Origin of the sequence: Glycomyces arizonensis DSM 44726, assembly GCF_000482705.1 — a bacterium.
Taxonomy (GTDB): Bacteria; Actinomycetota; Actinomycetes; order Mycobacteriales; family Micromonosporaceae; genus Glycomyces; species Glycomyces arizonensis.
In genome coordinates, this window is sequence record NZ_AXWO01000033.1 from 1 (window position 1) to 51,754 (window position 51,754).

Genomic DNA, 51,754 nt, shown 5'->3' on the forward strand with positions numbered 1-51,754 from the left:
TGGACGACGACCGGCGGCGCCTGACGATCGCCAGGGAGATCATCGGTTGGGACGCCAAGCTCATGATCGACGCCAACCAGGTCTGGGACGTCCCCGAGGCCATCGAGTGGGTGCGGGCGCTCGCCGAGTTCAAGCCGCACTGGATCGAGGAGCCCACCAGCCCCGACGACGTGCTCGGCCACGCGGCCGTGCGCCGCGCGGTCGCCCCCATCGGCGTCGCCACCGGCGAGCACGGCATGAACCGCGTCCTGTTCAAGCAGATGCTCCAGGCCGAGGCGATCGACTTCCTCCAGCTCGACGCCGCGAGACTGGCGAGCGTCAACGAGATCATCGCCGTCTACCTGCTCGCGGCGAAATTCGGCGTCCCGGTCTGCCCCCACGCCGGCGGCGTGGGCCTGTGCGAACTCGTCCAGCACCTGTCGATCTTCGACTACGTGGCCGTCTCGGCCAGCCTGGAGGACCGCGTCACCGAGTACGTCGACCACCTCCACGAGCACTTCACCGACCCGTGCACCGTCGAGGGCGGCAACTACGTCCTGCCCGAGGCGCCCGGATATTCGGCCCGGATGCACCAGGCGTCGGTCGACCGGTTCGCCTTCCCCGACGGGGCCTACTGGGCGGCCCGGACGGGTGCCGGGACCCACGACTGAGTCCGGCGCCCGGCCGGGTTCTCAGGCGGACTCCCTCCACAGGATGTCGGAGCGCACCTTGCGGTGGACCGGGTCGATCCTCCCGAAATCGGCCTCCGCGAGGATCTGGGCGATCTCGAGGGCATTCGCGGCCAGGGCGTGGCGGTCGAGGGCGATCGAGGTCAGAGGGGGGCTGACGGCCTCGCCGAAGGCCAGGCCGTCGATGCCGACGATGCGGACCGCTCCGGGGACGTCGACCCCGTGCGCGTGGGCGTGCTGCACCGCGCCCAGCGCCATCAGGTCGTTGAAGACCAGGACGGCGTCGACCTCGGGGTGCCGCTCGAGCAGTTCGCCGAACGCCCGCCCGCCGTCGGCGATGCTCTCCTCGCCGACGGCGGCTCCGACGAACTGATCGCCGGCGGCCCGCTCGAACCACTGCCGTTTCGGCGTCGGCACGTAGTTGCCGTGGGTGCGGCGCAGGTGCCCGGAGTCGACCATGCCGAAGCGCCGGGCCCCGCGTTCGCGGAGCGCGTCGACTATCGCGACGATGCCCGACTCGATGTCGAGTTCGACGGCGTGGACGTCGGGGTGCCCGGTCTCGAGGTACACGATCGGCGGGCCGCCGACGGTCTCGCGGACGGCGGACCCGGTGTAGTGCATGACCACGACGTCGACTTGCGAGGACAGCATGCTCGGCACGGCGTCGTCGGTGGCGGACGCCAGTATCACCTGCCAGCCGCGTTCGGCGGCGGCCGAGAGCATACTCGCCGCGATGTCGGTGTAGTACGGGTTGTCGAAGGAGGCCACCACCAGCCCCAGCGCGTGCTGCTTCTGCCTGGTGACCAGGTTCCGGGCGAAGCGGCTCGGGCGGTAGCCGAGGCGTTCGACGGCCTCCAGGACCCGGCGGCGGGTCGACTCGCTGATGTCCCCCATGCCGTTCACCGCGCGCGTCACCGTCTGGCGCGACACCCCGGCCTCGGCCGCGACGTCGAGGATCGTCACTCGCTTGCCCACTCGACCGCTCCTGTTCCGTGTCCGCTCATGCTATCGGCGCCCGCGGCGCCCGCGTCCGGGCGCGGGCGCCGCACCCCTGCCGCAGGACCACGGCGCGGGTCCCGCGGCGCGGGACCGCCCGCGGTCGCCTCAGAAGACACGGATCTCCTCGACGTCGATCGGTCCCTCGGGGAAGGCGAGGCGGACGGCCGTCGACGTCCGGGTTCCGAACTCGACGCGCACGGAGCGTTCCCCGCCGGGTTCGCCGCGGTGCAGCGGTTCGAAGTCGTGCCCGTCCGGAGCCGACTCGAGGAGCCAGGGCCGATCGGCCGCTTCGGCGAAGACCACTTCGACGCGGCTGATCCAGTAGGGATATTCGAGGCCCGCGGTGATCCACTGGCCCGGCGCGTTCTCGCCCGCGCGCCAGAACGCGCGACCCGGTTCGGTCGCGTTGCCGCCCGCGTGGCCGGGCGCGGCGCTGCTGGCCTTCACCGGGCGGTACGCGGCCAGCGACATGAAGCCGCTGCCCGGCGGCGGCTCGGTCAGGTACGGGGCGGGCGGAGGGAGCCGCCGGGCCGTCCCCCGGTCGGGTCTCGCCGGGCCGGTCGCGGTCAGGAGGACCTCGGCCGGCGGGAGGCCGTCGGCGACGGCGCGGACGCGCTGCGGCCCAGGGGTGTAGGACCGCACTTCGATCGCTCCGGCCCCGTCCCACAGGCTGTGGGTCTCAGGAGACAGGGTGATGCTCGTTCCAGAGGGGAACAGCGCCTCGCCCTCGACCACCGTCAAACGGACGGGCCGGTCGTCGGCGACGCGGACGCCTTGCGCATCGACCATTTCGACTTCGATCCGCGCGTCGCCGGTGCCGTCGGTGGGGATCACCACCGTGTCGGTGCGCAGCCGCAGTTCGGCCGCCGTTCCGGGGCCGGGGAAGGCGGGCGGGGCGATGCCGAGCAGCCGCTCGCGGTACCAGTGGTAGGCGCGCTTGGGCCTGCGGAAGTAGTCGGCCAGGCCGTTGAGTCCGGCGCCCGGCGCCACCGTCTTGTAGTGGAAGGCGCACCAGAATATCTTGCCCGAGCGCCACGGGTGGTCGTTGCCGACGCCGTGCTCCCACTCCACTTCGTACTCGCCGGGGCCGTGGCCCGTCACCCCGTGGTACTCGGTGACGACGCTCGGGAAGCCCGGGTCCGGGAAGAGCTCGGCGCCGTCGCCGTTGTAGCCGGCGAGGTCGCCGAGCACGTCGAAGCCCTTGCGCTGCGCCCCGCCGACGGCCGCCGGCCGCGTCGGGTCGAGCTCCTTCGCCAGCGCCACCAGCTCCCTGGTGAGCGCTTTGGCCTTGTCGACGACGCGGTCGTCGCTGAAGAACGCCTCATTGCCGATGCTCCAGGTGATGATGCTCGGGTGGTTGCGGTGGGTCCGGATCATTTCGCGCAGGGCGCGGCGCAGGCTCTCCTCGAACTCCGGCTCGTCGGCTTCGTCGACCGGATAGGCGCTGGCGAACCAGTAGCCCTCGACGTTCTCGCCGCCGGTGCCCCAGAAGTGGAGTTCGGACCAGAACAGCAGCCCTTGGCGGTCGCACTCCTCGGCGAAGAACGGGTGGTGCGGGTAGTGGGAGCCACGGACGATGTTCATGCCCAGCTCCTTCACCATCGCGATGTCGCGGCGGATCGAGGCGCGGGTCCCGGCGTCGCCCCAGCCGCCGCGGTTCTGGTGCACGTTGGCGCCGTGGAGGTCGAGGTGCTCGCCGTTGAGGAAGAACCCTTGCGCGGCGGTGAACTCGAACCGGCGCACGCCGAACCGGGTGGACTGGGCGTCGCGTTCGACGCCGTCGACCGCGACCGAGGCGGTGAGCTCGTACAGGTGCGGGCGGTCGGGGTGCCACAGCAGCGGGTCCGTCAGGGCCCCTTCGAGTTCGACTACCGCGGTCGTTCCGGCGGGGAGGGTGCGGCGGACGGGTTCGAGCTTCGCCTCCGCAGCGTCGGGACCGGCGACCGCGGCGGTGAGGACGGCCTCGACCGGGTGCGACTCGTCGTTGACGACCTCGATCGACACGGCGACGGTCGCCCGCTCGCGGTCGACCTCCGGGGTGGTCACCCCGATGCCGTACCAGTCGATGCGGACGCGGTCGGCGACGATCAGGCCGACGTCGCGGTAGATCCCGCCCGAGAAGCTGTAGTCACCCGCGCGCGGCGCCAGACGCGCGTTCCACAGGTTGTCGACCCGGACGAACACGTCGTTCGGTCCGGCCGCCACGGCGTCGGAGACGTCGACGGTGAAGGGCGTGTAGCCGCCTGCGTGGCGCCCGACCGATCGGCCGTTCACGAACACCTCGCAGACCTGGAAGACCCCCAGGAACTCCAGCGCGATCCACCGGCCGAGCCACGAGGGGTCCACCTCGAGGGTCCGCCGGTAGCAGCCGTGCCCGACGTAGATGCGGTGCTCGCGGAAGTCGGGCAGCCCGAAGGAGTGCGGCAGTCCGACGTCGTACCAGTCGGGGTCCGGCGGCCCGGTCTCGGCCCCGGGATGCTCGCCGTAGTCGAATGTCCAGTCGTCGTTGAGGAATCGCTGTTCGCGGACCATGCGGTGGTGGCCTTTCGGTCGTGATTGCGGAGGCGGGCCGCCTCCTCGCTCGATGGGAGGCGGCCCTCGGGGAACGGTCGGCGGCTACTGCGACGCGTCCCAGGCCTCCTGGTAGATCTCGACGTACCGGTCGGCGCCGAGGTCGGTGAGGTTCTGCTGGAACTCGGCCCAGTCCTCGTCGCCGCCGATATCGCGGATGCCGGTGACGAACTCCGCGCTCGCCTGGACGATGAAGTTCTCCACATTGGTCTGGATCGTGGCGAGCTCCGTCGCGGTCTCGCCGGTCACATCGACCTCCCAGTAGGGGAACAGCTCGTCGGACTCGTGGCCCTCGTAGAACGTCGTCGCCTCGAACAGGCGGCGTTCGTAGCCCTCGGCGCTGTAGATGTCGGTCGCGGTGACCTGGCTGTTGCGGAACTCGGCGTCGCTGAAGAACTGCGCGATCGGGCCCCAGGAGTTCTGCAGCGTCTCCTCGGTGGGCTGCGTGATGACCTTGAAGTTCGGTTCGAGGGTCTCGTCGAGGGCCACGTCGCCCTCCTCGGGCCGCATCCAGTTGACGCCCTCGATGCCGTACTCCCCCTGGAGGTGGCCGTCGTAGGAGACCATGAAGTCCAGGATCTGCATGAGCTTGCGCTGCTTGGCCTCGCTGGAGCGGTTCGTGATGACGAAGGTCGCGCCGGGGGCGGCACCCGCACCGCCGCCGCTCCAGAACGTGTCGTCGCCCTTCGGCCCGGTCAGCGGCGGGACCGCGTCGTACTGCGTGTAGCGTCCGTCCTCCTGGTCGGCGGTGACGAACCAGGGGTGCATGACGGCGACCGAACCGAGGATGACGTCCTCGGTGGCGCCCTCGGCGGTGAGGGCTTCGCCGTTCTGGGTGAAGGCGCCCTCGTCGATGAGGCCGTCCGCGTAGAGGGAGGCCACATAGGAGATCCCCTCGCGCCATTCGTTCCGGGTCGGCTGCAGGGTGACCTGCCCGTTCTGCAATCCGAGGCTGGCCGGGTTGACGCCCTCGGCGTTCGCGTACATCTCGGCGGTGTAGACGTACGGGTTCAGCAGGTACGACAGCAGCGTGGCGCCGCCCGCTCCGGAGAGGGGGATCTCGTCGGCCTCGCCGTTGCCGTTGGGGTCCTGGGTCTTGAACGCCTCGAGGACGTCGCGCAGTTCCTCGGTCGTGGTGGGCTGCTCCAGGCCCAGTGCGTCCAGCCAGGCGGAGTTCATCCACAGCTTCGACGGGTACGAGCAGTGGTAGCAGTCGTTCCAAGCGGGAATGCCCCAGATGTTCCCGTCCGGGGAGGTCGCCAGCTCCTCGAAGCCGGGCTCCTTCTCGAACGCGGCGACGAGGTTCGGAGTGTCCTCGCCGATCAGGTCGTCGAGTGGGACGATCACGCCCTGGCCGCCGAGTTCCACCAGCTCCTCGCTGCTGAACTGGTCGACCCACGGGATGAGCATGTAGGCGTCCGGGTAGTCGCCGCTGGCGAGGGAGATCTGCCGCTTCTCCGCGGCCGCGTTCCCGTCCCAGGTGGTGGTCTCGAACTGGAGATCGACGTCGAACTTCTCTTCGAGCAACGTCGTGAACGCGTTGTCCTCCAGGTCCTGTCCCTGGCCTGCGTCCTGCGGGGCGAAGATCGTGATCACGTCGTCCGGAGTGGTCTCCGGTTCCGAGGAGCACGCGGCGAAGGCGCCGGCCGCGACGGTCAGTGCCGCGCCCATTGCCGCCGCTCTTGCGAATCTACTGGTCATCGTTGACTGCCTTTCGGTGAGGAGTTGACGCTTCTGAGGGGAGGCGGCGCGGGTCGGCCGGCCGCGGCGATGCTTGCGAGCCGTGAATCAGCCTTTGACGGAGCCGAGCATCACGCCCTTGTTGAAGTGCCGCGCCACGAACGGGTAGACGAGCATGAGCGGCACGGTGGAGACGACGATGAGGGAGAACTTCATGAGGTCGGCCATCTGCTCGGCCGCCAACTGGTCGGCGAGGTTCGTCCCCCCGCTGTTGTTGACGATCAGGAGGTCGCGCAGCACCAGTTGCAATGGATAGAGCTCTTCGTTGCGCAGGTAGATCAGGGCGTTGAAGTAGGAGTTCCACTGCCCGATGCCGTACATGAGCGCGATGACCGCCAGCAGCGGTTTCGACAGCGGCAGCACCACCGACCACAGGAAGCGGGCGTCCGAGGTGCCGTCGAGCTGGGCCGCTTCGTACAGCTCGCTCGGGATCGTGGAGCGGAAGAAGGTCATCGCGATGAGCACCTGCCAGGCCCCGATCGCGGTCGGCAGGATCAGCGCCCACCGGGTGTCGAGCAGGCCGAGGGCGCGCACGACCATGTAGGTCGGGATCAGGCCGCCGCTGAAGAGCATCGTGAACAGGACGCCGCCGATGAAGACCTTCCGGCCCATGAGCTCGGGTCGCGAGAGCGGGTAGGCGATCAGCACGGTGAGGACGATGCTGACGATCGTGCCGACCACGGTGTAGAACAGCGAGTTGCCGAACCCGGTGAGGACGGCCTCGTTGGACAGCACCGCCTCGTACCCGATGAGCGTGAAATCGACCGGCCACAGGAGCACCCGCCCGCCGGACACGGCCGCGGGGCTGGAGAAGGAGCTCGCCAGGATATTGATCAGCGGGATCAGCACGACGAGCAGGAACGTCGCCAGCAGGAGGTAGACGGCGACCATGAAGACCCGGTCCCCCCGGGTGTCCTGGACCCGCGCGGCCCGGCGGCGACTCGGCCTCCGGCGCTCGGTTCGGGGTTCGGCCCGGTTCGCGGTCTGGAGTGTCATTGCATGGGCTCCCTTCACCACAGCCCGTTGCCGGTCACGCGCTTGGAGACGGTGTTGACGATCAACAGCAGGATGAGATTGATGACCGAGTTGAACAGCCCGACCGCCGCCGCCAGGCTGAAGTCGGCGCCGAGTAGGCCGATCTTGTACGTGTAGGTCGCGATGATCTCCGACTGGGAGAGGTTGAGCGGGTTCTGGAGCAGGAACGCCTTCTCGAAGCCGATCGCCATGACGTTGCCGACGCTCAGGATCATGACCACCACGACGGTGGGCGCGATGCCGGGCAGGTCGACGTGCCAGATCTTGCGCAGGCGGCTGGCCCCGTCGAGTCGGGCGGCCTCGTACAGGCTCGGATCGATCCCGGCGAGCGCGGCCATGTAGATGATCGCCGAGTACCCGGCGGTCTGCCAGACGTCGCTCCAGACGTAGACGCTCCGGAAGGCGTCGGGGTCGGCGAGGACGTTGCCGTCCATGCCGAAGAAGCCGAGCGCCTCGGTGAGGAAGCCGATCCGGGGCGAGAAGACCAGGATGAGCATCGAGACGACGATCACGGTCGAGATGAAGTACGGCGCGTAGGTGACCATCTGGACGGTGCGCTTGAAGAAGCGCGCCCGGACCTCGTTGAGCGCCAGCGCCAGGATGATCGGGACGGGGAAGCCGGCCAGGAGGCCGTACAGGCTCAGCATCAGCGTGTTGCGGATGAGGTCCCAGGCGACCGGGTTGGCGAAGAACCGTTCGAAGTTGTCGAGCCCGGCCCAGGGGCTGCCCCAGATTCCGGCGACCACGTTGTAGTCCTTGAACGCGATCACGTTGTTCGCCATCGGTATGTACTGGAAGACGACGAGGAAGGCGACGGGGAGGACGAGCATCAGATAGAGCTGCCAGTGCCGGCGCAGGTTCCTGCCGCGGGCCTGCCGGCGGCGCTCGCGGGGTGTCGCGCGCCGCGCGTCCACTGCCGCCGTCACGGCTGCGATCCCTTGCGTGCCGTGCGGCGGCGCTCCACGTTCATGGCGTTCACGCTCACTCCTTCGCGAACTCGGTTCCGTGAATGTTCACGGTATTTTGAGGTGACGAAGTTCGTCAATACCTGGAGTGAGGAAAGATCATATCTATGATCGAAATGGTGAAGCCTCAGGCGAGATTCATCGTGTTTATGTCGTGATTTTCCGTTATATTCCCTGACCACTTAGGAATAGGTTAAATCTTTCGGTCATGGCACCGATGAGACCTCCCGGCGCTCCTCGGTGAACGCTCGGGACGGCCGGCGCCCACGGCTTTCACGAGAAGTGGTCGTGTCGGTGTTTTTGCCGGTTGGGCCGTATCATGAGGCCGAGCTTGCTTGTTGAGACCTTCGTACACGCTGTGTCTTGATGGGGAAGCTGTTGCCGGGCAAGGATCTCGCTGAAGTGGTTGGCCTCGCGCGTTTCGAGGAGCGTGTGGCCGAGCTGACCGATCCGCGTGGGGCGCAGGGCCGCTGGTATCCGTTGTCGGCGTTCGTCGCGGTGGCCCTGGCCGGGCTGCTGTGCGGGAGGAACACTCCGGTTCGGTGGGCCGCGGACGCCCCGGACGCGGTAGTGCGGACGCTGTGCGGGATCGGCCTGGAGGTCGGCGACGCGGCGTGGTGGTCGCTGCCGTCGTATGAGTCTCGCGAGTCCGGTCACGGGCGATCGGAGACGCGCACGGTGAAGATCCTGGCCGCCGGGGGCGGGGTGCGGCTGCCGTTCCCGGGCCTGGCCCAGATCGCCCGGATCCGTCGCTGGACCCGTGACGAGGCCACCGGCGAGGTGACCCATCACGTCATGTTCTAACTGACCAGCAGGAACACGGTGAAGCTGCGGCCGGCCCGGTTCGCCGAGGCCATCTGTGCCCATCGGGGTGTCGAGTCGTGGCATTGGACGAAGGATGTCGTCTTCGGTGAGGACCGGTCGACCGCGACCGCCGGGAACTTGACCGCGAACCTCGCCAGCCTCCGCGCCGCCGCGATCGCGATTCTCAAGCGCCTGGGCGGCAAGGGCATCACCGCATCGAGAGACCGGATCGGCAACCACCCCTATACGGCCCCACTCACCGTCCTCGGCATCACCGACATCAAACACGAGTTCCAAATGTGCTTATCTCGTGAAAGCCGTGCGGTGACCCAGGCGAATACGCCTGCCTGGTCGAGGCCGTTCTCGCCGGGGCCTGCAAGAAGCGGCTGGCTGCCGAGTACGGGATCGGCCTCCGGAGCGTGTGCCGGCTTGTGCCCGCTCGGCGGCGGGGCACGCTTTCGGGTGGCTGTTCTTCGGCGGTCATCGCCTCGGACACGGCGCCCTGAGGTTCGGCCTGCTTGCTGCCGGTTCTGAAGACTGCGGTGACCGGTCGCCATGTTTGAGCGCGGTTCGCGTCGCGCGGTTGCCTACTACGGTGTTTCCGCTCTTACCAGCGGCCCTCTCGGTTCTCCGCCGGTCAACCTATATCAGTGATTCGTAAAAATAGAACAGTGGTGTATCGTAGGTATACATGGAGTCGGGTAGGAGCCGTCTGATCGAGGCGACGCGTTCGATGTTGACGGAACAGCCGGGGCGTGTGCCGAGCACTCGTGAGTTGTATGAGGCGGCAGGTGTCGCCGCTCCAACGCTGTATCACCACTTCGGGGACAAGGACGGTCTCTTGCAGGCCGTGGCCGAGGAGGCGTTCGCCGAATATCTGGAGCGCAAGCGCACGGTTCCCCGTACCGGTGATCTGCTCGCCGACTTCGCAGCGGGTTGGGACATGCACGTGGGTTTCGGGGTGGAGAACCCTGCCCTGTATGCACTCATGTACGGCCGTGCGGGCCACCGGCGGTCCCGCGTCGCACGGACGGCCGAAGCTGAACTGCGCCGCGGTCTCGAACGCCTCGCCGACGCGGGACTGCTCCGCATGGACGTGGACGAGGCGGTCGCCCTCACTACCGCGATGGCGATCGGCTGCGTCACCCGGCTGCTCTATGACGGCGGATCAGCGACCGGACCACTCGCCGAAACGATGTGTACGGCGCTGATGTCCGAGCTGACAGGGCACGCGCAAGAGCTCGGTCCCGCCGACCACGCCGCAGCGCTGCTGCTCGCTCGGCTCGGATCGACTCCTGGGCTGTTCACCACGGCAGAGGAGGCGCTGTTGCGGCAATGGCTGCGCACCCTCATCGAACATGTCACGCCCGCACAAGACGCACGGGAACAAGGAGCGGAGAGATGACCACGTCCACCAACGAGGCGTTCGCGCCCACCCTTCTGCTGGGAGGGACGGACCGGGTATCCCGCCTCGGATACGGCGCCATGCGGCTGGCCGGTCGGGGCGTCATCGGACTGCCCGACGATGTACGCGGCGCGATCGACGTGCTCCGCGGCGCGGTGGAACAGGGGGTGCAGTTCTTCGACACTGCCAATGCCTACGGGCCGCGCACGGTCAACCAAGTCATCGGGCGGGCACTCAGCCCGTTCGAGGACGGCGTCATGATCGGGAACAAGGTCGGCGCCTGGCGCGGTCCCGCCGGCGAATGGTTGATCGACAGCCGCCCGGCGACCGTGCGCACCCAGGTCGAGGACGCCTTGCTCGATCTGCGAGCCGAGGTCAGCCCGCTCACCTATCTGCGTCTGTGGGGCGACAGTCAGGCACCGGGGAGCTCCCCTGCGGAAGAGGTGCCGCTCGAAGACGCGCTCGGGGCCCTGATCGAGTTGCGCGACGAGGGAAAGGTCCGCCACATCGGTCTCTCCGGCGCGTCGCCCGAGATGCTGGAGCGGGCACAGCGTCTCACGCCGATCGCGGCGATACAGAACCGGTTCAACCTGATCGATCGCAGTGGCGTCGAGGTGCTCGAGGCGTGTGAACGCGATGGCATCGCCTTCGTCCCCTACTTCCCCCTCGCGACCGGCACGCTCGGCGACCTCGCGGCGCTCACTCAGCCTGCTCGGCGTCTCGGCGTCTCGACATCGGTGGTGGCTCTGGGCTGGCTGCTCCGACGTTCGCCCGTGATCATCCCGATCCCGGGCACCAAGTCCCTGGAGCACCTGGCGGACAATATCCGCGCGCTCGACGTCGCGGCCGAGCTGACCGATGGGGAGGTCAACACCTTGACGGCCGTCGAGGATGAGGAGTCCGCGTCACTGGACACGATGTCGGCGCAGATGATCGACGCACTGACCCGCCGCCAAGCATCAGCGTGACCGCGCCACGGCTGGGCAGTCGGTTGCGCCTCGTAGCCGCACTCGCCTTGCGCTTGGCGCCGTCGCAGTGGAGGGTAGCGGCGCCTCGAACGGGCACAAGTTTCGGCCCAAATCCTCGGTTCCGCAGCCACACGCTGAAACTCGCTGCGACGCTGGCGTCGACCCATTTGATGACGGCGGCCTTGGCGGTGTTGTAAGCGAGACCGCCAAGGTGGCGGCGCTGCATGGGTGGATCACGATGAGAGCTGCGTCCGGCCGTGCAAGGGGAATGCCCTCACGATACCCAGCGTCGGAGACGAGCGCGTACCTCGAAACACCGAATCGGAGACCACCTTGCGATCACGAGGGACGGGGAGTCAGGGGAGTTCTGGCCATAACCCGTCATAACCAAAACTGGATCGTTTAACATGAGGTGTAACTGCCTGTATGTCTGATTCTGTGGGCGCTACTGGGTTCGAACCAGTGACATCTGCCTTGTAAGGGCAGCGCTCTACCGCTGAGCTAAGCACCCCGGGCGCGCCGGGAGGGCGGGCCGAGCGTGAGAAAGGGTACCTGAATGCGGGCCCCCGCGCGAGTCCAGGGTCTTCTCCGTGGAATTGGAGAGGCGCCGGTGTTGTTGCAGATGCCGTGACTCAGATGATGCGTGTCGATGTGTGGTCGGATATCTCCTGCCCTTGGTGCTACGTCGGGAAGGCCCGTTTCGGGAAGGCCGTCGAGGAGTTCGGTGGGGAGGTCGAGGTCCGGCACCGGTCGTTCGAGCTCGATCCGCACCGCGGCACCGAGGAGACCGAGCAGGTGGTCGCGATGCTCTCGAAGAAGTACGGCATGAGCGCACAGCAGGCCCAGGAGGGCGAGGAACGGCTCAAAGGCCTGGCCGCCGCCGAGGGCCTTGAGTATCGGGCCGAGGGCCGCGACCACGGCGGCAGTTTCGACATCCACCGGCTGCTGCACCTGGCCGCCGAGCGCGGGCTCGCCGACGAGGCGTGGCAGGCCTTCTACACCGCGAACTTCGCCGAGGAGGCGTCGCTGTTCAGCCGCGACCGCATCACCGAGGTCGCCGTCAAGGCCGGGCTCGAGGAGAGCGAGGTCGAGGCGGTGCTCGACGATCCCGCCGCCTACCGCGACGCCGTCCGCGCCGACGAGGCCGAGGCCGCGAGCCTCGGCGCGACCGGCGTGCCGTTCTTCGTCATCGACGGCAAGTACGGCGTCTCCGGCGCCCAGCCGACCGAGGTGTTCGCCCAGGTGCTCGAGAAGGCGTGGGACGAAAGGAAGCCGGTGGTGCTCGGCGGCGACGCCGAGGCGTGCGGGCCCGAGGGGTGCGCCGTTTAGCAATCCCTCACGAGCGGCCTCCTCCCGGAATAGTCTGAGGCGAACATCGCCAATCGAAGAGGAGGTCGCCACCATGCCGATGGACCGCGAGACACGGCTCCGCCTGGTCAACCTGCGCGACGATACCGGCGTGCTCTCGCTCTACATCAACGCCGACCCCCAGCAGGAGGGGTCGAAGCCGCCATGGCGCAACCGGTTCGAGCAGAGCGTCAAGCGGCTGCTCGAATCGGTCGACGCCCCCACCCGCGGCGTCCTCGACCGTCGACTCCACGACATGGAACTCGAGATCGAGGAGTTCATGCGCCCCGGCTCGTCCGGCATCGGACGGGCCCTGTTCGTGCCGCTCAGCGACGGCGAGACGTTCAGCGTCGCGATGCAGACGCCGCTGACCGACCGGGTCGCGCTCGCGCGCCGCTCCCACATCACGCCCATGTTCGCCGCCTGGGCCGAAGGCTCCCCCATGGGGATCGCCGTCGTCGACGGGCGCGGGATGCGCATCCTCGACAGCCGCTTCGGCCGCTGCGAGGAGATCTCCGGCCTCGCCTTCGAACTCGACACCGACGAGTGGCGAGAGATGGCCGGACCGGTCAGGTCGCGCGGCGCCTGGGGCAACGGTCAGCAGACCATGGCCACGCAGCGGGACCTGTTCGACTTCCGCATCGCCGAGCACCTGGCCAGGTTCCTGGCCGCCGCGCACACCTCGCTGGAGTCGCATGTGAACGCGTTCGGCTGGGAGATCCTCGTCGTCACCGGCGAGCCCGAACTCGTCGACGCCGCCTCGAAGTCGCTCAGCAATTCGTTGAAGGCCGAGGTGGTGGCCGCCCAGCAGGTGGTCGGCCAGCTCTCGGCGGCGCAGATCCAGCAGACGCTGGCCGACGAGATGGCCCGGGCCAGGCACCGCCGCGACGAGCGGCTCGCCGCCGACTTCGCCGAGGCCCCGCCGAAGGCCGCGATGGGCTCGACGCAGGTCCTCGACGCGCTCCAGACCGGGCGCGTCGACCGGCTGCTGTTCGAGCGCGACTCGGTCTGGAGCGGGCAGCGCATCCCGCCGGGGGCGGTCCTGGCCGACGGGATCGTCCAGGACGACCCCGACGCCGCCACGGCCGTGGCGCAGGCGCAGCTGGGGGAGCAGATGATCGACATGGCCTTCTCCACGGACGCCTCGGTGTCGATCCTGAGCGACGAGGCGCGCCTGCCCGAGCAGGCCGGCGGCGTGGGGGCGTTCCTGCGATGGTGAGTTAGGTCACGCTAACCTTAATTCGGCAGTACGTTCAGGGCCGCGGGCACTCACCTCCCGCGGCCCCGTTTTTGTGTGCACTGCCTTGTGTGTTCCGGATCATCTCGTTCCCGCAAGCGGTGTGCCTTCTGCCGGTTCCGGTTTGGTGCTACCGTTAATTCATCACACGATGAATTACGTAGTTCGGCCACCACCTCCAAGGGAGACAACCATGTCGAACCAGCAAGCAGCAGTCATCGTCGTCGGCGCCGGGCCCACCGGCCTCCTGCTGGCCGGCGATCTCGCCGAGGCCGGCGTCGAGGTCGTCCTCCTCGAGAAGCGCGCCGCCGAACTGTCCAATCTCTCGCGCGCCTTCGCGGTGCACGCGCGCACCCTCGAGACCTTCGACGCCCGCGGCCTGGCCGACCAGGTCCTCGCCCAGGGCGGCGCCCGCATGGGCTCCGTCAGCCTCTTCGGCCGCGCTACCCTCCACCTGTCCGAATTGGAATCCCGCTTCCCGTACCTGCTGGTGGCGCCCCAGTACCACGTGGAAGCCGTCCTCCGTGAGCGCGCCATCGAGGCGGGCGCCGAGATCCGCTACGACACCGAGGTGACCGGCGTCGTCCAAGACGGTGCGAGCGTCACCGTCACCACCTCCCAAGGCGAGGTCACCGGCGCCTACCTCGTCGGCACCGACGGCGTCCACAGCGCCGTCCGCCAGGCGATCGGGATGCCCTACCCCGGCGAGGCCGTCCTGCGCTCGCTCATCCTCGCCGACGTCAAGCTCGACGAGCCCCCCGAGCACAACCCCGCCATCCAGGGCGCCCACGGCGCGTTCGGCTTCGTGGCCGACTTCGACGACGGCTACTGGCGCGTCGTCGCCTGGAACCACGACAACCAGCAGCCCGACGACGCCCCCGTCGACCTCGACGAGCTCTCCGAGGTGACGCGCCGCTGCTTCGGCACCGACTTCGGCATGCACTCGCCGCGGTGGATCTCCCGGTTCCACTCCGACGAGCGCCAGGTGCCCAACTACCGCGACGGGCGCGTCTTCCTCGCCGGGGACGCCGCGCACTGCCACTCGCCCGCGGGCGGCCAGGGCATGAACACCGGCCTCCAGGACGCCGCCAACCTCTCATGGAAGCTCGCCGCCGTCCTGCGCGGCGCGCCTGACAAGCTCCTCGACACCTACCAGGACGAACGCCACCCCGTCGGCGAGGCGGTCCTGAAGTTCAGCGGCGCCCTGGTCCGCTTCGCCTCCACCAGGTCGCGCGTCGTCGAGGTCCTCGGCGAGGCCGGAGCCGCCCTCGGCATGCGCGTCAAGCCCATCGCCCACCGCGCCATCGGCATGATCAGCGGCATCGGCATCCACTACGGACACGACAAGACCGTCGGCCGCCGCGCCGCCGACATCGGCCTCAAGGACGGCTCGCGGCTGTACGAGGCCCTGCGCGGCGGCCGCTTCGTCATCCTCGACAGCAGTGTGGAAGACGACCGCGCCGTCGCCGCGGCCTCGGCCGAACCCGACGGCCTCGCCCGCGTCGTCAGGCCCGACGGCTACATCGGCTGGGCCGGCGAGGACGCCCCCGAGGCCGTCGCCGCCTACCTCGACGCCCACGCCGGGCGCTGACGCGCCGCCCGGGGCCGGCGCCGCCGCGTTCGACCGACAGCACCGCCCCGAGCGGCTATCGTCGCAACCATGGGCGCAACGCGAGAGGAAACGGACCGCGACGTACCGCTCATCGGCGGGGCCGAAGCCCCGCACCTCCACGTCATGACCTACAACCTCCGCACCGCGACCGGCCGCTCCCCGCACCCGTGGCCGAAGCGCCGCACCGCGGTCGCCGCCCTGATCGAACACGAGCGCCCCACCGTCCTGTGCACCCAGGAAGGCCGCTTCCGCCAACTGCGCGACCTGCGCGCCGACCTCGGCGGCTACGACTGGCTCCACCTCGGCCGGGACGGCGGCAGCCGCGGCGAGTCCACCGCGATCCTGTGGGACGAGCGGCGCCTGGAGCCGCTCGAGTACGACCACCTGTGGCTCTCGCGCCACCCTCACCTGATCGGCTCCCGCGGCTGGGGCAGCCGCACCGTCCGGATGCTCACCTGGATCCACTTCGAGGACCTGGCGACGGGCCGGGACTTCTACGTCGTCGACGACCACCTCGACCACCGCTCCGAGCGGGCCAGGCGCAAGGGCGCCGAGATCAACGCCGACGCCGTCGCCCGCTTCCGGTCGCCGGTGGTCGTCGCCGGGGACTTCAACTGCGACGCCGGCTCCAAGGCCCACCGCATCCTCACCCGCGCCGGTCTCACCGACGCCTGGGAGGCCGCCGAGCAGCGGCTCACACCCGCCTCGTGGGGCACGTTCAACGGCTGGCGGCGCGCCCCGGTCGAAGGCGGGCCGCGCATCGACTGGATCCTCGTGCGGGACATGGAAGTCCACCGGGCAGCCGTCAACACCCGCACCGAGGACGGCCTGCCGCCCTCCGACCACTGGCCGGTCCAGGCACTGGTCAGCCTCAAGTAGCGAGCAGCTCCCGGATCTCGCGGACGGCGGTGCGCCCGGCGCGGTTCGCGCCGATGGTGCTCGCCGACGGCCCGTAGCCGACCAGGTGGATCCGCGGATCGGCCGCCACGCGCGTCCCGTCCATCGCGATGCCGCCCCTCGGCCCGCGCAGCTTCAGCGGCGCGAGGTGGTCGAGCGAGGCGCGGAAGCCGGTCGCCCAGATGATCGTGTCGGCCTCGACGAAGCGGCCGTCCTCCCAGCGCGCACCATCGGGCTCGATCCGGTCGAACATCGGCAGCCGGTCGAGGACGCCCGCCTCGCGCGCGGCCCGGACCTCCGGTGACAGCGGGAGCCCGGTGACGCTGATGACGCTGCGGGGCCGCAGGCCCCGCCGCACCCGCTCCTCGACCTTCGCCACGACCTCGCGGCCGTACTCGGAGTCGAACTCGCCCTCGCGCCACTCGGGCGGGCGGCGGGTCACCCAGTGCGTCTCGGCCGCGAGCGGGGCGATCTCCATCAGGTGCTGGATGCCGGAGATGCCGCCGCCGACCACGATCACGCGCTTCCCCTCGAACTCCTCCGGCCCGCGGTACTGGGCGGTGTGGAGCTGGCGGCCCCCGAACGCCTCCTGGCCGGGGTATCGGGGCCAGAAGGGCCGCTCCCACGTGCCGGTGGCGTTGATGAGCGCGCGGGCGGTCCAGGTGCCGCGGTCGGTCTCGACCGCCAGCCGCTTGTCGGGAAGCGAGCGGACGGCCTCCACCGACACCGGGCGCTGGACGCGCAGGTCGAAGGCCCGCTCGTATTCGGCGAAGTAGCCGGGGATGACGTCGGCGACCGGAGTGTCCTCGTCCGGTTCGGGCACGGCCATGTCCGGCAGCTGGTAGACGCGGTTGACGGTCTTGAACGTCAGGGTCGGCCAGCGGTGCTGCCACGCCCCGCCGGGGCCGGGGTTGTGGTCGAAGACGACGAAGCCGCTCTCGGGCTCGAAGTACCGGCGCAGCGAGTGGGCGGCCGCCAGACCGGCCTGACCGGCCCCGATGACGGCCACTTCGACTTCGCGCTCCATGTCCGTTGCAACCGCGCCGCGGTGGTCCCGATTCCGTGAGGCCGCTCACCGGCTTCAGGACGGCGCCGGGAACTGCCGCTTCGCGGTGAACGCCTCGGGCGTCGGCCCCTTCTCGCGCAGGAGCGCCAGGCGTTTCTCGGCTTCGGGGACGGTCGGCACGTGCCCGACCGGCACCCACCACATGGCCGTGTAGGCCTCCGCCAAGTGCTCGAACCATTCGCGCCGCCGTTGCAGCACCGGCCGGTGCGCCTCGCCGTAGACGTACGCGTTGAGCGCCTCGGGCGAGGTCCACACCGACATGTTGAGGATGAGCCACTCGTCGCCCCGGAAGCGGAAGTCGGTGGCCGCGGAGCCGCCGTCGTCGATCAGCCTCCACACGAAGCCGTCGGCGGCGTCCGCGGCGGCGTTGACCTCGTCGAGCTTGTCGACGAAGCCGCGCATGACAGGGGTGTCGAGGGGCGCGAGCATCCTGGCGATGTTGAGCTGCGCGAGGTGGTGGGCGGGGGATGCTGCCATCCGTCGAGCCTGCCAGCCGCCCGCGCGCCGGTCAAGGCGCGGACGGCGAAAGGGACGGGCCTCGGCCCGCCCCTCATCGTCGTTCCGCTACTTCGCGAGCAGGCCCCGCAGCACGTACTGCAGGATGCCGCCGTTGCGGTAGTAGCTCGCCTCGCCGGGCGTGTCCAGGCGGACGAGGGCCTCGAAGGTCGTCTCGTTCCCGTCAGGGGCGGTGGCCGTGACCGTCACCGTGTCCGGGATGCCCTCGTCGATCGCGGTCATGCCGCTGATCGAGACGGTCTCCTCGCCGGTCAGGCCCAGGCTCTGGTGCGTCTCGCCGTCGGGGAACTGGAGCGGCAGCACGCCCATCCCGATCAGGTTCGAGCGGTGGATGCGCTCGTACGACTCGGCGATGACGGCCTGGACGCCCAGCAGGACCGTGCCCTTCGCCGCCCAGTCGCGGCTCGAGCCCGTCCCGTACTCCTTGCCCGCGAACACCACCAGCGGCGTGCCCGCCTCGGCGTAGTGCTGCGCGGCGTCGTAGATCGTCGCCACCGGCCCGTCGCTCTGCGTGAAGTCGCGCGTCCAGCCGCCCTCGGTGCCCGGCGCCAGCTGGTTCCGCAGCCGGATGTTCGCGAAGGTGCCGCGCACCATCACCTCGTGGTTGCCGCGCCGCGAGCCGTAGGAGTTGAAGTCGGCCGGGCCCACGCCCTGCGACTTCAGGTACTCGCCGGCCGGCGAGTCGGCCTTGATCGACCCCGCCGGGGAGATGTGGTCGGTCGTCACCGAGTCGCCCAGCTTCGCCAGCACCCGCGCGCCGGTGATGTCCTGGACCGGCGCCGGGGTGGCGGGCATCCCGTCGAAGTAGGGGGCCTTGCGCACGTACGTCGAGGCGTCGTCCCACTCGAAGGTGTCGCCGGTCGGGATCGGCAGCGACTGCCAGGTCTCGTCCCCGTCGAACACGGAGGCGTACTCGCGCAGGAACATGTCGCGGCCGATGTTGCCGTCGACGACCTCGCGGATCTCCTCGCTGCTGGGCCAGATGTCGCTGAGGTGGACGTCCTGGCCGTCCTTGCCCTTGCCGATCGGGTCGGTCGTCAGGTTGACGTCCATCGACCCGGCCAGCGCGTACGCCACGACCAGCGGCGGGCTCGCCAGGTAGTTCATCTTGACGTCGGGGTTGATGCGGCCCTCGAAGTTGCGGTTGCCGCTGAGCACCGAGGTGACGGCGAGGTCGCCGGACTGGACGGCCCTGGAGATGTCCTCCGGGAGCGGTCCGGAGTTGCCGATGCAGGTGGTGCAGCCGTAGCCGACGAGGTTGAACCCGAGCTTGTCGAGGTAGGACGACAGGCCCGCCCGCTGCAGGTACCCGGTGACGACCTGCGAGCCGGGCGCGAGCGAGGTCTTCACCCACGGCTTGGTCTCCAGCCCTGCCTCGACGGCGTTCTTGGCCAGCAGGCCCGCGCCGACCATGACGTACGGGTTGGAGGTGTTGGTGCAGGAGGTGATCGCGGCGATGACCACGTCGCCGTGGTCGACCTCGAACACGCCCGCCTCGGTCTTGACCGTCTGCGGGTTGTGCGGCCGGTCGCCGTTGGGAGCCACGGCGGGGGAGTCGGAGGCCGGGAAGGACTCCTTGCTGCCCTCGTCGAGGGTGACGTAGTTCGCCACGTCGCGGCGCCACTGGTGGTCGGCCTTGTCGAGCTGGATGCGGTCCTGCGGGCGCTTCGGCCCGGCGATGGAGGGCACCACGGTCGACAGGTCGAGTTCGAGGTACTCGGAGTAGGCGGCCTCGCTCTTCGGGTCGTGCCACATCCCCTGTGCCTTGGCGTAGGCCTCGACCAGGGCGATCTGCTCGTCGCTGCGGCCGGTCAGGCGCAGGTAGTCGACGGTGCGCTCGTCGATCGGGAAGATCGCGCAGGTGGAGCCGAACTCGGGGCTCATGTTGCCGAGCGTGGCGCGGTCGGCGACCGGGACGCTGGCGACGCCCTCGCCGTAGAACTCGACGAACTTGCCGACGACGCCGTGGTCGCGGAGCATCTCGGTGATGGTGAGGACCAGGTCGGTGGCGGTGGCGCCGGCCGGGAGGTCGCCGGTGAGCTTGAAGCCGAGGACGCGCGGGATGAGCATCGAGATCGGCTGGCCGAGCATGGCCGCCTCGGCCTCGATGCCGCCGACGCCCCAGCCGAGGACGCCGATGCCGTTCTCCATGGTGGTGTGGGAGTCGGTGCCGACGCAGGTGTCGGGGTAGGCGGCGCCGTCGCGCGTCATGACGACGCGGGCGAGGTGCTCGATGTTGACCTGGTGGACGATGCCGGTCCCGGGCGGGACGACCTTGAACTCGTCGAAGGCGGTCTGGCCCCAGCGCAGGAACTGGTAGCGCTCGCGGTTGCGCTCGTACTCGCGTTCGACGTTGCGCTTGAAGGAGTCGGGTCGGCCGAAGAAGTCGACGATGACCGAGTGGTCGATGACCATCTCGGCGGGCGCGAGCGGGTTGATCTGGCCCGGGTCGCCGCCGAGGTCGCGGACGGCCTCGCGCATGGTGGCGAGGTCGACCACGCACGGCACGCCGGTGAAGTCCTGCATGATGACGCGCGCGGGCGTGAACTGGATCTCCGTGCTGGGCTTGGCGGCGGGGTCCCACGAGCCGATCGCGCGGATGTGGTCGGCGGTGATGTCCGCGCCGTCCTCGTTGCGCAGCAGGTTCTCGAGCAGGACCTTGAGGCTGTAGGGCAGCCGGTCGTGGCCTTCGACCTTGTCGATGCGGTAGATGTCGTATTCGTTTTCGCCGACCCGCAGGGCCTCGCGGGCGCCGAAGGAGTCTGTTCTCACCATTAGAGCTCCTGATTCTCATCTGAGTTGTCGGACTCAGTCTGCCGCAGCGTCGGACGCCGACGATGGAGGTCGGGCGAGAGGGGAGCGGCGGCACAGCCGGGCCGACAAGTAAACAGTACGTCCGTCTTATTTAACGAGGACAACCTTACCACGCTGATTTTAGGCGCGCGCGAACGCCCGAACACGGGAAAAGGGGGCACTGGTGCCGAGGGGTCCGATGGCGACGGGGAAGGAGGGGGGCCACTCGCACCGGGCGGGTTAAAGGCCGGCGGCGACGGGCGGTTGGTGTGCGGTGTTGATCGCCGCCGCCGGCCCGGTGCGGTGGATATAAGCCTTAAATCGGACTATACGCGGTGGATTTTCGGCCCTTGCAACCGCCCTGACCTAGGCCTCCGTACCTGCGAATACTCCATACAGTTAGGACGCCGTGGCGATACCGGGCACGCGTTCGGCCCGCCGCGCGGGGCGCGGATCGCCTCCCGCCGAACGGCCGAGCGCCCTACGGCAGCCGCGGCCCCGCCTCGCGCTGGGCGGCGAGCCACCGCTCCACGTCGTCGGCCGCCCTCGGCAGCCCCGCCGAGAGGTTCTCGCAGCCCTCGGCGGTCACCCGCACGTCGTCCTCGATGCGGATCCCGACCCCGCGCAGCTCCTCGGGCACGAGCTCGTCGTTCGCCTGGAAGTACAGCCCCGGCTCCACGGTCAGCACGTAGTCCTCCTCGACCCGGCCCTTGTAGTAGTGCTCGGCCCGCGAGGCCGCGCAGTCATGGACGTCGAGGCCGAGCATGTGCCCGAAGCCGTGCAGTGTCCACCTGCGGTAGACCAGCGAGTCCTTGTCGAGCGCCTCGTCCACCGACACCGGCAGCACGCCCAGGTCCGCCAGCCCCTCGGCCAGCACCCGCATGCACGTGCGGTGGATCTCCTGGAACTCGGTGCCCGGCTTGATGACGTCCATGCCCGCCTGCTGCGAGGCGTGCACGATCTCGTACACCTGCCGCTGCAGCGGCGTGAACGTCCCGCCCACCGGCAGCGTGCGTGTGACGTCGGCGGTGTAGAGGTGGTTGTTCTCCACGCCCATGTCCATGAGGATCAACTCGCCCGGCTCGGTGCGCCCGTCGTTGGTGATCCAGTGCAGCGTCGTCGCGTGCGACCCGGCCCCCACGATCGAGTCGTAGCCGATCCCGTTGCCCTCCACGCGCGCCCGCATCCCGAACACGCCTTCCAGCAGCCGCTCGGCGATCGAACCGGTCTGCGGCAGGACCCGCGCCACGTCCTCGAAGCCCCGGACCGTCGCGTCGATCGCGTCCTGGAGTTGCGCCAGCTCCCACGCGTCCTTGACCAGCCGCAGCTCAGAGAGCACGGCCGCCAGCTCGGCGTCGCGCGTCAGCCCCTCCTCGGCCCGCTCCGCCTCGAAGCGCGCGTCGATCGCCGGATCGATGCCGCGCAGCACGCGCACCTGCGAGCGGCGCAGTCCGTCAAGCACCCCGCCGAGCTGCTCGACGTCGCGGCACTCGACGCCCAGCAGCGTCGCGGTCTCGGCCAGCGAGTTCTTGCGGCCGATCCACAGCTCCCCGTACTTCGCCGAGCGGAAGAACTCGTCGGAGTCGGTGCCCTTGCGCGGCCTGCGGTACAGCACCGCGTCGTGGCCCGAGCCGCTCGGGTGCAGGACCAGCACGCCCTCGGGGTCGAGGTCGCCGGTCAGCCACGCGAAGTCCGAGCCCGCGCGGAAGCGGAAGTGCGTGTCGTTCGCGCGCACCTTCTCCGCGCCGGTGGGGACGACGACCGTCTCACCGGGGAAGGCCGCCGACACCGCTTCGCGCCGCCGCGCGCAGTACGGCGCCCGCTCGAGCTCGGTGACCTGGAGGTCGGAAGGGCCCCAACCCGAACGCATGAATTCGAGGAACTTCTCGGGAAACTTCGGGTCGTGCGGCCGCTCGCCGGATTTCTTCTCAGCCATCGCAGGTCCTTCTCTTCGGCTCGGGTTTCAAGCGTTCCCCCCGACCGTACCCCCGGGCGGGGCACCCAAAAGCGGTCATGTCGGGTCCCGGCCCACCGCCCGCCGGCGCTAACCTGAGACGGTGACCGATCGCGCCAACTCGTCGCTCAACCCTCCTCCCGCGCCAGGGGCCGACGCCCCCGGTTCGAGCGTCTCCCTGCCGGCCGACCAGCTCGAGCAGATCCGCCGCCTGGTGGCGGTCGGCCGGGCCGACTCGGTGACCGAGTACGTCGTCGCGGCGGTCGCCGAGCGCCTCGAACGCGACCGGTCCCTGACCGAGCTCCAGGACCTGTTCGAACGCAAAGGCCAGGCCCCCGGAGCCGAGCACCTGGCGTGGGCGCGCGAAGTCCTCGGCGTCAGCGACGAGGAAGGCGAGGGCAAGAAGTGATCGGTGGCCGAATCCTGGACGTGTCGGCCATCGTCGGTTTCGCCACCTCCATGCCCTACCCGCAGGCCGTGGTCTTCACCGCGCTCGAGCAGAACGTGGTCCTCGCCATACCGTCGGGGGCGCTCGCCGAGGCCTGGGCCCAGGCCCGCAGGCGCGACCGCGACGCCCTCCTGGTGCTGCTCGGCCTGCCCGTCACCGTGGTCATGGAGCTCGACCAGAAGTCCGCGCGCGACGTCGGCCTGATGCTCTCGCGCTCACGCCAGCACGGCAACATCGCCGCCGGGCACGTAGCCTGGTGCGGGCTGAAGCGCCCCGGCTGGCCCATCGTGACCGGCGAGCCGAAGACACTGCTGGCATTCGACTCCGGTCTGGAGATAGACCAGCTGCCGTGAGGGGAACCCCCGACGCGGACCCACCCGAGAGGGAAGACGCATGCACGCCGTACAGGAGAAGCCCATGACCGAGGTCGGCCCGCTCGAATACAAGCCGCGCAAGTCGCGCATCGGAGCGTGGATCGGCGGAGTCATGTTCGCCGGCGCGTTCATCGCGCTCTCGTTCTCCCTCGGCGCCCGCACCGAGGGCGGCGGCACCGTCCAGCCCGCCGACCACGCCGCCATGATCGGCCTCGGCCTCATCGGCGGCGCGATCATCCTGTGGTTCCTGCGGCTGCGCGTCCGCGCCGACGAGAACGGCATCGAGGTCCGCAACTTCGCCGCCACCCACCGCCTGCCCTGGGGCGTCGTCACCGCCATCTCCGTGCCCGAGCGGGTCCAGTGGGCCACCCTGGAACTGGCCGACGACGAGGAGATCGCGATCATGGCCATCCAGATGACCGACAAGGAGCGGGCTGTGGCCGCCGTCAAGCATCTGCGGGCACTTTTGGAGCAGTCCCGCCGGTAGTGCTAATATTGCTTGTCGATCGCATCGCCACGCGCGATGCAGCAAGCGGAGTCCAGCTCCCACCCGCAGCCGAGCTTCCCCGGAAGCGCCGACGGCGACCGGGTCACACACGGCGGTTCACGCCGCCGTGCCCTGGAGTGGACCTCAGCTGCAATGCTGAGGTCTTTTCTTTTTTGGGACCTCTTCCCGAGGCGTGCTGGGTATCGCTTGCGCGATCGGTCGCCGCGGCACCCGCCGCGGGCGACGGCCCGAACAGCCAGAGGGGCGCCGGTGCCAGGCACCGGCGAGAATCGCGAAACAAGGAGGCCCCATCAGCGATTTGCGCGTTAACGACCAGATCCGGGCACGTGAAGTGCGCCTGGTCGGCCCGCAGGGTGAGCAGGTCGGCATCGTTCCGATCGACAAGGCCCAGCAGTTGGCCGCCGACGTCGACATGGACCTGGTCGAGGTTGCGCCCACCGCCCGACCGCCGGTCTGCAAGCTCATGGACTACGGCAAGTACAAGTACGAGTCCGCCCAGAAGGCCCGTGCCTCGCGCCGCAACCAGCAGCAGACCGTCATCAAGGAAATGAAGCTCCGGCCGAAGATCGACACGCACGACTATGAGACCAAGAAGGGTCACATCGTGCGGTTCCTCAAGGCCGGCGACAAGGTCAAGATCACCATCATGTTCCGCGGACGCGAGCAGTCGCGCCCCGAGCTCGGTCGGCGCCTGCTCGACAAGCTCGCCGAGGAGATCGCCGACCTCGGGTCCGTCGAATCGGCCCCGAAGCAGGACGGCCGCAACATGGTCATGGTGGTCGCGCCGCACCGCCCCAAGGGCGATGTCAAAGGCGGCGGCCGCAAGGGCGGCCGCGACCGCGACGCGGAAGAAGCGCCCGCGGAGTAGACCGCCCACCAGCCGAGCCGAAGCGGGCGCACTGCGCCCGCTACCGGCACGGCCGTTGAAGCACTGAAGGAGAAGCACGATGCCGAAGATGAAGTCCCACAGCGGCGCCAAGAAGCGGTTCAAGGTCAGCGGTTCCGGCAAGCTGATGCGCACCAAGGCCGGCAAGAACCACATGATGCTGCGCAAGAGCTCCAAGCTCAAGCGCAACATGGACGGCCGCACCGAGGTGTCCAAGGCCGACCAGAAGCAGGTCAGGAAGCTGCTGGGCCGCTAGCCCCCTCTCCCCGTTGACTCACATCCGCTTTATCGCAAGGAGAAAGAACTGTGGCACGCGTTAAGCGTTCGGTGAACGCCAAGAAGAAGCGCCGCACCGTACTCGAGGAGGCCAAGGGCTACCGAGGCCAGCGCTCCCGCCTGTACCGCAAGGCCAAAGAGCAGCTGCTGCACTCGTACACCTACTCCTACCGGGACCGCAAGGCCCGCAAGCGCGAGTTCCGCAAGCTGTGGATCACCCGCATCAACGCGGCCGCCCGCGCCAACGGCATCAGCTACAACCGCTTCATGCAGGGCCTCAAGCTCGCCGAGGTGGAGGTCGACCGCAAGATCCTCGCCGAGCTGGCCGTCAACGACGCGGCCGCGTTCACCTCGCTGGTCGAGGTCGCCAAGGGCGCCCTCCCCGAGGACGTCAACGCCCCGGTCGAGCAGTAGATGCCAGGTGCCGAACCCGGGACGGACGCGCTCACGCCGCGATCGTCCCGGGTTGTCGCTGCCAGGAAGCTGCAGCGCCGACGCGGCCGGGACAAGGCCGAGCGCTTCCTCGCCGAAGGCCCGCAGGCCGTGCGCGAGGCGATCGGCGCCGGGGCCGTGGACGACCTGTTCTACACGATCGACGCCGACGCCCGCCACGACGAGCTGATCGACGCGGCCCACGCCGCCGGGGCGCACCTGCACCCGGTCACCGACGAGGCCCTGGAGACCCTGGCCGAGACCGTGACCCCGCAGGGCCTCGTGGCCGCCTGCCGCTTCCCCGACCAGCGCCTGCCGGTCGAGGCGAACCTCGTGGCGGTGCTCCACGGCATCACCGACCCGGGCAACGCCGGGACGATCCTGCGCGCGGCCGACGCCGCCGGGGCCGACTGCGTCGTCTTCGGGACCGACTCGGTCGACCCGTACAACGGCAAATGCGTGCGCGCCTCGGCCGGGAGCCTGTTCCACCTGCCGGTGATCCGCGGCGCCGACACCGCCGAGCTGCTCGACGTGTTCAACGAGACGCAGATCCTCGCCGCCGCCGGGGGCGGGGAAGACCTGTTCGCGCTCGCCGCCCGCGGCGAGCTCGACGCGCCCACCGTCTGGCTGTTCGGCTCCGAGGCCCACGGCCTCGACGAATCGACCGCCGCCCTGGCCCACCGCCGCGTCGGCGTCCCCATCTGGGGGAGGGCCGAGAGCCTCAACCTCGCCGTGGCCGCGGGCGTGTGCCTATATGCGAGCGCTTCGGCACAGCGTATGGCGTTATGATCGAGCCATGTCATACAGCTGCCACTCGTTTATCCAGCCCGCCGGGTGCGGGCTGTGGCGCTAGCTGTCCACTTCTCTCCTGACGGGCTGCGGCCGAGCCGCGCGGCTTCCTTACACTCCTTTAGGTCCCGCCAGGAGAAGAGCGAATGAGCACAGACAACGACAACCAGGCTGGCCTGCTCCAGCCCGAGGCCCTGATCGGGGCCGTCAAAGAAGCGAGCGCGGCCATCGAGGCCGCCGACGGCCTCGACGAGCTGGCCGCCGCCAAATCCGCCTGCCTCGGCGACAAGGCCCCGGTGTCCTTGGCCCGCCGCGCCATCGGGTCGCTCCCGGGCAGCGAGCGCGGCGAGGCCGGACGGAACGTCAACGCCGCCCGCCAGCAGATCACCGCCGTCTACGAGGCCCGCAAGGCCACGCTCGAAGCGGCCGAGGCCCGGCGGATCCTCAGCGAGGAGACCGTCGACGTCACCGCCCGCACGCCCAGGCGCCGCATCGGCGCCCGCCACCCGATCAACGTCCAGATGGACCGCATCGCCGACCTGTTCGTCGCGATGGGCTACGAGATCGGCGAGGGCCCCGAAGTCGAGCTCGAGTGGTTCAACTTCGACGCGCTGAACATCCACCCCGACCACCCGGCCCGCACCATGATGGACACGTTCCACATCGCGGACGGCGACGGGGAGTTCGGCTCCGGCATGGTGCTGCGCACGCACACCTCGACCGTGCAGATCCACACGATGCTCACCAAGGAGCCGCCGATCTACACCGTCGCGCCCGGCCGCGTCTACCGCACCGACGAGCTCGACGCCACGCACTCGCCCGTCTTCCACCAGACCGAGGGTCTCGTGGTCGACAAGGGCATCACGATGGCCGACCTCAAGGGCACCCTCGACCACTTCGCGAAGTCGGTGTTCGGGCCCGACGCCAAGACGCGCCTGCGACCGTCGTACTTCCCGTTCACCGAGCCCAGCGCCGAGGTCGACGTCTGGTTCTCCGCCCACAAGGACGGCGGCCGCTGGATCGAGTGGGGCGGCTGCGGCATGGTCAACCCGCGCGTGCTGCGTGCCTGCGGCATCGACCCCGACGTCTACTCGGGCTTCGCGTTCGGCATGGGCGTCGAGCGCGCGCTCATGCTGCGCCACGGCATCACCGACCTGAGGGACATCATCGACGGGGACGTCCGCTTCCCCGCCGGCCTGCGAGTGGAGGAGTAACCGATGCGGATCCCAGTCTCCTGGCTGTCCGAGTACGCCGCCCTGCCCGAGGGCCTGTCCACCGCCGAGCTCGACGCGGCCCTGGTCGACGCGGGCCTCGAGGTCGAAGCGGTCGACGACCTGCGCGAGCGGGTCACCGGCCCGCTCGTCGTCGGCCGCGTGGCCTCCATCGAGGAGCTCACCGAGTTCAAGAAGCCGATCCGCCACTGCCAGGTGGAGGTCGGCGAGGACGAGCCGCGCTCGATCATCTGCGGGGCCCGCAACTTCGCCGAGGGCGACCTCGTCGTGGTCGCGCTGCCCGGCGCGGTCCTGCCCGGCGACTTCGCCATCGCCTCCCGCAAGACCTACGGGCGCCTCTCGGACGGCATGATCTGCTCGGCGAGGGAGCTCGGCGTCTCCGAGGACCACGAGGGCATCATGGTCCTCCCCGAAGGAACGGTCGGGGAGGACGCCCGCCCGGTCGTCGGCCTCGACGACGTCGTGTTCGAGCTGGCCATCACGCCCGACATGGGCTACTGCTTCTCGGTGCGCGGCGTCGCCCGGGAGGTCGCCCACCGGCTCGGCGTCGCCTTCACCGACCCGGTCGCCAAGGCGGCCGAGCCGAAGCCGACCGCCGCCTCGCCGTACCCGCTGCGCGTCGAGACCGACGGCTGCACCCGCTTCACGCTGCGGGCCGTCCGCGGCGTCGACGCGAACGCCGAGTCCCCCGCGTGGATGGCGGGGCGCCTCACGCAGGCGGGGATGCGCCCGCTCGGCCTGGCCGTGGACGTCACGAACTACCTGATGCTCGAGCTGGGCCACCCGCTGCACGCCTTCGACCTCGACCGGCTCTCCGGCGACCTGGTCGTGCGGCGCGCGAACGCCGGGGAGAAGCTCACCACCCTCGACGACGTCGAGCGCGCGCTCGACGCCGAGGACATGGTCATCTGCGACGACTCCGGCCCGCTGTCGCTGGCCGGCGTCATGGGCGGCGAGTCCTCGGAGGTGAGCTCCGAGACCCGCAACGTGCTCATAGAGGCGGCCCACTGGGACCCGGTCTCGATCGCGCGGACCTCGCGGCGGCACAAGCTCACCAGCGAGGCCTCCAAGCGCTACGAGCGCGGCGCCGACGCGGCGATCAGCCTGCTCGCGGCCCAGCGCGCCGCCGACCTGCTCGTCGAGTACGGCGGCGGCACGCTCGCCGAAGAGGTGGCCGACGTCGACCACCGCGCGCCGGTCGAGGCCATCGAGCTGCCGGTCGGCCTGCCCGCGAGGACCATCGGCGTCGACTACGACCGCGCCACGGTCGTCGCGATGCTCGAAGCCGCGGGCTGCACTGTTGAGAACAGCACTGCCGAGGGCGGCGACGTCCTCCACGTCACTCCCGCCACCTGGCGTCCCGACCTGACCGACCCGGCCGACCTCGTCGAGGAGGTGGCGCGCCTCCACGGCTACGCCCACATCCCCTCGTCGATCCCGCGAGCCATCGCCGGGACCGGGCTGACCCCGCACCAGCGGCGTCGCCGCCGCGTGGCGCGAGCCCTGGCGGACAACGGGTTCATCGAGACCTACACGTTCCCGTTCGTCTCGCGCGAGCGCGCCGACGAGCTCGGGCTCGACGAGAAGGACCCGCAGCGCGACGCCATCGCGGTGCTCAACCCGCTCGACGACACCGCGCCGCTGCTGCGGACCACGGTGCTCGCGAGCCTGGTGGGCGCCGTCAAGACGAACCTGGCGCGCGGCACGAGGGACCTCGCGGTCTTCGAGGAGGGCCTGGTGTTCGAGCCCGCCGAGGGCTGGAGCGAGAGGGACCTCGTCGACCTGCCGGTCTCCAGGCGCCCCGGCGACGAGGCGATCACGGCCGCGATCCGGCGCCTGCCGGTCCAGCCGAGGCACCTGGCCGCGATCCTGTGCGGCACGGCCGTCCCGGCCGGTGTCGAAGGGTCCGGCCGCCAGGTCGACTGGGCCGACGCGGTCGAGGCCGCCGAGATCGTCGCCGAGGCGGCCGGAGTCACGCTGGCGACCGCCCAGGGCGAGGCCGCGCCGTGGCACCCGGGCCGCTGCGCCGAACTGCGCGTCGACGGCGAGGTCGTCGGCCACGCCGGGGAGCTGCACCCGGAGGTGTGCGAGTCGCTCGGGCTGCCGAGGCGCACGGCCGCGATGGAGCTGGACCTGACCGCGATTCCGGTGCCGGACCTGGCGCCCGCACCGGTCATCTCGCACTACCCGGCGACGCTCATCGACGTGGCCGTGGTGGTCGCCGAGGCCGTCCCGGCCGGTGAGGTCGGGGCCGCGCTGCGCGAGGGCGCCGGTGAGCTGCTCGATGGGCTGCGCCTGTTCGACGTCTACCGCGACGCGAAGCTCGGCGAGGGCCGGAAGTCGCTGGCGTTCAAGATGGAGCTGCGCGCGGTCGACCGGACGCTGACCAACGAGGAGGGCGTCGCCATCCGCGACGCCGCCGTGGCAGCGGCCGCCGAGCGCTTCGGGGCGACCATCCGCGAGTAGGGATTTCGACGGGACCGGGCCGGCGGGGACACCCGCTGGCCCGTCTCTTTTGGACAGATATGCGGCGAAAGTGGGGAGCCGGGGCGCATTGGGTGGTCCGCGCCTCTTAACCTACATATGTGGATAACGGGAACCCCTCTCGCATCACCGGCGGGCGGCGGCGTGCCGGCGGAGGACGCGGCAGCCACCGCGCCGAGTCCAACGGCTCCAGTGCCCCGAGCGGGGGACGCCACCGCGCGGCGGGAGCGCTGCCGTTCCAGCCCAGCAGGTTCCACATCATCGCCGCCATCGCCGGGTGCCTCGTCATCGCCGGAGGCGTCGCCGTCGGCGCGAGCGTCCTCGGAGGCGACGAGCCCGGCTACAGCGCCGGGAACGAGGAGGCCGCGCCGCTGCTGTACTCCAACGGCGAGGCGGTGCCCGGCGACTTCACCGAGCGCCACACCGGCCTGAGCGAGCAGATCTACGCCGAACTCGAGGCGCGCTACGGGCTCACCGAAGGCGAGCTCTACGACGGCGCCGCCGGCTACCGCGTCGTCCTCACCCTCGACCGGGAACTCCAGGAGGCCGCCGAGGCGACCGCCGCCTCCGCGGGCGTCGCCGCCGTCGAACCCGGCAGCGGCGCGGTCCTGTGCTACTACGGCGGCGAGGAGGCCACCGGCACCGACCAGGTCGGCGCCGCCGCCCCGCACCCGACCTCCTCGGTGTTCGACATGGTCATCGCCGCCACCGCGCTGGAGGGCGGCGCCTCGATCGAATCGTGGTGGAGCGACGGGGACACCGACGTGACGCTCACCGACGCCGTCCGCGAGTCCCGCTCGGAGGCCGTCGATGCGATCGCCGTCAAGTACGGCACCGAGGCCGTCCTCGACACCGCGATCGGCCTCGGCGTGACCGCGATGAGCGACGAGGCCGGGACCGCCCACTCCTTCGCCGAAGGCGACCCCGGCGACGCGGTCAACGCGTTCGAGCCCGTCGACTTCGGCTCCTACGCCGTCAGCGTCCTCGACATGGCCGCCGTGTACGCCACCATCGCGGGCGGCGGCGTCCACGCCCAGACCCACTTCATCGAGCGCGTCGTCGACGACGCGGGCAACACGGTCGAGGCCGACCGGGGCATCCCCACCTCCCAGGCCGTCAAGCCCGAGACCGCCAGAGACCTCCAGTACGTCGGCCTCGGCACCGGCGACGCGATCGAGGGCCGCGACTTCTTCGGCCTCGCCGGGACCTGGGACGACGAGTCCTCGCAGTCCTGGTACGTCGGGGCGATCCCGCAGCTGAGCGTCGCGGCCTGGGTCGGCCACGCCGAATCCGAGGGCACCGCCGGGCTCCCGGTGTGGAAGCAGGTCATGGACTCGGCCATCGACGTCATGGAGTACGAGCCCGAATCGTGGCCCGGCGCGGTCGGCGCCGGATCGGACCTCACCGACGACATCGAGAACGACGACGGCACGATCGACCCCGACAGCGAGTACTGCCAGGCCAATCCCGACGCCGCCGCCTGCGGCGGGGAGGCGCCCACCGAGGAGCCGACCGAAGAGCCCACCGAGGAACCCACCACCGAGGAGCCCACGGAAGCACCGACCGACCCCGAACCGACCACCGAGGAGCCGACGCAGGAACCGACCCGACCCGAGCCGACCACCGAGGAGCCGCCCGAAGACTGCGGCGGCTGGTTCGAACCGCCCTGCTCTTAGTGGAGTCCCGCCCGCGGACGGTGCCGTGTCCGCTAATGTTCTTCAATGCTTCCACGGGAGTTTCCCAAGCCGCGCCTCGCCGTCCCGGCAGCGGCGGCGATGCTGCTGGCCGTGCTCGCCGTCGCCCTGTGGGTCCGCGCCGACCCGGCCTCGCCGCCGTTCCAAGGGCTCGACGACGACTGGCTGCGCCTCATGGGCGGCCCCCACGACGGCCTCCCGTGGGCCGCGGCCGAGGCCTTCAACCACGGCGGCGGCCGCTTCTCCGCGGTCGCCCTGATGGTGCTCGCCGTCGTCCTGACCGCCGTGCGCCGCTGGCGGTCGGCGCTGTTCGCCATCACCGCCTTCCTCGCCACCTACGCCGTCACCGAGGTCTTCAAGCACATCGCCGACCGCCCCCGCCCCGACAGCGTCATGGTCACCGTCACCTCGCAGTCCTTCCCGTCGGGACACTCCTCCCGCGCCGCCTGCGTGGTCGTCCTCCTCGCCGTGGTCGCGATCCCCGTCGCCGCCAGGTACTGGTGGTGGGCGGTCGGCGCGCTGCTGGTGCTGTCGATGATGTGGGCGCGCACCTGGCAGCACGCCCACTGGCTCACCGACACGCTCGGCGGCGTCGCCACCGGCCTCGGAGTGACGCTGCTGTGCTGGTGGGCCTTCGGGACGATGCTGCGACTGGAACGCTCGCAGCGATCCGCGCGCGAACCCGACGACTTGGCACGGACCGGGGAGGTGCCGAGCGCCACAAGCGGCTTACCGTTGCGGTGTCCCCCCGCCCGCCCCTCGAGAGGGAACCGATGTCCTCCCAGCCCCCACCCGACCCGCAGCAGCCGGACGTCCCGGCCCAGCCGTCCGCCCACCCCTATCCGCCGCCACCGCCGTACGGCTACCCGTACCCGCCGATGGTCCCGCAGCGGCCCTACAACGGCATGGCGATCGCCGCGATGGTCGTCGGCATCGTCGGCGCCTGCAACCCGATCGGCATCCTCGGCCTGATCTTCGGCACGATCGCCAGGAGGCAGATCCGCGAGACCGGCGAGCAGGGCGACGGCTTCGCCGTCACCGGCATCGTCCTCGGCTGGATCGGCGTCGCCTCGGTGGTCTTCTGGATCCTGTACGTCCTGCTGTTCTTCTCGATCTGGATCCCGTTCGTCGACGAGATCTCCGACCCGTCGAACTGGCCCAGCAGCGGCCCCAGCGACTTCCCCTCGGACTGGCCCAGCGACTTCCCTACTTGATGTCTGCGCGCACCATGGCGGCGATCGAGGCGTTGGACATGGTCAAGAAGAGGAAGACGACGGCCGCCATCGGGTATCCGAGACCCCACAGGGCGGCTGCTCCGACGGCGAAGAGCGCTCCCTTGGTCCCCAGCAGGAGAGGGGCCGGCAGGCGGAACCGCGCCCGCGGAGAGACGAGGGTTCCCCACGCGACGGCCAGCAGCAGGACCGCACCGACGGCGATCAGCAGCCGCAGCCACAGGTCCACGTCGAGCGCGAGCGCCCACCAGATCACGAACGCGAACAGCGCCAGCTCCAGCGCGAACGCCAAGATCGCGTTCCACATGACGAAGAGGCGCGCGGCCCCGGTGAAATCGGCCCACTCGGGCTTCATCGGCGCCGCCTTGCGGCCTGCCTGCTCACGTTCACTCACGCGACAATGATGCATGCTCCCCTTCGGGCGCCGCCTTCCGGCGTGAGGGCGACAACAGGTAGCTCACGGGCCACAGCGCCGCGATGCCGACGACCACGGCCCACCCGGCCATCTGCTCCACCACCGGCCGCGTGGCCTCGGTGTCGCCCACCACGAGCACGAACAGGCCCGTCACGGCCCAGGCGATCGCGTACAGCGCCACGATCCCGAACCAGATCTTCGTCTCGTACCAGACCCGCGCGAGCCACTCCGTCGGCGGCTTCTGCGGAGCCGGGCCCCGCCCCAGCCAATGGGCCGCCTTCGCGTCCGCCCACTTGATCGTCCGGTGTCCGAACACCACGGTGTATCCGAGGTAGACCGCCGCCAGCGCGTGGCGGGCACCGGCCTCGCCGCCCGAGCGCAGGTCCCACACCGACGCGGCCAGCAGCGTCAGGTCGATCAACGGCGTCGACAGCAGCAGGATCGCGCTGACCCGTTTCCACTTCAAGAAGTACCGCGCGCCGAGCCCGGCGGCGACGACGAGCCAGAAGCCCACCTCGCAGGCGATGATCACATGAACCAGCACGCCTCAATGCTCGGTCCGCGAAGCGCCGGGCGCATCGACTGGCGGGACGAGATCCCCCTGCCACCAAGGTGTCGCCGCGTCTGCGACCAAAGTAGGAGGCCGGTCTCGGCACCGAGGTCGACGTCGCGGCCGGTCGTCCGTGATGGGATTGGGGCATGGCCAGCCCGCTCCGCCGCGCCCGACGCGCCGACCTCGTCGCCGCCGTCGCGCTGTTCGCGGCCGGAAGCGCCCTCATCGCGCTCGGCAGCTACGAGCGGTACATCGCCGACGTCCCCCCCTGGTTCCGCTTCGTGCCGCTGGCCCTGGTGTGCGCGGGCGTCGCGGTCCGCCGCGCGCTCCCGGGCTGGTGCCTGGCCCTCGGCGCGGTGGGCTTCGGGACGGAACTGGCCGTCGGGCTGTCGCTGGCGACGGTGTGCATCTTCACCGACAACCTCTACGCGTACGCCCGCTACGGCCCGCGCAACCGGACCAGGCTCCTCCTGGCCGCCCAAGGCGTGGTCATCGTCGCGTTCGTCGTCTTCGCCGCCGTGGAGGGCAACGGCGCCGGCGCGGTGCTCAGCGCCGCCGCGGTCGCCGCGCTCGTCCTGATCTCGCCGATCGGCACCGCGATCATCGTCCGCCAGGCCCACGACCGGGCCAGCCTCGAAGCCGAGCGGGCCGAGCAGACCGCGCGCCTGGCCGACGCCCGCCACCGCGAGGCGGTGTTGCGCGAGCGCACCCTCATGGCCCGCGAGCTCCACGACACCGTCGCCAACTATTTGAGCGCGATCGCCCTCCAGGCCACCGGGCTCCAGGCCCGCAAGGACCCCGACGCGGCCACCGTCGGCGAGTCGGTGGCCGCGATCCGCCAGAGCAGCGTCGAGGGCCTGGCCGAGCTGCGCCGCATCATCGGGCTCCTGCGCACCGTCGACACCGACGAGGACCTGGCCTCCTACCGGCTGGACCAGGTCCCCGAGCTGGTCGACCGGATGCGCCGGGTCGGCCTCAAGATCGACTACGAGGTCGACGGCCCCGTACGCGAGCTGCCCGGCGAGGTCGAGACCGCCGCCTTCCGCGTGGTCCAAGAGGCGCTGACGAACGCGCTCAAGTACGGTTCGGACGCCGCCGTGGCCGTCGCCTACGGTCCTGAGCGGCTGACAGTGGAGGTGGCGAACGCCGTCGATGCCGAGGCCGCCCCCGTCCCGGGCGGCGGGGCCGGGCTGATCGGCATGACCGAGCGCGTCCGGCTGCTCGGCGGCACCGTCCGGGCCGGTCCCGACGGCGACCGGTGGCGCGTCCGCGCCGAGATCCCGACAGGAGAGCACAGTGATCACCGTTCTGCTCGCTGACGACCACGCGGCGGTCCGCGCCGGGCTGCGCATGCTGCTCGACAGCGCCGACGACATCGAAGTGGTCGGCGAGGCCGCCGACGGCGCCGAGGCCGTCGAGCAGGCGAGGCTGCTCGACCCCGACGTGGTCGTCATGGACGTCCGCATGCCCCGCAAGGACGGCATCGCGGCCGCCGCCGAGCTGCGCGGCGTCGCCGACGTCCTCGTGCTGACCAGCTACGGTGACGACGCGAACGTGTTCGACGCGCTCCGCGCCGGTGCCAGCGGCTTCCTGCTCAAGGACGCCGACGCCGCCACGCTCGTCGACGCCGTCCGCGTCGTCGCCCGCGGCGAGGGCCTGATCTCCCCGGCCGTCACCAGGAACCTCATCGCCGAGTTCGGGCGCGCCCGCCCCTCCTACGCCCCGATCCCGGTCGACGGCGAGGGCCTGGCGTCCCTCACCCCGCGCGAGACCGAGGTCCTCGCCCTCATCGGCGAGGGCCTGTCGAACGCCGAGATCGCCGCCGAGCTCGGCATGGCCGAGTCCACGGTGAAATCGCACGTGACGCGTGTGCTCGCGAAGCTCGATCTCGGCAGCCGTGTCCAGGCCGCCATCTACGCCCGCGAGCGGGATCGATGACTCATCCCACGAACTGGAATATCGCATTGAGCCCTTGATTGAATGCTGATACAGTTTACTGCATAAGCATTCAATCGGGAGGTTTCCAGTGACGTACCAGGTCGCCGTGGCAGGCGCCAGCGGCTACGCGGGAGGCGAGGTGCTGCGGCTGCTCGCCGACCACCCGCAGCTCGACGTGATCGCCGCCAGCGCCCACAGCCAGGCCGGTCAGCCGATCACCGCCGTCCACCCGCACCTCGCCGCCTACGGTGATCGACGGTTCTGCGAGACCACCCCGGAGGCCCTCGCGGGCGCCGACCTGGTCGTCATGACCCTCCCGCACGGCCAGTCCGGCCCGCTGGCCGCCCAGCTGAGCGCCGACGCCAAGATCGTCGACCTCGGCGCCGACCACCGGCTCGAAGACGCCGCCGCCTGGGAGTCCTACTACCACAGCCCCCACGCCGGGACCTGGACCTACGGCCTGCCCGAACTGCCCGGCCAGCGCGAGGCCATCGCCGCCTCCGACCGCGTCGCCGCCACCGGCTGCTACGCCGTCGCCGCCATCCTCGCGCTCCACCCGCTCATCGAGGCCGGGATCGCCGAGCCCGCCGACGTCGTCGCCGTCGCGGCCTCCGGCACCTCCGGCGCGGGCAACGCCGCCAAGAAGCACCTGCTCGCCAGCGAGGTCATCGGCTCGATGAGCCCCTACAAGGTCGGCGCCCACCAGCACGTGCCCGAGATCAAGCAGGCCACCGGCGCCGCGAGCCTGTCGATGACGCCGCTCCTGGCGCCCATGCCCCGCGGCATCCTCGCCACCGTCACCGCCAAGCCCGCCGCCGACGTCACCCCCGCCGATGTGCGAGCCGCGCTCGCCAAGGCCTACGACGGCGAGCACTTCGTGCGCCTGCTGCCCGAGGGCGCCTGGCCCGCCACGGCCTCCACCTACGGCACCAACGCCGCCCACCTCCAGGGCACCGTCGACCTCGACTCGGGTCGCATCATCGCCTGCGCCGCCATCGACAACCTCGGCAAGGGCGCGGCCGGGCAGGTCGTCCAGTGCGCCAACCTCATGCTCGGCCTCCCCGAGGCCGCGGGCCTGAGCGTGAACGGAGTCGCGCCGTGACCGTCACGACTCCCAAGGGCTTCCGGGCCTCCGGCGTCACCGCCGGGCTCAAGGAGTCCGGCAAGCCCGACCTGGCGCTCGTCGTCAACGACGGCCCCGCGCAGGTGGCCGCGGGCCGCTTCACCGGCAACCGCGTCAAGGCCGCGCCCGTCAAGTGGTCCCAGCAGGTCCTCACCTACGGCAGGCTCAAGGCCGTCGTCCTCAACTCCGGCGGCGCCAACGCCTGCACCGGTCCCGAGGGCTTCGGCGACACCCACGCCACCGCCGAGAAGACCGCCGCCGCCCTCGGCTGCGGCGCCGCCGAGGTCGCCGTCTGCTCCACCGGGCTCATCGGCGAGCGCCTCCCGATGGCCAAGCTCCTGCCCGGTGTCGACGAGGCCGTCGCCGCGCTCACCGAGACCGGTGGCGAGGACGCCGCCACGGCGATCATGACCACCGACACCGTCCCGAAGAACGCCGTGCGCACCAGCGAGGCGGGCTGGACGATCGGCGGCATCGCCAAGGGCGCCGGGATGCTCGCCCCCGGCCTGGCCACCATGCTCGTCGTCATCACCACCGACGCCGCCGTCGACACCGAACTCGCCGACACGGCGCTCGGCACCGCCTGCCGGTACTCCTTCGACCGGCTCGACTCCGACGGCTCGATGTCCACCAACGACACCGTGCTCCTGCTCGCCTCCGGCGCCTCCGGCGCCCGCGCCGAGGCCGACGAGTTCATCACCGCGCTCACCGAGCTGTGCAAGGACCTCGCGAAGCAGCTTCAGAGCGACGCCGAGGGCTCCACCAAGGACATCGCCATCACCGTCTCGGGCGCCGAGACCGAGGACGACGCCGTCGAGGTCGCCCGCTGCGTCGCCCGCGACAGCCTCGTCAAGACCGCCATGTTCGGCTGCGACCCCAACTGGGGCCGCATCCTCGCCGCCGTCGGCGTCGCCAAGGCGCCCTTCGACGCCGACGCGGTCGACGTCGCCGTCAACGGCGTGTGGATCTGCAAGGCCGGGGCCGCGGGCGAGAGCCGCGACGACGTCGACCTCAAGGGCCGCGACGTCGCCATCGACATCGAGCTCCACAACGGCGCCGCGTCGGCCACGATCTGGACCAACGACCTGTCCCACGACTACGTTCACGAGAACTCGGCGTATTCCACATGAGCATCGAAGACCTCGCACCGCATCTCAAGGACGCGCTCGGCAAGGCCGAGACGCTCATCGAGGCCCTGCCCTGGCTGCAGCGCTTCACCGGCAGCACCGTCGTGGTCAAATACGGCGGCAACGCCATGATCAACCCCGAGCTCCAGGCCGCCTTCGCCGCCGACATGGTGTTCCTGCACTACGTCGGCATCAAGCCCGTCGTCGTCCACGGCGGCGGCCCGCAGATCTCCGCGATGCTCGCCAAGCTCGACATCGCCTCCGAGTTCAAAGGCGGCCTGCGCGTCACCACGCCCGAGGCCGCCGACGTCGTCCGCATGGTCCTGGTCGGCCAGGTCGGCCGCGAACTCGTCGGCCTGATCAACAACCACGGCCCCCACGCGGTCGGCATGAGCGGCGAGGACGCCCGCCTGTTCACCGCCAAGCGCCGCTGGGCCGACGTCGACGGCGAACGGGTCGACGTGGGCCGCGTCGGCGACGTCGCCAGCGTCAACACCACCGCCATCGACGACCTCATCGCCGCCGGGCGCATCCCCGTGGTCTCCACGGTCGCGCTCGACCACGACGGCGTCCTCTACAACCTCAACGCCGACACCGCCGCCGCCGCGCTCGCCGAGGCCCTCGGCGCGCAGAAGCTCGTCATCCTCACCGACGTCGAAGGGCTCTACGCGAACTGGCCCGACAAGGACTCGCTGCTGCGGCAGATCACCACCTCGCGGCTCGCCGAGCTCCTCCCCAAGCTCCAAGCCGGCATGGTCCCCAAGATGGAGGCCTGCCTGCGCGCGGTCAAGGGCGGCGTCCCCCAGGCGCACGTCATCGACGGGCGCGTCCCCCACTCGACGCTGCTGGAGATCTTCACCTCCGAAGGCGTCGGCACCATGGTCGTGGAGGAACAATGACCTATTCGGACGAACTCAAGGGCCGGTTCCAGGCCGCTCTCATGGGCAACTACGGGCTGCCCCCGGTCGCCATCAGCCACGGCGAGGGCCGCCACGTCACCGACGTCGACGGCGAGACCTACCTCGACATGATCGGCGGCATCGCCGTCTCCAGCCTCGGGCACAGCCACCCCGCCATCGTGGAGGCCGTCAGCACGCAGGCCGCCCGCCTCGCCCACACCTCCAACCTCTACCTCCACGAGAAGGAGGTCGAACTCGCCGAGAAGCTCCTCGAACTCGCCGCCGTCGACGGCAAGGTCTTCCTGTGCAACTCCGGCACCGAGGCCAACGAGGCCGCCCTCAAACTGGTCCTCCTCGCGGGCAAGGCGAACGGCCGCACCAAGATCGTCGCCGCCGAGCACGGCTTCCACGGCCGCACCCTCGGCTCGCTCTCCATCACCGGCAAGGCCGCGATCCGCGAGCCGTTCGAGCCGCTCGGCCGCGACGTCGAATTCGTGCCCCACGGCGACGCCGAGGCGCTGAAGGCCGCCGTCGACGACACCACCGCCGCGGTCTTCCTCGAACCCGTCCAAGGCGAGGCGGGCGTCGTCACCGCCGCCCCCGGCTACCTCGCCGCCGCGCGCGAGCTCACCGCCGCGCACGGCGCCGCCCTCGTCGTCGACGAGATCCAGTCCGGCTTCGGGCGCACCGGCGCCTGGTTCGCCCACCACGCCGAAGGCGTCACCCCCGACGTCATCACCGTCGCCAAGGGCATGGGCGGCGGCGTCCCCATCGGCGCCGCCATCGCCGTCGGCCCCTACGCCGAGGCCCTCACCCCCGGCACCCACGGCTCCACCTTCGGCGGCAACCCGATCGCCTGCGCCGCCGCGCTGGCCGTCATCGACACCATCGAACGCGAGCACCTCTTCGACAACGTGACCGCGCTCGGTTCGCACCTCGAAGAGCGACTCGCCGCCGACGCGCGCATCGCCGAAGTCCGCGGCATCGCCCTGTGGCGCGGCATCGCCCTGACCGAACCGGTCGCGGCCGACGTCGTCGCCCGCCTCGCCGCGGACGGCGTGCTCGCCAACGCCGTGCGGGCCGACACCGTCCGCATCGCGCCACCGCTCACCATCACCGCCCCCGAACTCGCCGAGTTCTGCGACAAACTCATCGCCGCGCTCGACGACGTTCTTCCAGCACCAGGAGGACGACCGTGACCCGGCACTTCTTGAAGGACCACGACATCACCCCGGCCGAACAGGCCGAACTGCTGCGCTTCGCCGCGGCCATGAAGGACGACCGCCACGGCTTCGACAGCCTCAACCACCAGGGCCGCCTGCGGTCCGTCGCGGTCGTCTTCGAGAAGCCCTCGACCCGCACCCGGCTGTCCTTCCAGATCGGCATCGCCGAACTCGGCGGCCACCCCGTCATCCTCGACGCGCAGACCAGCCAGCTCGGCCGCGGCGAGACCGTCGCCGACACCGCCGAGGTCCTGTCCCGCTACGTCGACGCGATCGTCATCCGCACCTTCGGCGACGACCGCATCGCCGAACTCGCCGAGCACGCCACCGTCCCGGTCGTCAACGCCCTCACCGACGGCTGGCACCCCTGCCAGCTCCTCGCCGACCTCCAGACCATCGCCGAGCACCGCAAGGAGACCCTTCACACCCTGCGCGGCACCAAGCTCGCCTTCGTCGGCGACGCCGCGTTCAACATGGGCAACTCCACCGTCATCGCCTGCTCCATGGCCGGCATGCACGTCCGCGTCGGCGCCCCCGCCGGATACCAGCCCGCCGACGACGTCCTCGAACGCGCCGCCGAGATCAACGCCGAGACCGGCGGGTCGGTCACCGTCACCGACGACCCCGTCAAGGCCGTGAGCGGCGTCGACGTCGTCTCCACCGACGCGTGGCTGTCGATGGGCATGGACGACCGCGAGCAGCGCATCGCCGACCTCGCCCCCTACCAGCTGGGCGCCGAGCTCCTCGGCCACGCCTCCGAGGACGCGATCGTCCTCCACTGCCTGCCCGCGCACCGCGGCGAGGAGATCACCGACGCGGTCATGGACGGCCCCCAGTCGCGGGTCTTCGACCAGGCGGAGAACCGCCTCCACGCCCAGAAGGCCCTCCTCGCCTGGCTCATCGGAGGTGACAACCGATGAACCAGCCGACTACGAAGGCCGCGCGCCAGGCCCGCATCGTCGAGCTCATCTCGATGCAGTCCATCAAGTCGCAGTCCGAACTGGCCGAGCTCCTCGCCGAGTCCGGCATCGAGGTCACCCAGGCGACCCTCTCGCGCGACCTCGAAGAGCTCGGCGCGATCAAGGTCCGCGGCACCGACGGCGGCGGCGCCGTCTACTCGATCTTCCCCGAAGGCGAGCGGCCCCTGCGCGACGCCGAGGCCGCGCCCGACCGCCTCAAGCGGCTCCTGCGCGAACTCCTCGTCGGCGCCGACTACTCGGGCAACATGGCCGTGCTGTGGGTCCCTCCCGGGGCCGCCCAGTACCTCGCCAGCGCCATCGACCGCTCCGGCCTGGCCGACGTCATCGCCACCATCGCGGGCGACGACACCATCGCCGTCATCGCCCGCGACGGCGTGCCCGGCCGCCATGTCGCCGACCGGATGCTCCAGTGGGCCGGCAAGGCCCCCACCGCGGACACCTCCGTTGAGACCGCCATCCCTTACACCACCACTGAAATCAAGGAGAACAGCAATGACTGAGAAGGTAGTGCTCGCCTACTCGGGGGGCCTCGACACGTCCGTGGCGATCCCGTACCTCGCCGAGCAGCTCGATGCCGAGGTGATCGCCGTGGCCATCGACGTCGGCCAAGGCGGCGAGGACATGGAGGTCATCCGGCAGCGGGCCCTCGGCTGCGGCGCCGTCGCCGCCGAAGTGGTCGACGCCCGCGAGGAGTTCGCCGCCGAGTACTGCTTCCCGGCCGTGTCCGCGAACGCGCTCTACATGGACCGCTACCCGCTCGTCTCCGCGCTCTCCCGGCCGCTCATCGTGAAGCACCTCGTGGCCGCCGCCGAGAAGCACGGCGCCACGATCGTCTCCCACGGCTGCACCGGCAAGGGCAACGACCAGGTCCGCTTCGAGGCCGGTCTCGCCGCCCTCGCCCCGCACCTCAAGGTCGTCGCCCCCGCCCGCGACTTCGCCTGGACCCGGGACAAGGCCATCGCGTTCGCCGAGGAGAAGGGCCTCCCGATCGACGTGACCAAGAAGTCCCCGTACTCGATCGACCAGAACCTGTGGGGCCGGGCCGTCGAGACCGGCTTCCTGGAGGACATCTGGAACGGCCCCATCGAGGACATCTACGACTACACGCAGTCCCCGGCCGAGGCCCGCGAGGCCGACGAGGTCGTCATCACCTTCGTGAAGGGCCGCCCGGTCGCCCTCGACGGCGTCGAGAAGTCCGCCTTCGAGCTCGTCTCGGAACTCAACCAGCGGGCCGGTGCCCAGGGCATCGGCCGGATCGACATGGTCGAGGACCGACTCGTCGGCATCAAGTCCCGCGAGGTCTACGAGTCCCCGGCGGGCATCACGCTCATCGCCGCGCACATGGAGCTCGAGAACGTCACCATCGAGCGCGACCAGGCCCGGTTCAAGCGGACCGTCGACCAGCGCTGGGGCGAGCTCGTCTACGACGGCCTCTGGTTCTCGCCGCTGAAGAACAGCCTGGAGGCGTTCGTCGACGACGTCCAGACCCACGTCACCGGCGAGGTCCGGCTGACCCTCCACGCGGGCAAGGCCACCGTCACCGGTCGGCGCTCCGAGACCAGCCTCTACGACTTCGACCTCGCCACCTACGACGAGGGCGACGCCTTCGACCAGTCCAACGCGCGCGGCTTCGTCGAGCTGTGGAGCCTCCCGGCCAAGCTCGCCGCCGCCCGGAACGAGCGGGCCAAGGCCGCGTAATGGCGAAACTGTGGGGGGGCCGCTTCACGGGCGGCCCCGCCGCCGCCCTCGAAGCCCTGAACGCCTCGATCGGCTTCGACTGGCGGCTGGCGCCGTACGACATCAAGGCCTCCAAGGCCCACGCCCGCGTCCTGCACCGAGCCGGACTGCTGAGCGCCGACGAACTCACCGAGATGCTCGCCGCGCTCGACGATCTGGCCGCCGATGTCGCCTCAGGGGCCTTCACCGGCACCGTCGCCGACGAGGACGTCCACACCGCGCTCGAGCGCGGCCTGGTCGAACGCCTCGGCGACCTCGGCGGCAAGCTCCGCGCCGGGCGCAGCCGCAACGACCAGATCGCCACCGACCTGCGCCTGTACTGCCGCGACCACGCTCGCGGGCTGGCCGCGAATCTGACCGGCCTCGTCGCGGCGCTGGCCGAGCAGGCCGAGGGGGTGGCCGACGCGCCCGCGCCGGGCATGACGCACCTCCAGCACGCCCAGCCGATCACCTTGGGCCACCAGCTCCTGGCGCACGCCCAGGGGTTCCTGCGCGACCTGGAGCGCCTGGGGGACTGGGACAAGCGCGCGGCGGTGTCGCCGCTGGGCTCGGGCGCCCTGTCGGGCTCCTCGCTGCCGCTCGACCCGGCCGCCGTCGCCGCCGAACTCGGCTTCGACGCCCCGGCCGCGAACTCGATCGACGGCGTGGCCGACCGCGACTTCGCCGCCGAGCTGGCGTTCGTGTGCGCGATGGTCGGCGTGCACCTCTCCCGCCTGGGGGAGGAGCTCATCCTGTGGGCCAGCCAGGAGTTCGGCTGGGTCGTGCTCGACGACGCGTTCTCGACCGGCTCGTCGATCATGCCGCAGAAGAAGAACCCCGACGTCGCCGAGCTCGCGCGCGGCAAGTCCGGGCGGCTCGTCGGCAACCTCACGAGTCTGCTGGTGACGCTCAAGGGCCTGCCGTTCGCCTACAACAAGGACCTCCAGGAGGACAAGGAGCCGGTCTTCGACTCCCTGGACAACCTGGAGCTGCTGCTGCCCGCCGTCACCGGCATGGTGGAGACGCTCAGGTTCAACACGGACGTGCCGCGCGAGGCCGCGCCGAAGGGCTTCAGCCTGGCGACCGAGATCGCCGACTGGCTGGTGCGCAAGGGGGTCCCGTTCCGCGGCGCCCACGAGATCGCGGGAGCCTGCGTGGCCCACTGCGAAGCGCGCGGCATCGAGCTGCACGAGATCGACGACGCCGACCTCGCGGGCATCTCGGCGCATCTCGACCCGGGCGTGAAGCAGGTGCTCGACGTCGACGGCGCCCTGGCGGCCCGCACGACGCCCGGCTCGACCGGCCCGAAGGCCGTGGCCGACCAGCTGGCGCGGGTGCGCGAGCAGATCGAGACCTGGCGCGTCTGGTCCGCCTGATGCGCGGCGGCCGACCCGTCTCCGGGTCGGCCGCCGCGCCTCACCCTTGTCCGCCGGGGACGATGACGACCGCTTCGGTGCAGTCGTCCTCCCACGACGAGTCGTCCGCGATCCCGTCCTTGCAGATCGCCGCGGTGACGTAGTCGATTGGATTGCCGGAGGGGGCGACGAGCGAGAACTCGTATTCGAATCCCGAGCCGGGGAATCCGCCGCCGTCGTCGGCGACCTTGAACGGGACGGCGTGCTCGGCCACCGGCTCGTCCCTGATGTAGCCGATGAACTCGATGTGGCGCGGGAAGGGGACCACGCTCAGGCAGATCGTCTCGGGCGGGGCGTGGCTGATCACGGCGGTGCCGCTGATCTCGACCGAGGGGACCTGGGGGGCGTGGACGGCGGGCCACGAGGCCTCGCCCTCGGTGTCGAAGTAAGTGCAGAGGTCCTCGCCGACGTCGCCGATCTTGAACGGCGTCGGGGCGTACTGGGGATGACTGGCGGCGGCCGGGGCGGCGAGGGCGGCGGCGAGCAGCCATCCCGCGGCGAGGGCGGTGAGTGTCCTTCGGAGGCTGGGAATTCGGTTCATCGGGGCTCCCGAACGGGGGTAGGCGGCAGCGCACCCAACCGATACGCTCCGAAAACTCGACAATTATATAGAAGTATCCGAATATGACTATCTTATGTCAAGTCTGGCCCGCCCGGCGACTCACTGCGGATCGGGCGGCGTGGACCCGTCGCCGCCGCGCCGCTGCCGGTAGACGTCCTTGAACCGATCGCCCGCCGTCGCGCCCAGTTGGCGCAGTCGTCGGCCCTGCTCGCTGTCGGCGGCCCGGGCGGCCCATCGGCCGCCGGTCTCCTTGGCGCGGCGGACCTGATACGAGTCGGCCAGCCGCTGCACCGGGACCCGCTGGGCGGCGTTCCGCGCGGCTGACGACCCCGCCTGGGCGGCCCGCAACACCGTTCGCCCGGCCGTGGCGTAGGCGCCGGCGTGGACGGTGCGCGTCCCGGCGACCAGATCGCCCAGCGACCGCCGAGCGGAGCCGAACAGCGCCGGTGCCACATAGGCGACCAGAACAGCGACCGCCAGCAGCCACAGCACGAAGCCGCCGATGAAACTGCCGTGCAGCAGGGCGATCCAGGCCAGTCCGTACAGGCCCCCGGTACAGACGACGGTCACCGCGGCGCGCCACAGCGACCGCCCGAAGCGGGCCTTGGAGCCGCCCGGGCCGACGATTCGCAGGTCGAGCAGCATGCGGCCGAGGGTGCGGCCCTGCCACAGGTTGGCGGCCGTCTCGTAGGCGAAGTGGAATCCGATGAGAATGAGCACCGAGGTCTGGACCCGCGAGACGATCAGGTTCCAGGCCGAGTCCCCGACCTCATCGGTCGCGGCCCCGACGTCGCCCGCGGAGAAGAGCACGTTCGTGACCGCGCCGATGACCTGCTCCGGCAGGACGTGCGTGGCCTTCTCTGTGATCGCATCGATAGTCAAGGCCGCCAGCAGGAACAATGCCAGCGACAAGACCGCAAGATCGATGGCCCGAGCGGCGATCCGGCGCCCGGTTTTCGGCATAGGAGGGGAATGAACAGGCGGACCGGCCGGCGAGTGGCCGCCGACGAATGGGCCCGGCTGGTGCGGAAACGGCGGTCCGGGCTGGGACTCGGTCGGGGGATGCTGTTGCGTCATAGAAGCGTCCCATCGGTCTGGAGCGGGGTGGCCAGTGGTGGGTTCCGGTTCGTATCGATAAGTGTAATTCCATGTCGCAACCGAGAGGCAGCAAGCACATCACCTGTGCCGGGGCCACCGCTGCACTGGTGGGTTCATCCCTTGCCGCGAGAGAAGGTCATTCGGGCATCCATATTCATGTCCGACCAGGAGGAATCTCTGACGATGTGGCTGTATGTCTTGCGCTGCAAGAGGAGTAGTGGTTATAAGGTATCGATCGTCTTGCGTGGACGTTCGACTGCCAGAACCGTGATGAACCGACTTCGAACAAGTCAGCGACCATAAGGGATTGGTTGCCGTGAGGTGAGCCATTGGCCTTCGGTTCGTACTGGCCTGGCTCCAGGCGAAACAGCGACAGCGAGGCAGTCGGAAGCTGAGGTCGGGTATGTGGCCTTGGGGTTGTGTTGGGTTGCGCTTCGGGCGGATCGGCGATGAAGAGGTGGGAGGGCGTCTGGGGTGGTCGGTCGGCGCGGAGGCTCGCTCGGGTAGGGGTTCAACCGATCGGCGACCGCGAGGTAGGCAGGTGCTGAGATTGGTGCTGTGTCTTCGGGGTGGCCTTCGGTCGGGCTTCAGGCGAGTCAGCGATGGAAGGCGGGGAAGAGCTCGGGGCGGCCGGTCGGCGTGGAGGTCCGTTTAGTCAGGGCTTCAGGCGTATCGGCGATGCAGAGGTGAGCGGGTGCCTGGGGTGGCCTGTCGGCGCGGAGGTGGGTCGGTGGGCTCCGCCTGGTTCTCTTCCTTCTCGGGGTGTGGCGGCGGCTGGGGGGATGGCGTGTGGGGTCGGTTCGGTGCCTGGGCAGGGGAAAGGGCCCGGTCCCTGTCGGGGTTCCGGGCTGAGCGCCTATGGGTGCTCTGTCCCCGCCGCAGTTGCCTGCGGCGGGCAGGGTAAGAAGGGGATGGGGTCGTCAGGTCCGGTGGTGCCGGTCACTCCTGCTGGTGTCAGGGTCTGCCGGTCGGCTGGTGGTGAGGCCTGCTCGTCTTCGCCTGTCCTGGCTTGCTCGCTTTCGGCTGCCGTGGCCTGCGCAGGTTCGTCTACTGTGTCCCATTCGGATGTGCCGGTCGCCTCCTGCCTGGTGGCTAAGCACACGTATCTTCGCAGGTGAACGGGCATCTTTCCTCGTCAGGTTCCATCAAGGACGGTGGGCCGCAGAATAACTGAGGCTAACGGTCGCCGTTGAGATACGCGAGCACCGCCAGGACCCTGCGGTTGGTGTCGTCGGTCCGCGAGAGGTCCAGTTTGGACAGAATGCTCCCAGTGTGCTTGCCCACGGCGGCCTCGGAGACGTGAAGCCTCCGGGCGATCGCGGCGTTGGAGTGCCCCTCTGCCATCAGCGACAGCACCTCCCGCTCGCGGGTGGTGAGCGCGGACAGCGGGCCGCTCCGGCGCCGCAGCAGCTGGCTGATCACCTGGGGGTCGACCGCGGTGCCGCCGTCGGCGACGCGATGCAGCGCGTCGATGAAGGCCTCGACGTCGACGACCCGGTCCTTGAGGAGGTAGCCGACACCGTACCCGCCGCCGGTGTCGATCAATTCCGCCGCGTACCGGTGCTGCACATACTGGCTCAACACGACCACGCCGAGCCCGGGGTCGATGCGGCGCAACTCCACGGCCGCCCGCAGCCCCTCGTCGGTGAAACCCGGCGGCATGCGGATGTCGGTGACCACCAGGTCCGGCCGGTGCACCGCGACCGCCTCCTTGAGCGCCTCGGCGTCGCCGACCGCCTCGACCACCCGGAACCCGAAGCGCTCGAACAGCCCGATCAGGCCCTCCCGCAGCAGGACGCCGTCCTCGGCCAGGACTACTCGGACGACGGACTTGGATCGCACGGCACCTCCACGCGCAGGACCGTGGGTCCCCCTGCCGGACTGGACATCAACATCCTGCCACCGGTCACCGCGACCCGGTCCGCGAGCCCGGTCAGACCCGAGCCCCGGTCCGGATCGGCGCCGCCGTGGCCGTCGTCGCGGACCTCCACGTCGAGCGCGCCGCCCTTGACGCGGGCCGTCACCGTCACGCAGGTGGCGCGACTGTGCTTGGCGGCGTTGGTGAGCGCTTCGGCGACGACGAAGTAGACGGTGTTCTCGACCAGCGCGGGAAGCCGTTCGGGGACGTCCGCCTCGACCACGACCGGAACCGTCGACCGGTCGGCGAGCTCGCCGAGGGCCGCGGGCAGGCCCAGATCGGTGAGGATCTGCGGTCGGATGCCGTGGATGAGTTCGCGCAGTTCGGCCATGAGCTGCTTCGCCTCACCATGGGCCTCGTCCACGAGCGCGGCGGCCGACGAGTCGGGAGGCAGGTCCAGCCGCGCCAGCCCGAGTTTGAGGGTGAAGCCGACCAGCCGCTGCTGCGCGCCGTCGTGCAGATCCCGTTCGATCCTGCGCCGCTCAGCCTCGAACGCGTCCGCCAACCGGGTCCGAGACCGCGACACCTCGACCAGCTCGGCGCGCAGCCGCTCGCTCGCCCCGCCCGTCAGCAGAGCCCGCGCCACGGCGGCGTGCGCACCCGCCAGCGCCGTCGCCAGATAGGGGAGCAGGAGGAGGAGCGCGGCGCCGGCGGCCGCATAGGGCGCCGTCCCGACCACGGAGTCGACCTTGCCGAACACCAAGGTCACCGGCCCGGCCCCGGCTCCCTGCGCTCCGAGGATGATCGGGCTCGCCGCGAACGTCACGGCCATCAGGGCGATCGCCATCACCGCGAGGACGAGTACCGGGCTCACGGTCGCCAGCAGGAGGACGTAGCCGACCTCGCGCCAGGCCAGGGGATCGGTGTACCTGGAGCGCAACCGCCTCCCTGAGCGGAACCGCGCCTGGACCGGACGGGCGTCCACCGTACGCAACCGCCGCAGCTCCCGCCCCGACAACCACGCCGCGGCCAACGGCCCCGGCACCGCCGCCAGAGAGACGCCGATCAAGACCAGCACCGCCACCTCGCCGGCCCGCGCCCGGCCCTGCGCCAGCCGGACCGCCAGGACCAGCCACGGCACCCCGAGCGTCGCGAAGGCCGCCACCGCCGAGGGCAGGGTCGTGAGCAGGTAGCCGATCGAACGCCAGGGCCAGGCGCTCACCGGCAACCCTGGCCGGCGCAGCGCTTCGAGCGCGGTATTCGGACGTTCTTTCGACATGCCGTCCACGATAGATCGCAGGCACGGCACCCTCCATGACGCTGAGGGGAGTCCTCGGGGTATGCCCAGCCATACCCCGAAACGACAGCTGGACCCAATGACTCACGGCCGCAACCGCGGTGAACTGTCGCCATGACACTCAAGACCAAAGGCGTCATCGCCTTCCTCCTCATCTCCTTCGGCATCGCCTGGAGCGCGATCTTCGTGGCCGCCTTCGTACTGGACCTGTCGATGGTCAATCCGCTGCTGCAGATGCCGATCGCGTTCGCACCGGCGATCGGCGCGCTCGCCGTCCGCAGGTGGGTGACCCGTGAGGGCTTCGCCGACGCCGGCTCGCGGCCCCGCTTCAAAGCCGCCCGGCGGTACTACCTCCTGGCATGGTTCGGGCCCGTCGTCGTGCTCGCCGCCACGGTCGCCCTCGCCGCCGCCGTCGGCGGCTACCGCCCGGACCTCGCGTCCCTGGGCGAATCGGCCCTCGGCGCCGACCTGCACCCAGGACTGGTCGCGCTCATCGGCCTGGCCGCGTCGGCACTCGCGATGCCGGTGTTCTGGGGCGAGGAGGCCGGCTGGCGCGGCTACCTCGAGCAACGGGTGGGCCGCGGTCCGCTCGCCGCCGCGCTCATCACCGGGTTCATCTGGGCGGCATGGCATTACCCGCTGGTGTTCACCGACTACTCCGGCGACTCCGATCACGCGCTGACCATCGTCACCTGGACGGCGCAGATCATGGCCGGGGCGATCGTCCTGTCGTGGCTGTTCCGGCGCTCGGGGAGCATCTGGGTCCCGTGCCTGGCGCACGCGGGCAACAACCTCGTCATCGGCACGTTCTCGTACCCCCTCCTGGTCGAGCAGGGCGGCTTCGACCGCTGGTCGGTCAACCTGCTCGAACTCGCTCCGCTCCTCGTCCTCGTCGTCTGGATCCTCCTCGCCGGCGGCTTCGGAGATCGGGAACGGACCGAGCGCCGATCCACTGCGGACGCCTACACTGCTTGAGTCCGCCGTCCGGAACCGATCGGAGCCGCCCCATGCCACAGGACGTCATCGTCGTGCACGCCAACGAGACCCCGCCCGAAACCTGGGCGGGGGCGGTCTTCCTCGCCGGGCCCCTGCCCCGCGCGAAGAACGCCGACTCATGGCACCCCGAAGCGATCCGCCTCCTGGAAGAACAATGGCGCGGCGACGGCACCCTGGTCGTCTTCTCACCCGAACCGCGCGGCGGCCTCGAAGCGGACTACGAAGGCCAGATCGCGTGGGGCTTCAATCGATCGGCGACCGAGAGGGGGGCGGGTGGTGGGGTTGGTGCTGTGTCCCCGGGGTGGTCTTGGGTCGGGCTTCATGCGTATCAGCGATGCAGAGGTGAGAGGGTGCCAGGGGTGGCCTGTCGGCGCGGAGGCGCGGTCGGGTAGGGGTTCAAGCGGTCGGTGACCGCGAGGTAGGAAGGGGCTGGGGTTGTCGCTGTGGCTTCGGGGTCGTTGCCGGTTGCGCTTCGAGCGGGCGGCGACAAAGACGGGAGTGGAGGGGCAGGGCGGGTCCTCGAAGGCGGTATGCCGTTTCCCGAGTATCCGCAGGTGGACCACGCCATCTCGGGGAGTTATCCACAGGCCCAGAAACTTTTCCTTGACCGGTTTTGGGGCGTCTGTCAGGCTGGCGAGGACTTTCGTGGTGTGCAGGACGGCGGTGGGTGGGTACAGAGGGGCGGAGTAGCGCCCCGGGCGCCGGCGGGGCGCTCTGCGGCGCCCCTGCGTCGGAGTCGGTCAGTGGTCTTCGGGGTTGTCTCTTCGGCCCGGCTTCAGGCGAGCAGTGAGCGCGAGGTGCGTGGGGGGCGGGGCTGGCTTGGTGTCTTCGGGGTTGTGCTCGGGTCCAGCCTCAGGCATTGCAGCGATGCAGCGGTGAGCGGGTGTCGGGGGTGGCCTGTCGGCGTGGAGGCGCGGTCGGGTAGGGCTTCAAGCGGTCGGCGACCGCGAGGTAGGCAGGTGCTGAGGTTGGTGCTGTGTCCCTGGGGTGATCTTCGGTTGGGCTTCAGGCGTATCGGCGATACAGCGGTGAGCGGGTGCCGGGGTGGCCTGTCGGCGCGGAGGGTGGTCGTGGGGCGGCCTCGTGCGGTGCCCGCTCCGGGTGCGGTGTCTGCTCTGGGATGCGGTGCCCGCTCTGGGGGCTTCGGTGGGGTGGTGTGAGGCCTGGGCGGGGCTGTGGACACGGGGAAGGGCCCGGTCCCTGTCGGGGTTCCGGGCTGAGCGCCTATGGGTGCTCCTTCCCCGCCGCAGTTGCCTGCGGCGGGCAGGGTAAGAAGGGAACGGGGTCGTCCGGCCCAGTGGTGCCGGTCACTCCTGCCGGTGTCAGGGTGGTCCGATCCGGTGGGAGTGAGGTCTGCTCGTCTTCGCCTGTCCTGGCCTGCTCGCTTTCGGCTGCCGTGCCCGGCGCAGGTTCATCTACTGTGGCCCATTCGGGTGTGCCGGTCGCCTCCTGCCTGGTGGCTGGTGTGGCGAAGCGGGCGCGTACCCGTGCTCGGGCGGCTTTGATGTCGGCTTCGACCTTGGCTTGTTCGATCTGTTCGGCGGTCTCGTTCAGGTCGGCTTTGATGCCTGGTCCCCATTCGTCGGGGTAGAGCCCGGTGGGGAAGACGTTCGCGGCATCGG

Annotated in this window: 47 protein-coding genes and 1 tRNA gene; 31 read left to right on the forward strand and 17 right to left on the reverse strand. The window is 70.3% G+C overall.

Annotation, left to right across the window (positions count from 1 at the left end; translation table 11 throughout):
* On the forward strand, positions 1–650 hold a 650-nt coding region (locus tag H613_RS0118645), incomplete at its 5' end, for an enolase C-terminal domain-like protein (RefSeq protein WP_026924982.1).
* A gap of 21 nt (positions 651–671) precedes the next feature.
* Here H613_RS0118645 and H613_RS0118650 read toward each other — a convergent pair.
* The 5 genes from H613_RS0118650 to H613_RS0118670 all read right to left on the reverse strand — a co-directional run bounded on the left by H613_RS0118650 (position 672) and on the right by H613_RS0118670 (position 7,948).
* Positions 672–1,643 (reverse strand): LacI family DNA-binding transcriptional regulator, encoded by a 972-nt coding sequence (locus H613_RS0118650; RefSeq protein WP_051393551.1) that lies wholly within the window; start codon positions 1,641–1,643, stop codon positions 672–674.
* 129 nt (positions 1,644–1,772) lie between these two features.
* The gene (locus H613_RS27635; RefSeq protein ID WP_051393552.1) at positions 1,773–4,199 is read right to left on the reverse strand and encodes a glycoside hydrolase family 2 protein; all 2,427 of its coding nucleotides are present in this window, start codon (positions 4,197–4,199) and stop codon (positions 1,773–1,775) included.
* Between the two features lie 84 nt (positions 4,200–4,283).
* Positions 4,284–5,939 carry a type 2 periplasmic-binding domain-containing protein gene (locus H613_RS0118660; protein WP_026924984.1) on the reverse strand — a complete coding sequence of 552 codons (1,656 nt, stop codon included), beginning with the start codon at positions 5,937–5,939 and terminating at the stop codon, positions 4,284–4,286.
* Positions 5,940–6,026: 87 nt separating this feature from the next.
* The gene (locus H613_RS0118665) at positions 6,027–6,974 is read right to left on the reverse strand and encodes a carbohydrate ABC transporter permease (RefSeq protein ID WP_026924985.1); all 948 of its coding nucleotides are present in this window, start codon (positions 6,972–6,974) and stop codon (positions 6,027–6,029) included.
* Positions 6,975–6,988: 14 nt separating this feature from the next.
* Positions 6,989–7,948, reverse strand: coding sequence for an ABC transporter permease (locus tag H613_RS0118670; protein ID WP_439330251.1), 960 nt, complete (start codon positions 7,946–7,948; stop codon positions 6,989–6,991).
* 396 nt (positions 7,949–8,344) lie between these two features.
* Between H613_RS0118670 and H613_RS0118675 the strand changes: the two genes are divergently transcribed.
* From H613_RS0118675 to H613_RS0118690, 3 genes are all read left to right on the forward strand, one after another.
* Positions 8,345–8,782 carry a hypothetical protein gene (locus H613_RS0118675; RefSeq protein ID WP_156926127.1) on the forward strand — a complete coding sequence of 146 codons (438 nt, stop codon included), beginning with the start codon at positions 8,345–8,347 and terminating at the stop codon, positions 8,780–8,782.
* A gap of 691 nt (positions 8,783–9,473) precedes the next feature.
* On the forward strand, positions 9,474–10,187 hold the full coding sequence (locus H613_RS0118685) for a TetR/AcrR family transcriptional regulator (protein WP_026924989.1): 714 nt from the start codon (positions 9,474–9,476) through the stop codon (positions 10,185–10,187).
* Positions 10,184–11,155, forward strand: coding sequence for an aldo/keto reductase (locus tag H613_RS0118690; protein WP_026924990.1), 972 nt, complete (start codon positions 10,184–10,186; stop codon positions 11,153–11,155). The genes H613_RS0118685 and H613_RS0118690 overlap by 4 nt, the downstream gene beginning before the upstream one ends.
* A gap of 439 nt (positions 11,156–11,594) precedes the next feature.
* Here H613_RS0118690 and H613_RS0118695 read toward each other — a convergent pair.
* Positions 11,595–11,666: transfer RNA gene (locus H613_RS0118695), tRNA-Val, on the reverse strand.
* Positions 11,667–11,794: 128 nt separating this feature from the next.
* Here H613_RS0118695 and H613_RS0118700 point away from each other — a divergent pair.
* From H613_RS0118700 to H613_RS27645, 4 genes are all read left to right on the forward strand, one after another.
* Complete coding sequence (locus H613_RS0118700) at positions 11,795–12,484, forward strand: DsbA family protein (RefSeq protein ID WP_026924991.1); 690 nt, start codon at positions 11,795–11,797, stop codon at positions 12,482–12,484.
* Positions 12,485–12,557: 73 nt separating this feature from the next.
* Positions 12,558–13,721 (forward strand): VLRF1 family aeRF1-type release factor, encoded by a 1,164-nt coding sequence (locus tag H613_RS0118705; protein WP_156926128.1) that lies wholly within the window; start codon positions 12,558–12,560, stop codon positions 13,719–13,721.
* 211 nt (positions 13,722–13,932) lie between these two features.
* Positions 13,933–15,330 (forward strand): FAD-dependent monooxygenase, encoded by a 1,398-nt coding sequence (locus tag H613_RS27640; protein ID WP_035738576.1) that lies wholly within the window; start codon positions 13,933–13,935, stop codon positions 15,328–15,330.
* Between the two features lie 69 nt (positions 15,331–15,399).
* Positions 15,400–16,230, forward strand: coding sequence for an endonuclease/exonuclease/phosphatase family protein (locus H613_RS27645; protein ID WP_035738579.1), 831 nt, complete (start codon positions 15,400–15,402; stop codon positions 16,228–16,230).
* Here the strand turns inward: H613_RS27645 and H613_RS0118720 are convergent.
* The 4 genes from H613_RS0118720 to H613_RS0118735 all read right to left on the reverse strand — a co-directional run bounded on the left by H613_RS0118720 (position 16,223) and on the right by H613_RS0118735 (position 22,559).
* A complete protein-coding gene (locus H613_RS0118720; protein WP_026924993.1) occupies positions 16,223–17,275 on the reverse strand; it encodes an NAD(P)-binding domain-containing protein in 1,053 nt (350 codons plus the stop codon). The two genes, H613_RS27645 and H613_RS0118720, sit on opposite strands and share 8 nt — an antisense overlap.
* A gap of 54 nt (positions 17,276–17,329) precedes the next feature.
* A complete protein-coding gene (locus tag H613_RS27650; RefSeq protein WP_051393554.1) occupies positions 17,330–17,791 on the reverse strand; it encodes a DUF3291 domain-containing protein in 462 nt (153 codons plus the stop codon).
* Between the two features lie 87 nt (positions 17,792–17,878).
* The gene (acnA, locus tag H613_RS0118730; protein ID WP_026924994.1) at positions 17,879–20,602 is read right to left on the reverse strand and encodes an aconitate hydratase AcnA; all 2,724 of its coding nucleotides are present in this window, start codon (positions 20,600–20,602) and stop codon (positions 17,879–17,881) included.
* A 502-nt stretch (positions 20,603–21,104) separates the two neighbouring features.
* On the reverse strand, positions 21,105–22,559 hold the full coding sequence (locus H613_RS0118735) for an aminopeptidase P family protein (RefSeq protein ID WP_026924995.1): 1,455 nt from the start codon (positions 22,557–22,559) through the stop codon (positions 21,105–21,107).
* Between the two features lie 121 nt (positions 22,560–22,680).
* On the opposite strand from H613_RS0118735, the gene H613_RS27655 reads away from it, so the two are divergent.
* From H613_RS27655 to H613_RS29490, 12 genes are all read left to right on the forward strand, one after another.
* The gene (locus H613_RS27655) at positions 22,681–22,986 is read left to right on the forward strand and encodes a hypothetical protein (protein ID WP_035738583.1); all 306 of its coding nucleotides are present in this window, start codon (positions 22,681–22,683) and stop codon (positions 22,984–22,986) included.
* Positions 22,983–23,378, forward strand: coding sequence for a hypothetical protein (locus tag H613_RS0118745; RefSeq protein ID WP_026924996.1), 396 nt, complete (start codon positions 22,983–22,985; stop codon positions 23,376–23,378). Before H613_RS27655 ends, H613_RS0118745 begins: the two co-directional genes overlap by 4 nt.
* A 40-nt stretch (positions 23,379–23,418) precedes the next feature.
* A complete protein-coding gene (locus H613_RS0118750; protein WP_084546765.1) occupies positions 23,419–23,886 on the forward strand; it encodes a PH domain-containing protein in 468 nt (155 codons plus the stop codon).
* 319 nt (positions 23,887–24,205) lie between these two features.
* The gene (gene infC, locus H613_RS27660) at positions 24,206–24,775 is read left to right on the forward strand and encodes a translation initiation factor IF-3 (protein ID WP_211234886.1); all 570 of its coding nucleotides are present in this window, start codon (positions 24,206–24,208) and stop codon (positions 24,773–24,775) included.
* Between the two features lie 79 nt (positions 24,776–24,854).
* Positions 24,855–25,049 carry a 50S ribosomal protein L35 gene (gene rpmI / locus H613_RS0118760; protein WP_026924998.1) on the forward strand — a complete coding sequence of 65 codons (195 nt, stop codon included), beginning with the start codon at positions 24,855–24,857 and terminating at the stop codon, positions 25,047–25,049.
* A 50-nt stretch (positions 25,050–25,099) separates the two neighbouring features.
* On the forward strand, positions 25,100–25,483 hold the full coding sequence (gene rplT / locus H613_RS0118765; protein ID WP_026924999.1) for a 50S ribosomal protein L20: 384 nt from the start codon (positions 25,100–25,102) through the stop codon (positions 25,481–25,483).
* On the forward strand, positions 25,484–26,290 hold the full coding sequence (locus H613_RS0118770; RefSeq protein ID WP_026925000.1) for a TrmH family RNA methyltransferase: 807 nt from the start codon (positions 25,484–25,486) through the stop codon (positions 26,288–26,290).
* A gap of 146 nt (positions 26,291–26,436) precedes the next feature.
* The gene (pheS, locus tag H613_RS0118775) at positions 26,437–27,504 is read left to right on the forward strand and encodes a phenylalanine--tRNA ligase subunit alpha (protein WP_026925001.1); all 1,068 of its coding nucleotides are present in this window, start codon (positions 26,437–26,439) and stop codon (positions 27,502–27,504) included.
* Between the two features lie 3 nt (positions 27,505–27,507).
* Complete coding sequence (pheT, locus tag H613_RS0118780) at positions 27,508–29,988, forward strand: phenylalanine--tRNA ligase subunit beta (RefSeq protein ID WP_026925002.1); 2,481 nt, start codon at positions 27,508–27,510, stop codon at positions 29,986–29,988.
* A 119-nt stretch (positions 29,989–30,107) separates the two neighbouring features.
* The gene (locus H613_RS27665) at positions 30,108–31,682 is read left to right on the forward strand and encodes a penicillin-binding transpeptidase domain-containing protein (protein ID WP_035738585.1); all 1,575 of its coding nucleotides are present in this window, start codon (positions 30,108–30,110) and stop codon (positions 31,680–31,682) included.
* Between the two features lie 45 nt (positions 31,683–31,727).
* The gene (locus tag H613_RS31800; protein ID WP_156926129.1) at positions 31,728–32,672 is read left to right on the forward strand and encodes a phosphatase PAP2 family protein; all 945 of its coding nucleotides are present in this window, start codon (positions 31,728–31,730) and stop codon (positions 32,670–32,672) included.
* A complete protein-coding gene (locus H613_RS29490; protein ID WP_051393556.1) occupies positions 32,606–32,914 on the forward strand; it encodes a DUF4190 domain-containing protein in 309 nt (102 codons plus the stop codon). Before H613_RS31800 ends, H613_RS29490 begins: the two co-directional genes overlap by 67 nt.
* On the opposite strand, the gene H613_RS0118800 is transcribed toward H613_RS29490, so the two are convergent.
* Both H613_RS0118800 and H613_RS0118805 read right to left on the reverse strand, forming a co-directional pair.
* Complete coding sequence (locus H613_RS0118800) at positions 32,907–33,326, reverse strand: YrdB family protein (RefSeq protein WP_169732024.1); 420 nt, start codon at positions 33,324–33,326, stop codon at positions 32,907–32,909. The two genes, H613_RS29490 and H613_RS0118800, sit on opposite strands and share 8 nt — an antisense overlap.
* Positions 33,319–33,891 (reverse strand): hypothetical protein, encoded by a 573-nt coding sequence (locus H613_RS0118805; protein ID WP_026925004.1) that lies wholly within the window; start codon positions 33,889–33,891, stop codon positions 33,319–33,321. Before H613_RS0118805 ends, H613_RS0118800 begins: the two co-directional genes overlap by 8 nt.
* Positions 33,892–34,046: 155 nt before the next feature.
* Between H613_RS0118805 and H613_RS27680 the strand changes: the two genes are divergently transcribed.
* The 10 genes from H613_RS27680 (at position 34,047) to argH (ending at position 44,282) form a co-directional block, all read left to right on the forward strand.
* Positions 34,047–35,219, forward strand: a complete 1,173-nt coding sequence (locus H613_RS27680) for a sensor histidine kinase (protein WP_035738587.1) — start codon at positions 34,047–34,049, stop codon at positions 35,217–35,219.
* Positions 35,197–35,838, forward strand: a complete 642-nt coding sequence (locus tag H613_RS0118815) for a response regulator (RefSeq protein WP_026925005.1) — start codon at positions 35,197–35,199, stop codon at positions 35,836–35,838. Before H613_RS27680 ends, H613_RS0118815 begins: the two co-directional genes overlap by 23 nt.
* 88 nt (positions 35,839–35,926) lie before the next feature.
* The gene (argC, locus tag H613_RS0118820; RefSeq protein ID WP_035738589.1) at positions 35,927–36,940 is read left to right on the forward strand and encodes an N-acetyl-gamma-glutamyl-phosphate reductase; all 1,014 of its coding nucleotides are present in this window, start codon (positions 35,927–35,929) and stop codon (positions 36,938–36,940) included.
* The gene (gene argJ, locus H613_RS0118825) at positions 36,937–38,091 is read left to right on the forward strand and encodes a bifunctional glutamate N-acetyltransferase/amino-acid acetyltransferase ArgJ (protein ID WP_026925007.1); all 1,155 of its coding nucleotides are present in this window, start codon (positions 36,937–36,939) and stop codon (positions 38,089–38,091) included. The genes argC and argJ overlap by 4 nt, the downstream gene beginning before the upstream one ends.
* Positions 38,088–38,987: an acetylglutamate kinase gene (argB, locus tag H613_RS0118830; RefSeq protein WP_026925008.1), complete on the forward strand. Its 900-nt coding sequence runs from the start codon at positions 38,088–38,090 to the stop codon at positions 38,985–38,987. The genes argJ and argB overlap by 4 nt, the downstream gene beginning before the upstream one ends.
* The gene (locus H613_RS0118835) at positions 38,984–40,186 is read left to right on the forward strand and encodes an acetylornithine transaminase (RefSeq protein WP_026925009.1); all 1,203 of its coding nucleotides are present in this window, start codon (positions 38,984–38,986) and stop codon (positions 40,184–40,186) included. Before argB ends, H613_RS0118835 begins: the two co-directional genes overlap by 4 nt.
* Entirely contained in the window at positions 40,183–41,130 is a 948-nt protein-coding gene (gene argF / locus H613_RS0118840) for an ornithine carbamoyltransferase (RefSeq protein WP_026925010.1), read from the forward strand. Before H613_RS0118835 ends, argF begins: the two co-directional genes overlap by 4 nt.
* Positions 41,127–41,690 carry an arginine repressor gene (locus H613_RS0118845; protein WP_026925011.1) on the forward strand — a complete coding sequence of 188 codons (564 nt, stop codon included), beginning with the start codon at positions 41,127–41,129 and terminating at the stop codon, positions 41,688–41,690. Before argF ends, H613_RS0118845 begins: the two co-directional genes overlap by 4 nt.
* Positions 41,683–42,888: an argininosuccinate synthase gene (locus H613_RS0118850; RefSeq protein WP_026925012.1), complete on the forward strand. Its 1,206-nt coding sequence runs from the start codon at positions 41,683–41,685 to the stop codon at positions 42,886–42,888. Before H613_RS0118845 ends, H613_RS0118850 begins: the two co-directional genes overlap by 8 nt.
* A complete protein-coding gene (argH, locus tag H613_RS0118855) occupies positions 42,888–44,282 on the forward strand; it encodes an argininosuccinate lyase (protein ID WP_026925013.1) in 1,395 nt (464 codons plus the stop codon). Before H613_RS0118850 ends, argH begins: the two co-directional genes overlap by 1 nt.
* A 40-nt stretch (positions 44,283–44,322) precedes the next feature.
* On the opposite strand, the gene H613_RS0118860 is transcribed toward argH, so the two are convergent.
* The 4 genes from H613_RS0118860 to H613_RS0118875 all read right to left on the reverse strand — a co-directional run bounded on the left by H613_RS0118860 (position 44,323) and on the right by H613_RS0118875 (position 49,118).
* The gene (locus H613_RS0118860) at positions 44,323–44,862 is read right to left on the reverse strand and encodes a hypothetical protein (protein WP_026925014.1); all 540 of its coding nucleotides are present in this window, start codon (positions 44,860–44,862) and stop codon (positions 44,323–44,325) included.
* 120 nt (positions 44,863–44,982) lie between these two features.
* Entirely contained in the window at positions 44,983–45,960 is a 978-nt protein-coding gene (locus H613_RS29495; protein ID WP_084546768.1) for an RDD family protein, read from the reverse strand.
* Positions 45,961–47,157: 1,197 nt separating this feature from the next.
* A complete protein-coding gene (locus H613_RS0118870) occupies positions 47,158–47,823 on the reverse strand; it encodes a response regulator transcription factor (RefSeq protein ID WP_026925015.1) in 666 nt (221 codons plus the stop codon).
* Entirely contained in the window at positions 47,796–49,118 is a 1,323-nt protein-coding gene (locus tag H613_RS0118875) for a sensor histidine kinase (protein WP_026925016.1), read from the reverse strand. Before H613_RS0118875 ends, H613_RS0118870 begins: the two co-directional genes overlap by 28 nt.
* 132 nt (positions 49,119–49,250) lie before the next feature.
* Between H613_RS0118875 and H613_RS27690 the strand changes: the two genes are divergently transcribed.
* Positions 49,251–50,111, forward strand: a complete 861-nt coding sequence (locus H613_RS27690) for a CPBP family intramembrane glutamic endopeptidase (protein ID WP_051393560.1) — start codon at positions 49,251–49,253, stop codon at positions 50,109–50,111.
* Positions 50,112–51,356: 1,245 nt separating this feature from the next.
* On the opposite strand, the gene H613_RS31495 is transcribed toward H613_RS27690, so the two are convergent.
* A partial coding sequence (locus H613_RS31495; RefSeq protein ID WP_211234887.1) for a hypothetical protein occupies positions 51,357–51,754 on the reverse strand: 398 nt, incomplete at its 5' end.

Coding starts and splice junctions, on each gene's coding strand:
- H613_RS0118850 (WP_026925012.1), top strand. CDS start 41,683: ATGACTGAGAAGGTAGTGCTCGCCTACTCGGGGGGCCTCGACACGTCC.
- H613_RS0118750 (WP_084546765.1), top strand. CDS start 23,419: ATGCACGCCGTACAGGAGAAGCCCATGACCGAGGTCGGCCCGCTCGAA.
- H613_RS27690 (WP_051393560.1), top strand. CDS start 49,251: ATGACACTCAAGACCAAAGGCGTCATCGCCTTCCTCCTCATCTCCTTC.
- H613_RS27680 (WP_035738587.1), top strand. CDS start 34,047: ATGGCCAGCCCGCTCCGCCGCGCCCGACGCGCCGACCTCGTCGCCGCC.
- H613_RS0118675 (WP_156926127.1), top strand. CDS start 8,345: ATGGGGAAGCTGTTGCCGGGCAAGGATCTCGCTGAAGTGGTTGGCCTC.
- H613_RS0118690 (WP_026924990.1), top strand. CDS start 10,184: ATGACCACGTCCACCAACGAGGCGTTCGCGCCCACCCTTCTGCTGGGA.
- H613_RS0118705 (WP_156926128.1), top strand. CDS start 12,558: ATGCCGATGGACCGCGAGACACGGCTCCGCCTGGTCAACCTGCGCGAC.
- H613_RS27650 (WP_051393554.1), bottom strand. CDS start 17,791: ATGGCAGCATCCCCCGCCCACCACCTCGCGCAGCTCAACATCGCCAGG.
- H613_RS0118660 (WP_026924984.1), bottom strand. CDS start 5,939: ATGACCAGTAGATTCGCAAGAGCGGCGGCAATGGGCGCGGCACTGACC.
- H613_RS0118835 (WP_026925009.1), top strand. CDS start 38,984: ATGACCTATTCGGACGAACTCAAGGGCCGGTTCCAGGCCGCTCTCATG.
- pheT (WP_026925002.1), top strand. CDS start 27,508: ATGCGGATCCCAGTCTCCTGGCTGTCCGAGTACGCCGCCCTGCCCGAG.
- H613_RS0118685 (WP_026924989.1), top strand. CDS start 9,474: ATGGAGTCGGGTAGGAGCCGTCTGATCGAGGCGACGCGTTCGATGTTG.
- H613_RS31800 (WP_156926129.1), top strand. CDS start 31,728: ATGCTTCCACGGGAGTTTCCCAAGCCGCGCCTCGCCGTCCCGGCAGCG.
- H613_RS27635 (WP_051393552.1), bottom strand. CDS start 4,199: ATGGTCCGCGAACAGCGATTCCTCAACGACGACTGGACATTCGACTAC.
- argH (WP_026925013.1), top strand. CDS start 42,888: ATGGCGAAACTGTGGGGGGGCCGCTTCACGGGCGGCCCCGCCGCCGCC.
- H613_RS29490 (WP_051393556.1), top strand. CDS start 32,606: ATGGCGATCGCCGCGATGGTCGTCGGCATCGTCGGCGCCTGCAACCCG.
- H613_RS0118875 (WP_026925016.1), bottom strand. CDS start 49,118: ATGTCGAAAGAACGTCCGAATACCGCGCTCGAAGCGCTGCGCCGGCCA.
- H613_RS0118770 (WP_026925000.1), top strand. CDS start 25,484: ATGCCAGGTGCCGAACCCGGGACGGACGCGCTCACGCCGCGATCGTCC.
- H613_RS0118860 (WP_026925014.1), bottom strand. CDS start 44,862: ATGAACCGAATTCCCAGCCTCCGAAGGACACTCACCGCCCTCGCCGCG.
- H613_RS0118700 (WP_026924991.1), top strand. CDS start 11,795: ATGCGTGTCGATGTGTGGTCGGATATCTCCTGCCCTTGGTGCTACGTC.
- rpmI (WP_026924998.1), top strand. CDS start 24,855: ATGCCGAAGATGAAGTCCCACAGCGGCGCCAAGAAGCGGTTCAAGGTC.
- H613_RS0118665 (WP_026924985.1), bottom strand. CDS start 6,974: ATGACACTCCAGACCGCGAACCGGGCCGAACCCCGAACCGAGCGCCGG.
- H613_RS27645 (WP_035738579.1), top strand. CDS start 15,400: ATGGGCGCAACGCGAGAGGAAACGGACCGCGACGTACCGCTCATCGGC.
- pheS (WP_026925001.1), top strand. CDS start 26,437: ATGAGCACAGACAACGACAACCAGGCTGGCCTGCTCCAGCCCGAGGCC.
- H613_RS0118720 (WP_026924993.1), bottom strand. CDS start 17,275: ATGGAGCGCGAAGTCGAAGTGGCCGTCATCGGGGCCGGTCAGGCCGGT.
- H613_RS0118845 (WP_026925011.1), top strand. CDS start 41,127: ATGAACCAGCCGACTACGAAGGCCGCGCGCCAGGCCCGCATCGTCGAG.
- H613_RS29495 (WP_084546768.1), bottom strand. CDS start 45,960: ATGACGCAACAGCATCCCCCGACCGAGTCCCAGCCCGGACCGCCGTTT.
- H613_RS0118735 (WP_026924995.1), bottom strand. CDS start 22,559: ATGGCTGAGAAGAAATCCGGCGAGCGGCCGCACGACCCGAAGTTTCCC.
- argB (WP_026925008.1), top strand. CDS start 38,088: ATGAGCATCGAAGACCTCGCACCGCATCTCAAGGACGCGCTCGGCAAG.
- H613_RS27640 (WP_035738576.1), top strand. CDS start 13,933: ATGTCGAACCAGCAAGCAGCAGTCATCGTCGTCGGCGCCGGGCCCACC.